Raw genomic sequence first — 54891 nt, forward strand, 5'->3', positions numbered from 1 at the left:
CCAGGCCAAAGGCTGGCGGGGCCAGCACTAGCCGCTACCATTCGCCCCTACCGGCAAACGCATATCTGACGAGCGCTCATCCCATCAAGGAGGCACAATACAGGCAAAAGCGCTTGCAGATTCCTAAATCAGAGCCATTGACACCCTCGGTGCCATAAACCCAAAAAGGAAAAAAGAATGGACCCGAAAAAGCTAGAAATTTTAATGAATAATTTTATCAACGAATCAGACACAAACATCAGTGCTTCCAACAACCTTGAATCGCTATTGGACGACCATTTTCCAGACGATGAATTCGTGCAACAGACCGTTGAAATGCTGTCTTGCTATCGACCCGAAGGAGGAGACTTTCTCTTTAACAAGCAGCAAATACAAAAACGCCTCATCGAGACAAGAACCCATTTAGAGCAAACCCAGAGCACGCATAATTAGATTTAAAGAAGTCTCATAAAGATACATCCCAGCAGTTCAAATTACTCAACCCCTTAGAAATCTACGAAAAACATCCAATGAAGAGAATAGTATTTGATGGCAGCGCAGCCCAAGTGAAATTAGTATTTGATGAGTATGGAAGTGGAAATCTATCCGTGGTCTGCCCAAAATGTTTAGAAGAAGCAATAGTTATTACAACCAACGAAGATATAATAAAACACCAAAGAGCCCCCGGGGTATACTGCCCTCACGACCACTTTATACTTGTTATGAATAGATCCTCACGCCCTCCAAAAACCTAGCCAGCAAGCAATTACTGCGAGGATTTTTTCAACGCGCCCTATGGACCAAACAGACTAAAGGAGCCACCACAAGCAGCTCTAATCTCTGACAGAACGCCCCTTATATACACCCCATTATTCAAAGTGCGGATAGCATGTAGTTGACCAACATTATTTCTCTCACGACTAATCGCATAGAGGCCGACCAGCTTTTTATCGATAAGCTCTGAGGCGATCTCGGGGGAGGCAAGCCTTACATCACTTGCCCCTCAAGCTCCCCCTACTTGCTGTCTAGGATCACGACTCCAAGCCAGAATCAAATCTCGCCGGTGCGTACTCACGTCGCATCCGCATGGCTCACCAGCCCCTTGATCACCACCGCCGCCGTGGCGATGGCAGCGGGGACCACCAGCGCGGTGAGCACCTGTTCGAAGTTCCAGCCCAAGCCCAGCAGCGTGGCACCGATCCAGGCACCGAGGATGGCGCCGAAGCGGCCGATGCCGAGCATCCAGGACACGCCCGTGGCGCGGCCCTGGGTGGGGTAGAAGCGTGCGGCGAGGGACGGCATCGCCGATTGGGCGCCGTTGATGCACATGCCGGCGAGCAGCACCAGGGTCGCCAGCAGGGTGACCTGGCCCAGGCTCTGGCCGACGAAGTAGGCGAAGACGCCCGCCAGCAGGTAGAAGATGCCGATGACCTTGTGCGGGTTGAATTTGTCCATCGCCCAGCCCACGCCCACGGCGCTGAGCACGCCGCCGAACTGGAACAACGCGCCGATGAAGGCGGCCTGCTCCATGCTCGCGCCGCTGTCGCGCATAAGCGTCGGCAGCCAGCTGGTGAGCAGGTAGACGATCACCAGGCCCATGAAGTAGGTCAGCCACAGCAGCAGGGTGCCTGCGCTGTAGGTGCCGGCGAAGACCACCTTGAGCACGTTGCGGCTCTGCACCGTCTTCTGTTCCGGCACGCTGAAGTCCGTGGCCACGGCCACTTCCGCCGGGGCGATGGGGGCCAGCACCTGGCGTACCTTGTCGGCACCGCGGTTGCGCACCACCAGGTAGCGGGCGGATTCCGGCAGCCAGACCACCAGCACCACCGCCAGCAGCAGCGGCAGCACGCCGCCGAGCAGAAGCAGGCTGTGCCAGCCGAAGGCCGGGATCATCTTCGCGGAGACGAAGCCGCCCGAAGCCATGCCGAGGTTGAAGCCGCAGAACATGCTGGTCACCAGCAACGACTTGAGCCGTTCCGGCGTGTATTCGGAAAGCAGCGTGGTGGCGTTGGGCATCGCCGCGCCCAGACCAAGCCCGGTGAGCAGGCGCAGGGCGAGCAACTGGTCGATGTTGCTGCTGAAGGCCGACAGCAGGCTGAACAGGCCGAAGAGGAACACCGCCACCACCAGCACGATCTTGCGGCCGAAGCGGTCGGCCAGCGGGCCGGAGCCCAGGGCGCCGAAGACCATGCCGATCAGCGCGGCGCTCATCACCGGGCCGAGGCTGGCGCGGTCGATGCCCCAGTCCTGGGTCAGGGCCGGGGCGATGAAGCCCATGGCGGCGGTGTCGAGGCCGTCGAGGAAGACGATGAGGAAGCACAGCAGCACGATCCGCCATTGGTAGCGGGAGAGAGGCTGGGCATTGATGAAGGATTGGACGTCGAGGGTACCGGCGGCCGGTAGCTGTGCAGGGCGGGTCATGTAGGAAGTTCCTGTGAAGGCGTCTTCGCGCAGCGCGGGTCGATGGGTTCGACCTCTAAGCCGGACTGCGCGAATGAGACAGGAATGAGCGTGCCCGGCAGGCGAACCCCTGCGGCGTGCGACGACGGAGCGCTTGCGCGCTGCGGGTGGCTGCTGGCCATGGCTGACTCTCATTGTTGTTATGGCGCCGCATCGTGTCGTGCGGCCCGGCAAACACTACGGAGAGGCCCGGGGCAGTTCAATTCGATAATCGACTATGCGTGCGCTTATCGAACGCTTTGCAAGCGGCGCTGCGCGTGGATGTCGGAGCGACATCCACGCCGTGTGGGAATGCCCTTACTGGAACAGCCGCGCGCTGAGTTCCTTGCTCGCCTCCAGCAGTACCGGCAGGAAGCGCGTCTCCAGTTCCTGGCGGGTGACGCGCCCGGCATGGGTGCCGACGTTGAGGGCGGCGAGCACCTGGCCGGCGGAGTCCTTCAGCGGCACCGCCACCGAGCGCAGGCCGACTTCCAGCTCCTGGTCGATGATCACCCAGCCCTGGGTGCGGATCTCCGCGACGCTCGCGCGCAGCCCCTCGGGCGTGTGCACGGTGCGGCTGGTCTTGATCTGCAGGTCGGCGTGCTCGATGTACTCCTCCAGCGCCGCGTCATCCAGCGCGGCGAGAAGGATGCGGCCCATGGAGGTGCAATAGGCCGGCAGGCGGCTGCCGACGCTGAGGTCCACCGATATCAACCGCTGCGGCGTGGCCGAGCGGGCGATGTAGAGGATCTCGTCGCCCTCCAGGGTGGCCATGGAACAGGCCTCGTGCAGCTGCTCGCTGAGACGGTCGAGGATCGGCTGCGCGGTGACTGCCAGGGGCGTCGACGACAGGTAGGCGTGGCCAAGGGTGAGCACCTTGGGCAGCAGCGAATAGGTGCGCCCGTCGGTGGTCACGTAACCGAGGTTCATCAGCGTGTGCAGGCAGCGGCGCACCGCGGCGCGGGGAATCTCGGTGCGGTGGCTGATCTGGGCGATGGTCAGGTGGCGCTTGCGCTCCTGGAAGGCGTGGATCACCGCCAGGCCGCGGGCCAGGGAAGTCATGAAATTGGGGTCGCCGGTGAAGGCTTCGATGCGCTTGGCCGGCGAGGCGATGATGGGCGGCGCCAGGGGCGGCAGGGGGACGCGTTGTTCGTCGCTCATTGTTGTTGTCCTTGGCGGTCACGGCGAGAGTCGGGCGATTATCGAAGCGGTGGGCGGTTATCGCAATTGTCGGCACGCCCTCGCAAATACGGGACTACTGGGCAGCGTCCAGCTTCACGCTGCGCAGCTGCTTCATGCGGCTCAGGGTGCGGGCGAAGTCCACCGCATTGCCACCTTCGGCCAGTTGCTCCAGCGCCACGGCGGAGAACAGCCGCAGGTGCAGCCCACGGTCGTAGGCGATGTCGATGAAGTTGAGGAAGCGCTGGCTGACGTCCTGGGGGTGATCGCCGAGGCGGTCCAGCCCGCCCACCGCCATATGCGGGAAGTGCTCGATCAGCCACAGGTAGTCGCTGGCCGAACGCGGCGTGGCGAACAGCTCGTGGAAGTCCAGCCAGGCGCGGTCGCCTTCCAGGGCATGCACCCGCAGCGGGTGGTGATTGACCTCCAGCACCTGGTCCAGCAAGGCGCCCTCCCCCAGCCCCAGGGCACGGCGGATCGACGCGCCGCCATCAACCGGCTCGGGCCAGCAGTAATCGCCCCAGGCTTCCAGCTCGGTGCTGTGCTGGCGGTAGTCCTGCCCCGCATCCAGGGAAACCACGTCGAAGCGCTTCTCGATCAGCTGGATGGCCGGGCGGAAGCGCTCACGGTACAGCGGGTTGGGGCACAGCTTGTCGGGGCTGTAGTTGGAGGTGCAGACCAGGCCCACGCCCTCCTCCACCAGCACCTTGAGCAGGCGCCCGAGCAGCATGGCGTCACCGATGTCGTGCACGTGGAATTCGTCGAAGCACAGCAGTCGCGTCTGCTGGGCGATCTCCTCCGCCACGCGCGCCAGGGGGTCGGCCTGGCCGCTAAAGGCGAGCATGCGCACCTGCAGCTCCTGCAGGAAGGCGTGGAAGTGCACCCGACGCTTGGCCTGCACCGGCGCCGCGGCGAAGAAGGCGTCCATCACGAAGCTCTTGCCACGGCCGACGCCACCCCACAGGTAGACGCCCGCCACCGGCCGGCGGAACCAGCCATGACGGGCGGCCAAGTGCTTGCCCAGCCAATTGCCGAGGTGCTCGATGGCCGCCTGCTGCGCACTGTCGGCACGGTAGCCCCGCGCCTCCAGCACCCCATTGAAGTGCCGCCGAACGCGATCGAGGACCGCTTCGGCGGGCTGACCCGCCTCGTGAATCTGCGCGTTAGAAGTCAAAGAAGACCGTTTCCCCTTCCCCCTGGATGCGGATATCAAAGCGGTAAGCGAGCCTGCCGTCCACCTCGCAGCGCTTGGCGACCAGGGTTTCGCGCCGCTGCGGCTGCTCGATCAGGTTGAGCACCGGGCACCGGGCGTTGGCGTCGGCCTCGTCGTCGAAGTACAGGCGCGTCTGCAGCTGGATGTTGATGCCCCGGGCGAACAGCGCGACGTTGATGTGCGGCGCCATCGGCACCCCGGCGGCGTTGTGCACCACGCCGGGCTTGATGGTCTTCAGCGTCCATTCGCCGGCATCGAAGGTGGTGGCGGTGCGGCCGAAGCCGTTGAAGGGCTTCTCCAGGTCGAAGGCGCTGTCGTAGCGGCCTTCATGGTCGGCCTGCCAGAACTCGAGAAAAGAGTCGCGCACCAGGTGGCCGTTGCCGTCATGAACGTGGCCGATGAGCAGGATGTGCTCGCCCGGCGCACCGGGCTTGGCCATCTCGCACCAGATCTCCTGTTCGCGGACCGGGTTGCCGGCAGCGGCGAGCGCCAGGCCGATGTGCACGTAGGGGCCGGCGGTTTGCGACGGGGTTTCCGGCAGCAATTGAATGGGCATGCGCGCAGCTCCTCAGCGGTTTTCGAAGTGGGTCCGGCGCTGGCCGCGCAGGACGATGTCGAAGCGGTAGGCCAGGCAATCCATGGGGTTGGCGGCGTTCATGTCGAGCTTGGCGATCAGGCTCTGCACCGCCTCGGGGTTGGCGATGGATTTGACGATGGGGCACATGGGGATCAGCGGGTCGCCCTCGAAATACAGCTGGGTGATCAGCCGGGTGGCGATCGACGGGCCGCTGATGGAGAAGTGGATATGCGCCGGGCGCCAGTCGTTGGGGCCGTTGCGCCACGGATAGGGGCCGGGCTTGATGGTGCGGAAGCTGTAGTAGCCCTCGCTGTCGGTCAGCGCGCGGCCGACCCCGCCGAAGTTCGGGTCCAGCGGCGCCAGGTAGCGGTCGTTCTTGTGGCGGTAGCGGCCGCCGGCGTTGGCCTGCCACATCTCCACCAGGGTGTGCGGGATGGGCTTGCCGTACTGATCGCAGACGCGCCCGGCGACGATGATGCGCTCGCCGATGGGCAGGCCGCCGTGGTCGAAGTTGAGCAGCAGGTCGTTGTCGAAGCGCCCCAGCTTCAGGTGCGAGAAATCCGGGCCGCTGGTTTCGGAAACCGACTGCGGGATGCTCACCAGCGCCTGGCGCGGGGAACGGGGAATGGAGGTCTTGTAGTCAGGCGTCAGGGCTTTGGGGTGCCAGTTGCGGTCACGAATGACGAAGCGGCTCTCTTCCGCATCGGACATGTCGATCTCCTTCTTATTGGATTTATGGAGGCTGCGGGGCAGCAGGCTGTGGCGGAGTGTCGCGCCTCGCTGGCGGCGGTAAAACTGAAATAACGCCACCCATCCATAACCAATCAGTTAAGGATATTGCCCTTCGCGGTACGACTGCCCCAGCTCCCGCAACACCTCCACGCACCAGTGCGCCGCCAGGGGCAGCGGCAGCGCGGCGTTGCTGCAGATGCCCACCGAACCGCCCGGCTCCTGGATGCCCAGTTGCAGTTCCACCAGTTCACCCCGACGCAGGTCCAGCTGCACCGCGTCGGTGGGGGCGATCCAGATCGCCTCGCTGGTCTGCACGTAGCGCCGGCTCAAGGCCACGGACAGGGTTTCCAGGCGCTGGCGCGGCGGGTTGATGCCGCATTGCACGAAGAAGGCATCGGCGTACTTGCGGATGGTGGTCCCGGCCAGCGGCAGCACCAGCGGATAATCCTGCAGCCGTTCCCGTGCCGGCGGCCCCGCCAGCAGCGGGTGGCCGGGGCGCACCACCAGGGTCATCGATTCGCTGTACAGGTGCTCGAACAGCAGGCCCTGGATCTGCGGGCTGTCGGTCATGCGCCCCACCACCAGGTCCAGCTCGCCTACGTGCAGCTGCGACAGCAGGTAGGCGCTGGGGCCGGTCACCACGCTGGCCACCAGGGTCGGGTGGCGCGCGTGAAGGCGACGCACCACCTCGGGCACCAGCAGACTCTCCACCGTCGACAGCACGCCCAGGCGCAGGGTGGCGGACTCGTGCTCGCCACTGCGCAGGCTGTCCACGCCATCGCGCAGCGCCTGCACGCAGGGGCCGGCGTAGCGCATGAAGGCCACGCCCGCCTCGGTGAGGGTGACGCCGCTCTTGCTGCGCGCGAACAGGCTGGCGCCGAGCAGGTCTTCCAGTTCCTTGAGGGTCTTGGAAATGGCCGGCTGGCTCACCGCCAGCTTATCCGCCGCCCGCGCCAGGGTGCCCTGGCGCGCCACTTCGAGAAAGCACACCAGGTGGCGGAACTTGATGCGGGTATCGATATTCACGGCAGGCGCCCGGTGAGGGAAATGCCGGAAGCCTAGCCTTGATTCCGGGCCAGGCCAACAGATTTGGTTATGACCGGGGACCGAGTTCGCGTCGCGTAGAGCGAGCCGTCGACACAAGCGAGGAATGACTCCACCCCATAAAAAAACAGGCCCGAAGGCCTGTGAATTAGGAGGGTGTCGCACTTGCTCAGTGGGCGATGCACACCGATTTCAGCTCGGTGTAGGCCTCGATGACGGTGCGGCCGAACTCGCGGCCCATGCCCGATTGCTTGACGCCGCCGAACGGCATGTTGGGGTCCAGCAGCACGTGGGCGTTGACCCACACGGTGCCCGCTTCGATGCGCGGCACCAGGTTCATCGCCTTGGTCAGGTCGTTGGTCCAGAGGCTGGCGGCCAGGCCGTATTCGCTGTCGTTGGCCATGGCGATGGCGCTCTCCTCGTCGTCGAAGGGGATCACCGACAGCACCGGGCCGAACACTTCCTCGCGGGAGACGGTCATGGAGTGGTCGACATCGGCCAGCACCGTGGGGCGCACGTAGAAACCTTCGCTGTCCACCGGCGTGCCACCGGTGACCACACGGGCACCCTCGCTGCGGGCCAGCTCGATATGGCGCAGCACGCCCTGCTGCTGCTTGCGCGACACCAGCGGGTTGATGGCTGCCGTGCAGTCCATGCCGGCACCGATGCTCATGCCGGACACGGCGGCGGCCAGCTTGTCGACGAACTCGTCGTAGCGCGAGCGCTGCACATAGAAGCGCGACGCCGCGGCGCACACCTGGCCCTGGTTGAGCAGGCCGCCGAGCAGCGCACCGCCGATGGCTTTGTCGATGTCCGCGTCGGCGAGGATGATCATCGGGTTCTTGCCGCCCAGCTCCAGGGCGAAGCGGGTCATGTTGCGCACCGCCACCGCGCCGACGCTCTTGCCCACGGCGGTGGAGCCGGTGAAGGACACCTTGTTGATCAGCGGGTGCGAGGCCAGGGCATTGCCCACGGTGGCGCCGCCCCCGGTCACCAGGTTGAACACGCCCGGCGGGATGCCCGCCTCCAGCGCCAGTTCGGCCAGGCGCAGCGCGGTCAGCGGCGTCTCGGTGGCCGGCTTGATCACCACCGTGCAGCCGCAGGCCAGCGCCGGCATCAGTTTCCAGGTGGTGATCATCAGCGGGAAGTTCCAGGGCACGATGCCGGCCACCACGCCCACCGGCTCGCGACGGGCGAAGGCGGTGAAGCGCGCGCCCTCGGGCAGCGGGATGGACACGTCCAGGGTCTGGCCCTCGATCTTGGTCGCCCAGCCGGCCATGTAGCGCATGAACTCCACCGTGGCGCTGACATCGAGCATCCGCGCCATGTTGATCGACTTGCCCTGGCTCAGGGTTTCCAGTTGCGCCAGTTCCTCGCCGTGCTCCTCCACCAGCGCGGTGAAGCGCAGCAGGATGCGCTCACGGTCGGCCGGGCGCAGGCCCGACCAGACGCCGGCCTTGAAGGCGCGGTGGGCCGATTGCACGGCACGGTCCAGCAGCGCGTCATCGGCTTCCGCGACATCGGCGATCACCTCGCCGGTGGCCGGGTTCAGCACCGGGGTGGAAGCGCCTTCGGGCACCACCCACTGGCCGTCGATGAAGCAGCCGTGGCGGCGTTGCAGGAAGGCCGCGACCTGCGGCAGTACGTCAACCTTGCTCATGTTCTTTCCTCGTTCATGGGAGTTCCGGAGCGCCTCAGTGCGGCTGGGCGAGGAAGCAGGCGATGGCCTGGCGATCCGTCGCGTCGGCCAGGCCGGCATAGGGCATGTAGGTGCCGGGCACCTGGGCCTGCGGCTGGGCGATGAAGGCTTGCAGGCTGTCCTGCTGCCAGGGCTGGGCGCGGGCCTTCATCGCCTGGGAATAGGCGAAGCCGGGCTGGCTGCCGGCGGCGCGGCCGATCACCCCGGCCAGGTTCGGCCCCATACCCGGCGCGGCACCCTTGCTGGCGGCGTGGCACACCGAACATTCGGCGGCGAAGGCATTGGCGCCCCGCTCCACCCCGGCCTGGCCGCAATCGGCGAGAACCGGCAGGGCCGGCAGCAGGAACAGCAGAGAGGCGGCAGCGAGGAACGGGCGGATCTTGTTGTTAGGCGGCATGCAACGAACCTTGATGACCTGGGCCACCCGGCGGACACCGGGGCGCCCTGCGGGAAATGCCGCCCTCGAGGCCCTCCCGCAAAGGGAGGGGCCACTGGGGTGGCGGTCAGTCGATTCTTACCGCTCGGGAGAGCCCGGGGTTTTTCCTGCATGCCAGACGTATTGGCAGTTCTGCCAGCGCCCGCTCCGCGAGGAACAGGGCGCCATTAAGCGAGGGAATGCGACCCGGAGCGGCTCCGGGGCGGCGGGGTCACTTGGCGTCGACGACGCCCGTGGTATTGCCCAGCAGGCTCTTGGTGGCCACCTGGAGGAAGGCTTCGAGGCGACGGCTCATGGTTTGTACCGCCTCCGGGTCCTCGACGCGGGTCGCGCCCTGCTCGCTGTTGAGGTGGTAGTCGTAGAGCAGCGGGTCGCCACCACGCGGCTGCACCAGGATGCGCCCGTCGGCCACCATGGCCACGGTCTGGTCGCTGCCCGAGGGCTTGATCACGCCGAAGCCCTTGTCTTCCGGCGCCAGGCTCAGCAGGTCGCGGCCCCAGCACTGGTGGCGGGTCTCGCCACCGAGGCGGCCCATGATGGTGGGCACCACGTCCACCTGGGTGCCGACCACGTCGGTACGCGCGCCGAACTTCTCCTGGAGGCCGGGGGCGATCAGCAGCAGCGGCACGTTGAAGCGGTACAGGTCGATGTCGGTGAGCTGCTCGGGGGTGCCGAAGCCGTGGTCGCCGACTATCACGAACAGGGTGTCCTTGTAGTACGGCGACTGCTTGGCCTTCTCGAAGAACTGCCCCAGCGCCCAGTCGGAATAACGCATGGCGGTGAGGTGCTGGTCCAGCGAGCCGAAGCCGGTGACCGGCTCCACCGGCAGCTGCTCGGGCAGCGCGTAGGGGGTGTGGTTGGAGAGGGTCTGCAACAGCGCATAGAAGGGCTTGCTGCCGTAGTTGTCCTTCAGCTCCTGGGCGGCGCGGTCGAACATGTCCTGGTCGGAAACGCCCCAGGTCGGGTCCGAGACCACCGGGTTCACGAAGTCATTGCGGCCAACGAAGTTGCGCATGCCCTGGTTGCCGAAGAAGCCCAGCTGGTTGTCCCAGCCGAAATCACCGTTGTAGACGTACAGGTCGTCGTACTGGCGGGCGCTGAGCAGCTGCGGCAGGCCGGAGAACTTGTGGGTGCCCTCCTGCTGCTCCATCAGGTACTCGAAGCCCGGCAGGTTGGGGAAGCAGGCCATGGTGGCGAACATGCCCTGGTGGGTGTGGGTGCCATTGGAGAAGAAGCGGGTGAACAGCAGCCCTTCCTTGCTCAGGCGGTCGAAGTTGGGGGTGATGTCGCCCTTGCCGCCGAGGGCGCCGACGTAGTGCCCGGCCAGGCTCTCCATAAGGATGACCACCACGTTGCGCACCGGCAGGCTGCCATCGGCGTTGGGCGTGAGCAGGCGGCGTACCGCGGCGCTGCCCTCGTCCACCAGTTGGTCCTGCGGGGTCAGCAGCATGTCGCGGACCACATCCTGGGCCTCGCCTTCCGGCAGGCTGGCCTTCCACTGGTTGTCACGGGTTTCGGAGAAGCGCGCCTGGGCGGCGTTCATCAGCATCAGCGTGCCGTTGAGGCCGAGCTGGTTGGCGAAGGCCGAGTCGGTGGTGTTGGCGTCACCCCAGCGCAGCGGCGGCCCCTGGCGCAGGGTGCCACGGGCGGCGACCACGGCGAGTACCAGCACCAGGCCGAAGACCCCGGCGCGCAGGTACCAGGGGGCGATGGCGGCGCGGTCGCTGCCCTCGCCCGCCAGCGCCTCGCCACGGGGGCGGTGCACCCGGCTCAGCCACTGGAACAGCTTGAACAGCAGCCAGGTGGCGATGGCCCAGGCCAACAGGTAGCGCACCACCGGGAAGCCGTACCAGAGCATGCTCAGCACCGTTTTCGGGTCCTGGCTCATGTACTGGAACACCAGGCTGTTCAGGCGCTGGTGGAATTCACGGTAGAAATCCAGCTCCAGCAGGCCGAAGAACAGGGTGACGCTGGCGAAGCCGGTCAGCCACACCAGGTGCAGGCGACGCGCGGCCATGGCGCCGGCGAAGGGAATGGACAGCAGCAACGGCGCCAGGGCGTAGATGGTCAGGCGCAGGTCGAAGCGGAAGCCGTTGAAGAAGGCCTCGACGAAGGTGGCTGCCGGCGTGGCGCCGATCAGCTCGCGGTTGTAGACCAGCAACGCCCCCCGCAACAGGGTGTACATCACCAGGAACACCAGGCCACACGACAGGGTGAAGGCCAGGTGGCTGCCCAGGGTCGGGCGGTAGGCGCCCAACGGGTTGCGGGTTCTACTCATGTCTCGGAGTCCATCCAATTGGAAAGGAAATGCGAACTGCCGGGCGCCCGAAACGGGATGCCGGGGAGGCGCGATGATAGTGCTTAGGTGACGCAAAGGGGAAAGGTTCAGCTGTAACCGGTTTTTCCATCACCCGTCCTTGCGCAGGACGTAGGTGCGCACCATCGCCCAGCCGGGCAGGAAGTCCTGGTGCGAGAGGATCTGCAGGCCCAGTTGGCGGAACTCGTCCTCCAGCACGTCACGGCGCAATGGCGGCACGCTGGCACCCTCGCCCCGGTGGCGCCGCCAGTGCCAGGCCTCCAGGTTGCCGTCCACCGGCAGCGAGAGGATCAGCGTGTCGCGGGTCACCCGGCGTAGCTCGCGCAGGGCCATCAGGCGTTGCTCCGGGCTCAGGCGGCTCAACGACTGCAGGCAGAGGATGCTGTCCACCGCATTCTCCGGCAGCTGGATGGCCAGCACCGAGGTCTGGAAGCCCCGCACCCGCTCCACCAGGGGGCCGCTGCGGGCGGCCAGGGCACGGTCGAGCACCTCCCGCGAAGGATCGGCGGCGAGGATGAAGCGGTTCGGGTGCTCGGCCAGCAGCGCCCAGGAGCGCCCCAGCCCGCACGGCAGGTCGAGCACCAGGTTGGGCTCGCCGGCGGCCTTGAGTGCGCGCCGGGCGATCTGCCGCTGGCGCCAGCGCCCGAACCAGGGGGCCAGGGTCATCAGGACGCCGATCTCCGGCAGGGTGCGAAGAGGTCCAGGTCGCGCTGGTATTCGCCGGTCTCGATCTGCAGCAGGCCGAGCATGGAATGGAACAGGTTGTCCTGGCTCACCGGCTTGTCGCGCTGGCTGCCGAGGCAGGCGTTGTCCAGGCCGAAGTCCTTCTGGTAGCCCTCGGAGAACCAGGTCAGCAGGCCGACGTGCTTCTGCTCGTCCGGCGCCATCGCGTAGGGCGTGCCATGCAGGTAGAGGTTGTATTCGCCGAGGGATTCGCCATGGTCGGAGAGGTAGATCATCGCCGTGTCGACGCAGTCCTGGTTCTTGCGCAGCAGGTCGATCAGGCTCGACAGCAGGTAGTCGGTGTAGACCAGGGTGTTGTCGTAGGCATTGATGATGCTCTCCCGCGAGCAGTCGCTTAGCGTCGCGCTGCGGCACACCGGGGTGAAGCGCTCGAAGGCTGCCGGGTAGCGCTTGTAGTAGGCCGGGCCGTGGCTGCCCATCTGGTGCAACACCAGCACGCTGTCGTCCTTGAGGTTATCGATATAGCCCTGCAGCCCGTCGAGGAGGATGGCGTCGTGGCATTCGCCGTCGGCGCACAGGCTGGGGTCCTTGGCGTTGCCCATGTCCTCGAAGGCCACGCGGTCGCAGGTGCCCTTGCAGCCGGACTGGTTGTCGCGCCAGCGCACCGCCAGGCCGGCGTGCTTGAGCACGTCCAGCAGCCCTTCCTGGGATTTGGCGCGGGCGTAGCTGTAATCGCTGCGGGTCATGTTGGAGAACATGCAGGGCACCGACACGGCGGTTTCGGTGCCGCAGGAGCGCATCTGGGTGAAGGCGGTCAGGCCCTGCTGCTTCGCCAGCAGCGGCGTGGTGTCGCGGCCGTAGCCCAGCAGCCCGAGGTTGGCGGCACGGGCGCTCTCCCCCACCACCAGCACCGTCAGGGACTTGCGCGCATGGCCCTGCCAGGCGGGCGCACGGCGGGCATCGGTACCGATGGCACGCATGGGCTCGTCCGCCGTGGCGAAGTGGGTGCGCAGGTAGCTGAACGAAGCCCCCAGGTAGTTGCTCGGCACCACCATCAGGCGCAGCTCGTGGTGATTGCGGAACAGCGAGGCCAGCGCCTGGTAGTTGCCCAGGGCGATGGCGCCCAGGGCCACCAGGCAGGCCACCGTCACCAGCAGCTTGCTCAGCAGCTCGCGCAGCAGCGGGCGATGGCCGATCTGCAGGTGCCACAGCAAGCCGGCCGGTAGCACACCGAACAGCAGCAGGAAACCGGCGAACTTCAGGGTCAGCAGGTCGCGCACCTCGCTGACGTTGGTCTCGGCGACATTGCGCAGCATCTCGATGTCCACCACCACGCCGTACTGGGTCATGAAATACAACACCCCGGCGCTGCCCAGCAGCACCAGCGTCAGCAGCGGCTTGAACACCCAGCGGAAGGAAAACAGCGTCAGCACCAGGTTGAAGATCAGCACCACCAGCACGCCGAAGACCACGCGCAGCCAGGGGTCGGGCACGATCTGCGCGACATGGCGCCACAGCGGCAGGTTGTAGAAAAGCAGCAGCGCGACGCTGACCAGCAGGGTCAGGGCTTCGGGGCGCAACCGGAGGTTCTTCAGCATGGACGGGGCTCGACCGGCCCTGCAGGGGTTGCAGGAGACGGCTCGCAGCCTAGGTAGGGGGCAGTCAAGAATTCGTGAAAAAAACCTCGTGGAAACGTCGCCGCTAGCGCCCAGGGGCCGCGACGGCCAGCAGCGGCGATTGCCAGCTTTCAGGGCGCGAATATAGAATGAGATCAATTCTTATCTACATCCAGGGCGGGCCGCCCTGACGGACGCAGTAGCCCATGTCGGCAGCCGATCAGCCCCTCAACCGCCAGATCCACACCCTCTACAACGACCACCACGGCTGGCTCCACGCCTGGCTCAGCCGGCGCCTGGGCAACGCCTGGGATGCGGCGGACCTGGCCCACGACACCTTCCTGCGCCTGCTGGGCCGCCAGGTCGGGCGTGATTTCGGCAGCGAGCCCCGCGCCCTGCTCACCCATATCGCCAAGGGCCTGGTGATCGACCGCTGGCGGCGCCAGGACATCGAACAGGCCTACCTGGAAAGCATCGCCCACCTGCCCGAGCCCGAAGCGCCCTCCCCCGAAACCCGGCTGCTGATCCTGGAAACCCTGTGCCGCATCGAGGCGCTGCTCGCCGAAATGCCCGAGAAGACCCGCCAGGCCTTCCTCCTGTCCCAGCTCGAAGGCCTGGGCTACGCCGAGATCGCCACGCGCCTGGGCGTGTCCCTGGCCAGCGTCAAGCGCTACATGCGCGACGCCTTCCTCGCCTGCCTGAGCGCAGCCTGATGAACCGCATCGACCCGCAGATCCTCGGTGAGGCCGCCGACTGGCTGGTGCACCTGCACTCTGGCAGTGCCACCGAGGACGACCACCGCGCCATCCAGCTGTGGCGCAACCGCAGCCCGCAACATGCCCAGGCCTGGGCCCGCGCCGAAAGCATCCTCGGTGATTTCCGCAACCTGCCCGGCAGCCTGGCGCTGCAGACCCTGGACAACGCCAAGCGCAAGGGCATCGGGCGCCGCCAGGCCATCGCCCGCCTGGGCATGCTGCTGCTCGCCGCGCCCGTCGCCTGGACGGCCTGGCGCCAGCTGCCCTGGCAGGACTGGAGCGCCGACCTGCGCACCGCAACCGGTGAACAGAAGGACCTGCACCTGCCCGATGGCACCCGCCTGCAACTCAATACCGCCAGTGCCCTGGACGTCGCCTTCGACGCCACCCGCCGGCGTCTGCGCCTGTTCAGCGGCGAGGTGCTGATCACCACCGCCAAGGACCCGTCCCCCACGCCGCGGCCGTTCCTGGTGGAAACGCCCCAGGGCATCGCCCAGGCGCTGGGCACCCGCTTCAGCCTGCGCCTCGACGGCGAGCGTTGCCGGGTCGCGGTGATGGAAGGTGCCGTACGCATCAGCAACAGCGGGCACAGCGACTCGCAGGTGATCGAGGCGGGCCGACAAGCCGCCTTCGACCGCGACCGCGTGCTGCCAAGCACCGCCCTGGACCCGGCCGCCACCGCCTGGGAAACCGGCATGCTGCTGGCCCAGGACATGCGCCTGGCCGACCTGGTGGACGAACTCGGCCGCTACCGCCCCGGCGTGCTGCGCTGTCACCCGCGCATTGCCGATATCCGCGTCTCCGGCGCCTTCCCGCTGCGCGACACCGACGCCAGCCTGCGCCTGCTGCAAGACACCCTGCCCATCGCCCTCAGCAGCCTGACCCGCTATTGGGTGACGCTGGAGCCGGCGACGCCCGCCTGACCCCACCGCCACCCGGCGGTAATCCCCCGGACGCAACGCCCTGCGACAGGACCGCAGGCCGCTTCACCTCACGGATCGAAACCCCAGGGAAACGGGGCCCCACGGCCTCGCGGATTTATTTTCGCGGTGCCCTGACACCTTTTTCGATTTCGTCCGGTGTGGTGGATGAACCCCTTTCATCCAAGCGTCGACAGGAAAGCAGCATGACTTCGTGGTCGCCCCAGCAGCGTCGCTCCGCCACCCAACCGGCTCCGGCCCGTATTCCGTTGCACGCCCTGAGCCTGGCCATCGGCCTCGCCCTGTGCGCCGCACCGTTCGCCCAGCCGGCCCTGGCCGAGGACGCCATGCAACAGGCCGCCGCGCGCCAGTACACCATCGCCCCCGGGCCGCTGGGCCATGTGCTGGCCCGCTTCGCCGCCCAGGCCGGCGTGCCGCTGTCCTTCCGGCAAGGCCTGCTCGATGACCAGCAAAGCCCCGGCCTGCAAGGCAGCTACAGCGTGCAGGACGGCTTCGCCACCCTGCTCGCCGGCAGCGGCTACCAGTTGGCCAGCAGCGGCAACGGCTACACCCTGGTGCCGGCCGCCACCAGTGCGGGCCTGGAGCTGGGCGCCACCACCATCAATGACAGCGCATTGCGGGGCGACGGCCTGCCGGAAAGCTACGCTGGCGGCCAGGTCGCGCGTGGCGCGCGCATCGGCATGCTGGGCAACCAGGACATGCAGGACGTGCCCTTCAGCTTCTCCAGCTACACCCGCGAGCTGATCGAGAACCGCCAGGCGCAGAACATCGGCGACGTGCTGCGCAGCGACCCGGCGGTGCGCCAGTCCTACGGCTTCGGCAACTTCTCCCAGGTGTTCGTGATCCGCGGCTTCGCCCTGTTCAGCGACGACATTTCCTTCAACGGCCTGTACGGCGTGCTGCCCCGGCAGATCATCGCCACCGAGTCGGTGGAGCGCGTCGAGGTGTTCAAGGGCCCCAGCGCCTTCCTGAACGGCGTGTCCCCGGGTGGCAGCGGCATCGGCGGCAATATCAACGTGGTGCCCAAGCGCGCCGAGGACACGCCCACCCGCCGCCTGACCCTGGATTACGCCAGCGACGACCGCGTCGGCGGCCACTTCGACTTCGGCCAGCGCTTCGGCGAGGACAACCGCTTCGGCGTGCGGGTCAACATGGCCAAGCGTGACGGCGAGACGGCGGTGGACGACGAGCATCAGCACTTCAGCCTGTTCAGCGTCGGCCTCGACTACCGGGGCGACCGCCTGCGCCTGTCCGGCGACTTCGGCTACCAGAAGCAGCGCATCAACGACGGCCGCTCGGTGGTCTACCTGGTCACACCGCCGACCTCGAACCTGACGAAAGTCCCCAAGGTGCCGGATGCCAACCACAGCTACTCCCAGCCCTGGGCCTGGTCGCAGCTGGAGGATACCTACGGCATGCTCAACGCCGAGTACGACCTCAACGACAGTTGGAGCAGCTACCTGGCGGTTGGCAGCAAGTACACCCGCGAGAACGGCGTGTATTCCTCCCTTTATGTCAGCGCACCGGATGGCACCGGGCGTGTCGGTCGCCTGTACGCACCGCGTGATGAGGAAAGCAACAGCGTCAGCAGCGGCCTGCGCGGCCATTTCGACACCGGCGCGGTGAGCCACCAGGTGAACCTCGGGCTGTCCGGCAACTGGCGGGAATACCGCAGCGCCAACCAGTCCACCAGCGCCGGGAATCGCCTGCCAGGGAATCTCTACGACCCCTTCCCCAGCCCGGAGCCGACGCCGACTCGTAACGGCGACCTTCATCACCCCGGTAAGACGGGCTCCAGCAAGGCACGCAGCGTGGCGGTCTCCGACACCCTGGGCGTCTTCGATGACCGCACCCTGCTGACCCTGGGCATCCGCCGCCAGTCGATCGCCACCGATGGCTGGTCCACCGCAGGCGTGCGCACGTCCGACTACGAGGACTCGATCACCACCCCCGTCTACGGCCTGGTGGTCAAGGCCACCGACTCGATCTCCCTCTACGCCAACCGTATCGAGGGCCTGGCCCCGGGTCCGATTGCGCCGGCGGCGTCCTTGAATCCCGCCGGCCAGATGTTCGCGCCCTACCGCACCAAGCAGATCGAAGCCGGCATCAAGCTCGACCAAGGCTCCTTCGGCGCACAGCTCGGCATCTATCGCATCGAGCAGCCCCAGGGGCTCATCGGCGGAGACGGTTACTACCGGGTGGACGCCCAGCAACGTAACCGGGGCATCGAATTCAGCGTCTTCGGCGAGCCGCTCACGGGCCTGCGCCTGCTGGCTGGCGGCACGCTGATGGACACCGAACTGTCGGGAACCACCAACGGCGCCAACGACGGCAACCGCGCCGTGGGCGTGCCGGAGTTCCAGTACAACCTCAGCGCCGATTGGGATGTGCCCGGTGTGAATGGGCTGGCAGTCAACGCCCTGCTGCAACGCACCGGCGGCCAGTACTACGACACGGGCAATGCCCTGAGCATCCCCGCCTGGACCCGTGTCGACCTGGGCGCGCGCTACGCCTTCAAGCTGGACGAACGCGACATCACCCTGCGCGCCGGGCTGGAGAACGTGGCCAACGAGGACTACTGGGAATCTGCCTACGGCGGCTACCTGACCCAGGGCGCGCCGCGCACCCTCAAGGTCTCGGCCACCATCGACTTCTAAGTCGACACGACCGGCGGCTGAACCGGGCCACCCGCTCCTTGTCAGAAGGTCAGCACGATCACTGACAAGGAGTTCCCGACGTGGCCCTCATCGACTGCCCCGAATGCAACCGCTCCATCTCCGACCAGGCCCCCAACTGCCCGCAATGCGGCTACCCGATGAAGGGCGGTGCCAACCCGCGCCTGCTCTCGGAGAAGAACATCGGCCAGGTGGCCGGCGTCGCAGGCGTCTGGCTCGCCGCGCCCTGGCTGGCCCGTACCCTGGTCGCCGTGACGCTCATCATCGCCGGCACTCTCGCCTACATCTATCGCTGAACCGGAAAGCGGCGCGCCCATGTGGGCGAACTCATTGGCTTCGTCTGCGTTTGCTGCTGTGGTTTTAAAGCAAGCCCTCAAGCACGGTGCTTTCCGGGCATTTATGGATTTATTCCACCTCCACAGCATGGGTTTCGCTTCGCTCTACACCATCCTACGAAAGCCTGTGCGCACCACGTGGTGAAGCGTTGGCGAAAAAGTTGGAGCAGCCGTCAACGCCCCTCCAGGAGGCCGAACGCAGTCGTTGCGCCGGGGGGACGAGCGGCATGGATGCTGCGAGAGGCGCGCCAGGCCATGGATGGCCCATCGCGCCGGCCCCCAGAGCGGCGATGGAGTGAGGGAACCCCGGCGAAGCCGGGGCCGGATGATGGGGCAAGCCCTTTTGGTTCCTTTTCTGGCGACTGAGAAAAGGGACTCGCCCGGGGGGGCGAAACCAGAAACATCACCAGAGCTCGGCAATCAGCTGGGCTCAATTCTTCTAGCAACACTTTGAGCTTCCCGGGCTGAAGCCCGGGCTACAGGTCGGTGTCGATTCCGGCGGCTTCGAGCATGCGTCGGTAATACCCGGCGAGCTGCCCGCTGGCATCCCAGGCATCGGCGCGGCATTCCTCCAGGGCGATATGGCTGCCGGCGCGGCAGCGGGTGTCCAGGCCGCACTCGCGGTAGAAGGTGTTGACCACCTCCACCATGGCCTCGCGCTGGTTACCCATGAGGATGGCGCCGTGGGCCAGCACCACGTGGCGGCCGTCGCGTTGCCGGCGGCGCCAGCGCTGGGCGGTGCCCACCAGCTTGCGGCCCTGCAGGTTGACGTTGAAGCGGCCATCGCAGAAGGCGCCCTCCACCTCGCCCAGCCCAGGTTCCAGGTCCAATCCGCTGAGCCAATCGCACAGGGGCTGGCACAGCCGCCTATAGGCGGTCTCGATGCGCGTCAGTTCGTTTTCTTCCCGGGGCACCGCATAGGCCAGGGCGACGTTGAGCACCGCCGATGATTGCGGCACCGGCTCGCCCCCGGTGTCGCGCAGGGCGATGGGCCAGCCTTGCTCCAGGCAGGCCCGCCGGGCGCTTTCGTAGGCTGGCAGGCGACTCATGCGCCGGGGCATCACCAGCGCCGCATGCAGGGGGCGCCACAACAATAGGCCGCTGTCGCGCTGCCCGTCGTAGACCTGATCCAGCAGTTGCCGTTCCGCGTCCAGCCCCGCACCCACCGTGTGTCGCTGCATGCTTTCACCACCGCCTCGAATACCTGGAGGGTGCCGATGCTACGCCGGCCCCCGATCCTTGCCCAGACGGCGGCCGGCGACCTTGATGCAAATAAATTGCTGCAAACGAGCAATATTATTCATTGGCGGCATAGCTGATGCCGCCCTTAGGATGCCCACCATCTCGCCGCCCGGCCGCGCCGGCTGCGGTAACGATCGCCCCCCCTTGCTCCTGTTCCATGTCCAAGGATGGCACCCCTCCCGCGCACGCAGTGGGACTCCTGCAGGGCCCTCAAGGGGCCCTTTTTTATCGCCCCGAACGACTGAAAAGCGAACGAGACCCCGATGCACGAGAACCCGGACGCCCTCTGGCAGCGCTGGCGCAAACGCCTGTCCCCCGCCCCACGTACCGCTCACCCCGGGGAATGGCTGCGTGCCGCACTGGGCGCCTGCCTGGGCCTGGCGCTGTGCTGCATCGCCTGCGGCCATGTGTTCGGTACCGAGATCGCCCTGCGCCTGGCCGGCCCGCTCGGCGCCAGCTCGCTGCTGGTGTTCGCCGTCGCCTCCAGCCCGCTGGCGCAACCCTGGTCGGTGGTGATGGGCAACCTGGTGGCGGCCCTGGTGGGCACGGCGGCGGGCCTGTGGATCGACCACTCCATACTGGCCGCCACACTGGGCCTGGCCCTGACCGTGCTGGCCATGTACGCCCTGCGCTGCCTGCACCCGCCGGGCACCGCGCTGGCCGTATCGGTGGCCCTGGGCGGCCCCGCGTTCGAGGCCCAGGGCTTTGCCGTCGCCTGGCCGGTGCTGCTCGGCTCCGCCCTGCTGGTGGCGGTCGCCCTCGTCTATAACCGCGTCACCCGCAGCGCCCTGAGCACCGCCCCGAGCCAGGCCCGCAGCGGCCAGCACCTGACCGCCGACCCGCTGCCCAGCGAGCGCGGCGTGTTCTCCGATGAAGACCTGGACCAGGCCCTGGAAGAGTTCGGCGAGTTCGTCGACATCACCCGCGACGACCTGGAACGCCTGCTGCGCCAGACCGAGCGCAACGCCCTGCGCCGCAGCGTGGGCCAGGTGACGGCGGAGCAGATCATGTCCCGCGACCTGCTCACCGCCACCCCGCAGAGCACCCGCGAGCAGGCCTGGAAGCTGTTCGAGAAGCACCACATCAAGGCCCTGCCCGTGCTCGACGAACAGAAGCAACTGGTGGGCATCGTCACCCCCGGCGACCTGTTCCGCCACGCCCAGGAAGACACCCCCGGCTCGCTGTTCGGCCGCCTGCGCCACCGCCCGGCGCCACGCCTGGGCGAGCTGATGACCCGCTCGGTGCGCTGCGTGAAGCGCGATACCGATATCGGCGTGCTGGTCTCGATGCTCTCCGACCAGGGCCTGCACTGCCTGCCGGTGCTGGGGGATGACGACACGCTGGTGGGCCTGGTGACCCAGAGCGACCTGATCGGCGGGCTCTACCGCTATTGGCTCAAGGATCTGACCGCCCGTGCTCCGGCCCCAACGCTGAAAGTCGCCAGCTGACGCCCGGTAGCCTGGGCTTCAGCCCGGGAAGGCCCCGCACCGGGCTCAGAGCGTGGCTTCCCAGCGCTGCGACCAGTCGATGTCCTCGCCCACTACATCGCGCAACACGGCGATGGCCTGCTGCAGCAGCGGCGAATCCTTGTCGCGGGAATAGACCAGGTAGGTCGGGTAGGTGAATTCCGGCGCGCGCTCCACGCGCTTCAGCTGGCCGCTGTCCAGGTAGCTCTGCACCACGCGGGTACGGAAGTAGCCCGAACCGCCGTGCTGGAGGATGAACTGCAGCGCCAGCGGCCCGAGGTTCACCGTGACCGCAGCGCGGGCCTTGTCCGGCAGCGCGGCGTCGTGCTGCTGGCGGAAGGTCGGGCCCCAGTCCACCTGCACATAGGGCTCGGGGTTGGCGGTGGAGCGGATCAGGATGAGTTTTTCCTCCAGCAACTGCTCCACCTGCATGCCCGGCCAGTACTCCGGCTGGTAGACCAGTGCGGCATCCAGCAGGCCCAGCTCCAGCTGCTTCTGCAACTGCTGCCCGGGCGCGACCTCGACGCGCACCGCATGGGAGGGAATGCGTTCGCGCAGGCGGCTCATCCAGCCCAGCAGCAAGGGGTTGCTCAGGCTCTGTTCGCCGCCAATGGCGAGCAGGTCGCGGTAGCCCTTGGGCAGCGGCAGGTCACGTCGCGCGGCTTCCCAGGTCTGCACCAGTTGCGTGGCGTGACCGACGAACACCTCGCCTTCGGCCGTCAGCCTCGCACCGGCGCGGTTGCGCACGAAGAGCTTGCAGCCCAGCTGGTTCTCCAGGTTCTGCACCCGAGCGGTGATCGCCGTCTGCGTCACATGCAGGCGCTCGGCGGCGGCGACGAAGCTGCCGCTACGAACGATTTCGAGGAAGGTGCGCGCCAGGTCGATGTCCAAGGTACTGACTCGTTGATAAAGAGGGAGATTTTAGCAAGAGCCACCCAACGATTCTCAGGTCGGAACCCGCCGAACGGACACGGAGGCAAACTCCTCGGAACTAGCCTGCTGACGGGGCGACTATTCCTACAACCCACATGGATTACGGACTCCATTCGACCTAGAAAGCCCTCGTTATCATTGCGCTCGCTCTGCTGAATGCGATCCAGCTCTCATTATCGAGGCTGCAGCGCGATTCGGTTCTGGTTCCGACTCTTGAGGTCAACCTTTAATCCGGCGCGTGGAGCCAGGCGCCATCAAGGAGAGATAAATGAAGAAGTTCCTCACCACCAGCGCGGCACTGGTAGGTTTTGGCCTGAGCAGTCTGGCGCTCGCATTCGACGGCACCGTCACCATCAAGGGCGAGGTTTCCAGCAAGACCTGTGATATCGCCACCCCTACCCTTAACCAGACCGTGCAACTGCCGGTCGTCTCCCAGAGCTCCCTCGTGGAAGGCCAGAATGCCGGCCTCACCCCATTCGTGATCGCACTCTCCAACTGCACCCAGGGTTCCAAGGTGAAGGCGCACTTCGAGATAGGCCCGAACGTCGACCCCGCCACCGGTACCCTGAAGAACGAGCTCAGCGGCGCTGACGCCTCCAACGTCGCGGTGCAGCTGTTCAACAAGGACCAGGAGCCCATCAACCTCGCCACCGGCGAAAACAACCTCGAAGAGCTCAGCGGCGCAGGCGGCAACGCCTTCATTGGCCTTTTCGCGGCATACCACGCGCCGCGCGGCGCAGATGCCCTGCCTGGCCAGGTCAGCACCAGCATCACCTACACCATGAGCTACGAGTAAGCCCCTCGGCTCGCCCGGCATTGCCGGGCGAGTCATTCATGCGACACCCCGCCCCAACCTCCTCGTTATTCCAACCTCCCCAGACCTTCACCGAGCTGCCGGACGAGCCGTCATGCCTCCTCGGGCGCATCGAAGCGCACCGCCTTGGCGCCGTAGCGCCAGATCGCCTCACCCAGCAGGCGCGCGCTGCAGGAGTCGCCGTCCAGGGCCGCCTGCGCCGCATCGGCCGAGGCCCAGCGGCTGCGCTGGATCAGCCAGCGGCCATCGGCGCTCGTCTCCAGGCTGGTGGACAGCAGCCCCACCTGGGCTTTCAGGCAGGCGGCCAGGCGCACCCCCAGGTCCTCCACCAGCGCCGGCAGGCAAGCCGGGTCGGCCGCGAAATGAATGGATGAGACGACGCCCTGCAAATGCTCGTTGGTCATGCCGAAACTCCTTCTACCGTTGTGCAATGCTGGCGGCGAGGGTAAAACCTCAACTTAACTTGAGGTCAAGAGGAAATGGCACGCATGCCCAAGGTGACGGCGAGCAACATCGGCAAGGCGCTGACGGTGGGCCAGGTGGCCGAACGCAGCGGGGTGGCGGTCTCCACCCTGCACTTCTACGAAGCCAAGGGACTGATCAGCAGCACCCGCAACGCCGGCAACCAGCGCCGCTATCCACGGGAGGTGCTGCGGCGGGTGGCGGTGATCAAGGTGGCCCAGCGCCTGGGCATCCCCCTGGCGTCCATCCACGCGGCGCTGATGACCCTGCCGGAAGGTCGCACGCCCACCGCCGCCGATTGGCATGCGCTCTCGGCGCGCTGGAAGGCGGAGCTGGACGAACGCATCCGTCGCCTCACCCAGTTGCGCGACCAACTCGACGGCTGCATCGGCTGCGGCTGCCTGACCATGGAGGTCTGCCCCCTGCGCAACCCCGGCGATGAACTCTCCGACCTGGGCAGTGGGCCGGTGCTGCTGGACACGGGCGACGCCGTCGAGTGACCGATTATCGAACGAAATAACCCAAGGCAAACCCACCGCCCGCCCGCCATCGATTGATTAAATTAACCAGTTAGTACATTTTTCATTGCAACGCTCCCCGTGCATTCGGGAGGGTTCATAACAATGGAGAAATGTCCGCGATGTCCCCCACCCTGCTGGTCCTCAACGGCCCCAACCTGAACATGCTCGGCACCCGCGAGCCCGCCAACTACGGCCACGAAACCCTCGCCGATATCGAGCGGCTGTGCTGCGAAACGGGCGCTGCGCTGGGCCTTGAGGTCGAATGCCGCCAGACCAACCACGAAGGCCAGCTGATCGACTGGATCCACCAGGCGCGCGGCCGCTGCGCCGGCATCCTGATCAACCCCGGTGCCTGGACCCACACCTCGGTCGCCATCCGCGACGCCCTGGTGGCCAGCGAGCTGCCGGTGGTCGAGGTGCACCTCTCCAACGTCCACAAGCGCGAGGAATTCCGCCAGCACTCCTTCGTCTCCGCCATCGCCGTCGGGGTCATCTGCGGCCTGGGCAGCGACGGCTACCGCGCCGGCGTGCAGCATTTCGCCAAGCGGCTCGCGGGGTGAGGCCATGACTGCACATGCAAGCGTTCTCGCCGGCCTGATCGGCTCAGGCATCCAGGCCTCGCGCACCCCTGCCCTGCACGAGCACGAAGGCGATGCCCAAGGCCTGCGCTACCTCTACCGGCTGATCGACCTCGACCCGCTCCAGCTCGATGTCAGCGCCCTGCCCCAGCTGCTGGAAGCCGCCGAGCGCACCGGCTTCACCGGGCTCAACATCACCTTCCCCTGCAAGCAGGCGATCATCCCGCTGCTCGACGAGCTCTCCCCCGAGGCACGCGGCATCGGCGCGGTGAACACCGTGGTGCTGCGTGGCGGTCGACGCGTCGGCCACAACACCGACTGCCTGGGCTTCGCCGAAGGCTTCCGCCGTGGCCTGGGCGACGTCGCCCGTGAGCGCGTAGTGCAGATGGGGGCCGGTGGCGCCGGTGCCGCAGTGGCCCATGCGCTGCTCGCCGAAGGCGTCGGCACGCTGGTGATATTCGATGTCGACGCCGGGCGCGCCCAGAGTCTGGCGGACAACCTCAACCAGCACTTCGGCGCCGGCCGTGCCCACGCGGGCGAGGACCTGCCCGGCGCCCTGGCGACGGCGGACGGCCTGGTCAACACCACGCCCATGGGCATGGCCAAGCTGCCCGGCACACCGGTGCCGGCCGAGTTGCTACGGCCCGCCCTGTGGGTGGCCGAGATCGTCTACTTCCCCCTGGAAACCCAGCTGCTCAAGGACGCCCGCGCCCTCGGTTGCCGCACCCTGGACGGCGGCACCATGGCGGTGTTCCAGGCGGTGAAGGCCTTCGAGCTGTTCAGCGGCAACGAGGCAGACGCCCAGCGCATGCTCGAACACTTCCGCCGCCTCGGCGCCTGATCAGGGCTGCAGGTCGAACAGTGCCTGGCCACTCTCCATGTCGAAGGGCGCGGAGAAGTGGTCATGGACGATGCGCCACTTACCGCCGCTGCGCTGGTAGCCGCAGCTGACGCGCATGTAGCCCTGCTGTTCGACCCCTTCGGCGTTGGTGCCGCCGCACAGGCAGAGGAAGTGGGCGAAGCCGACATCGCCACTGGCGCGAATCTTCACGTGCTGCGGGTCGAAGATCGAATGTCCCTGGCACATCTCCATGCAGTAGGCCCAATGGGCGCCATAGGCCTCACGACCGACGAACTGCAGCTGGAGGATGGCGTCATAGGCCACCACCTCCTCGGCATAGAAACCGACGATGCGCTTCACGTCCTTGCTGCGTACCGCCTCGGCCCAATCGGCCAGCAGGGCCTGGATCTCGGCGACGGCCTGTTCATTGCTGCTCATGCTGTTTCTCCTTCGTGGTCCAACCCTGAAAACCCATAGCCCGGGCTTCAGCCCGGGCAATCCACATCACTGCCCCAGTTCCGCCAGGCGCCGCTCGATGAAGCGCCGTTCGGTGTCCTGGCGGGTCAGCCCCAGTGCCACCCGGTAGGCCGCGCGGGCCTCGTCGCGGCGGCCGAGGCGGCGGTAGAGATCGGCGCGAGCCGAGTGCGCCAGCTGGTAGTCGCGCAGCTCGCCGCGCTCGAGGATGGCCTCGATCAGCACCAGCCCGGCTTCCGGCCCCTGGTGCATGGCCACCGCCACCGCGCGGTTGAGTTCGATCACCGGCGAGCCGATGCCGCGCTGCAACACGCCATAGAGCGCGACGATCTGCGCCCAGTCGGTGGCCTCGGGCGTGGCGGCGCTGGCGTGCACGGCGGAGATGGCCGCCTGCAGCGTGTACATACCGATGCGCCGCGACGCCAGGGCGCGCTCCACCAGGGCGCAGCCCTCGTCGATCTGCTGGCGGTTCCACAGCGCACGGTCCTGGTCCTCCAGCAACACCAGCTCGCCATCCACGCCGGTGCGGGCCTGGCGCCGCGAATCGTGCAGCAGCATCAGCGCCAGCAACCCCATGACTTCCGAATCCGGCAGCAGCTCCAGCAGCAGGCGCCCCAGGCGGATGGCTTCGGCCGAAAGATCGGCGCGGGTCAGCGAATCCCCAGAGGTGGCCGAGTAGCCCTCGTTGAACACTAGGTAGATGACCCGCAGCACGTTATCCAGGCGCTCCGGCAGCTCGGCCATGGCCGGCACCTGGTAGGGAATGCGCGCATCGCGGATCTTCGCCTTGGCGCGGACGATGCGCTGGGCGATGGTCGACGGCGTGGCGAGAAAGGCCCGGGCGATCTCCTCGGTCTTCAGGTCGCACACCTCGCGCAGGGTCAGCGGCACCTGGGCGTCCGCCGGCAGCGCCGGGTGGCAGCAGGTGAAGATCAGGCGCAGGCGGTCGTCTTCCACATCCTCGATCTCCTCGGGCTCGTCACGCTCCAGCTCGATGATCAACTGCGCCTGGCGCGCATCGAAACGGGCGCGCCGGCGCAAGGCGTCGATGGCCTTGAAGCGCCCCGCCGACACCAGCCAGGCGCGCGGGTTGGCCGGCACGCCGTCGACCGGCCACTGCTCGACGGCGGCGATGAAGGCGTCGTGCAACGCCTCCTCCGCCAGCTCGAAATCCCCCAGCAGGCGGATCAGCGTCGCCAGCACCCGGCGCGACTCCTCGCGGTAGGCCGCTTCCACCCGCTGGCGGGCCTGGGTCACCTCCATCAATCGCCCCCGGCCTTGGCCGAGCAGCAGTCGTGGCGCGGGCCAGCGCCTTCGTAGCGGTCGTGGTGGCGCACCCAGTCCATGATCTCGTCCTCGTCGCGGCCCTTGGGCAGCAGGTCGAGGAAGTTGTAGGTGCCCACCAGCATGTCCAGCCCGCGCGCGTAGGTGGAATAGGTGTGGAACACCTCCCCCGAGGGCAGGCGGAAGAACACGCTGAGCCCAGGCATCTCCTCGCCGGGGTCGCGGCTGGTGTCGTAGTTGTAGCGGGCGGTGCCGGCGGCGATCGCCTCGGGCGTGGCGCTGACGCCGAAGTCGGCGTTGAACGCGCAGCCGTGGGACGACACCCACTTGAACGCCCAGCCCATGCGCCGCTTGAAGTCTTGGAACTCCTGCCAAGGCGCACGGGAGACGGCCACCAGGCTGACGTCGTGGTGGGCCAGGTGCAGGTTGGCGCCGTCGAAATGGTCGGCGAGGAATGAGCAACCGTCGCAGCCCTCCTTCCACCCCGGCCCGAACATGAAGTGGTAGACCACCAGGGTGCTGCGGCCCGCGAACAGCTGCTCCAGCGTCTCCTGCCCCGTGGGGCCCTCGAAGCGGTAGGTATCGCTCACCCGCTCCCAGGGCAGGTCGCGGCGGGCGGCGCTGAGTTCGTCACGCAGGCGGTTGAAGTCCTTCTCCTTGCGCAGCAGCTCCTTGCGGGCGTCCAGCCACTGTTCGTGGCTGACCACGGGATGGGATTCGATCTTCATCGGGGGTTCCTCCGTTTCAGAGCCTGGGCAGTTCCTTGATCGGGCGGATCTCGATGCAGCCCAGGCGGGCCGGCGGGATCTTCGACGCGATCTGGATCGCCTCGTTGAGGTCCTTGGCATCGATCAGGTAGAAGCCGCCCAGTTGCTCGCGGGTCTCGGCGAAGGGGCCGTCGGTGATCGACAGCTTGTCGCCCTGCAGGCGCAGCGTGGTGGCGGTCGCGGTGGATTGCAGCGCCTCGGCGGCGATGTACTGGCCGCTGCGTTGCAGGCGCTGCTCGTATTCCATGCAGTGGCCGACGATGGATTCGAAGCGCTCGGCGGGCATGGAGTCGAGCACGGTCTCGTCGAAGTAGATCAGGCACAGGTACTTCATCATTCGCTCCTTGTTGTGGGGCTTGCATCCATAGTCGAACGGCAGCGGGCCGGATCGACAGGCCCGCTGAAAAAAGTCGTCCAAGCATAGACAGTGATAGTCCGTCCGCCCTTGGCCGGCCCTTCGACCGATTGGTGCTAAGGGGCCCACTCCTGGGAACGGGCGCCTATAACGCACCCCGTGCCAAGGGTTCCGCTAGCGTCGCCGGGCGATCTGCACCGTTACCGGCGCCAGGGGGAAGGTCACCGCCGGCAACTGCCCGGTCACCTCGAAGCCCACTGCTTCCAGCACCGTGACCAGCTCACCCGGCAGCGGCAGGTAACGGCCCTGCATGCGCAGCCCCAGGTAATAGGGCAGCACCCGCGCCGCATCGGCCGCCTGCATCGGTACCTCGGCGTGGGCGCAGACCAGGGTGCCGCCCGGGCACAGCGCCCGATAAATCTTCGCCAGCGCGGCGGGCGGGTCCGGCATGAAGTGCAACACCGACGAGCACCAGACCAGGTCATAACCGCTGCCGAGGGCGTCGTGCAGTAGATCGCCGCCCCGCGCCTCCAGCCGCCCGCCGAGCCCTGCAGCGGTGATGTTCTCCCAGGCCACGGCGGCGGAGTCAGGCAGGTCGAACACCACGCCATGCAACTGCGGGTTGGCGCGGGCCAGGGCGATGGCCACCAGGCCGGGGCCGCCACCCAGGTCGAGCAGCCGCGGCGCGCCGGTGAAAGCCTCCAGGCGCTGTATCAGGGCCAATGCGGTGTCGACCGTTACCGCACGTTGCTCCTGGGCGATCTGCACCCGCGCCGCTTCGGCCCAGCCCCCCGGCGGCGGCCCGGCCGGCACCTCACCGACAAGTCGGCCTTCCAATTGCGCACCGACCGCCCGCAAGGTACGCAGGCGGAACAGCAACGCATCGCCGCAGTAGCGCGGCGCTTGCGGGTGCAGGTAGCAGGCGGCCACCGGCGCGTTGCGGTAGGCGCCCTCGCCCGCTTCGCTCCGCGACAGCAGGCCCATGCTCCACAGCTGGTCCAGCAGCGCCCGTGTGGGCGATGCCTGCCAGCCCTGGGTTGCGGCGACCGCCGCTGCGTCCAGCGGCTGCTCCAGTGCAGCGAACAGCCTGCGCTCCAGCGCCACTCGCAAGGCGTCGGCCCGCACGCTCGCCAGCAGGTTGTCCCAGCAATCCTGCAAGGGGTGTATCGATAGGGTTTCCATGGGTGCCTCTCCTCTGTACCGCCGTGCCAGGCGGCGCCCGGCGTTCATGGAGATGCCAGGGATTATCGAGAATGAGTATCATCCATAGAACTATGGGAAACGGATCGATATCCATGGAATCCGCAGCGCGGCCAACGGAGGCAGGCAGATGGCAACGGCACAGGGCAGCACAAGGAGCCAGCGGATCACCCCCGCGCAACTGGCGTCGGACCCCACGCCGCACCCTGGCGGCCAGCGCATCCGCCTGCCCGCCGCATTCGGCGACTGCCGCACGGAGCGCCTGTCGCTGGACGATGGCCTGGCGCTGGTGAGCACGCGCTACCTGCCCAACCGACCGCTGGTGGAGGAATCCATCAACCCGCACCCGGAGCCCATGCTGGTGATCACCTTCGGCCTGCGCGGCCGCTCCGGCTACCTGGGACGCGACGGTTCGGCGCTGGCCTTCGAGGCCGGGCGGACCACGGTCAGCCGCTTCCACGGCGGCAGCGGCGAACGCCGCTACGACGCGGCGCAGGAAGTCTCGCAACTGCGCCTGCTGGCGGACCGCCGCCTGCTCACCCGCTACCTGGGTGCCGAGCGCGCCGGGCAGTTGCTGGGCGATGGCAGCCTGTGCCAGTTGGCCGGTGGCCCCACCGCCCCGGCCAGCACGGCCCATGTCAACGCCCTGGCCCTCGCCCTGGAACAACCAACGGGCGGCCCGCTGCAGATGCACATCCACGCGCTCAGCCTGCTGGCCATGCAACTGGAGGCGCTGGAAGCCCCGCCCCCCAGCCCGACTGCGCGCTTCAGCCAGGCGGACATCGAGCGGCTGCACCAGGCCCGCGAACTGATGCAGGCGCGGCTGGACCAGCCGTTGACCGTCGCCTACCTCTGTGCGGCCGTGGGGCTCAATGCGTTCAAGCTCAAGCAAGGCTTCCACCACTGCTTCGCCACCACCCCCCATCGCCTGCTGCTGGAAATGCGCATGCACAAGGCCCACCTGCTGCTGGAATCCGGCTGCCAGGTGGCCCAGGCGGCCTGGCAGGTGGGCTATCGCCACCCGAACAATTTCAGCGCGGCCTTCACTGCCTTCTTCGGCAAATCCCCCAAGACCGTATTCGGCAAACGCCGGCCGGGTTGAGGGCCATCGAGGCGCACACGAATCGGGCTGCGTTGCTGTAGGTCGGGTACAACCCGACATGGGCGGTGCAAGGCTTCGCGGGTTTCACCCGCCCTACGGAATGGATTCCCACACTCGCACCGCATGGGTTTCGCTTCGCTCTACACCATCCTACGTACGCCGCTGCCACGTAGTCGTAGGTCGGGTGCAACCCGACATGAGCGGTGCAAGGCCTCGCGGGTTTCACCCGCCCCACGGATGACCAACCTGTAGGGGCGAATTCATTCGCCAAGCGATGCGCAGCATCGCCGCCTCATCACCGTTTCCACGCCACCCAGAAACGAAAAGGCCCCGCCTGAGCGGGGCCTGTTTCCTCCTCGATCACCAGCGGCGCGGGCCGCCGCCGTGCCAGTGGCGCGGCGGACCGTAGTAAGGGCCGGGGCCGTAGTAGACGGGTTGGGCGACCACCGCCGGCTGGTAGTACACCGGTTGTGCCGGGTAGTAATAGACCGGCGGGGGCGGCGGTGGAGGCGCATAGACGACCGGAGGCGGTGCCACGTACACCGGGGCGGGCTGTACATAGACCGGGGCCGGGCGCGACGCGACGATGGCACCGCCGACAACGGCCCCCACGACCGCCCCGATCACGGCCGGGCCGGCATCATGCCCGTGGGCCGAAGCCTGGCCGGCCAGGGCGGCGGCTCCCAGCAACAGGGCAACCTGGGGCAAACGACGAAACATGACTCCTCCTGTGCCCGGTGAAGGAATGGACCGGGACACAGGATCAGACAACGGCGCGGAATCGCCGCTCACTGCCGCTGGGTAAAGGTTGTGTAAGGGTGACCAATGGTTGGCGTCAGGGTCTCGCCGCGATGGCCTGGGCCCAGGCCATGTCGCTAGTGGCCGAGCCGTCGCGCAGCAGCTGCAGGGCCTGCTCCAGGTGCGGCCCACGGATGACCCCGGCGGACGCGACGAAGGCCAGGGCATCCTCGCGGGCACGGCTCAGCTTGAGCTGCTTCTCGTCACTGCTGAGGTCGGTGGTGGCGATGACGCTGATCATCGGCGAGACCAGGGTCATGGAGAACGCCGCCTCGAAGGCGTTGGCCGGTTGCTTGCCGTCCGGTGGCGGCTCGGCAGCCTGCACCTGGGCGGCCAGCAGCACGGGCAACAGGGCCAGGGGCCTGGTCAGCATGGGGTTCTTCCTCGGTCGCGGCGCTCAGGGCGATGGCCGAGGGTGCACCGACGGCGACAGCCGATCAAGCCGGGCGTCAGGCCACGCGCCACGCCTGGGTCAGCACGCCGTCGCGCCCGGTCAGCGGGTCGGCCACCGGCGTCGGCACCTGGGCGATGCGCCGCACCGAGGCCAGGTAGCGATCGGTGCCCGCGCGCTGGATGTCATAGGCCTCCTGCCCGCGCGGATAGGCCCCCACCACCAGGAAGTCCTCGCTGGCTTCCAGGCAGCAGTGCCCGGTGCCTGCCGGCAACACCAGCACGTCCCCGGCGCGCACGGTGATTTCCCGTCCGTTCTCGCCACCGAGCATCAACCGTGCGCTGCCGGTGGCGACACCCAAGGCCTCGTGGGCACTGGCGTGGTAGTGGTGGTAGTCGAACACCCCGTCGCGCCACAGAGGTGCCCAGCGATGGGCGGCGAAGCGCTTCTCGAAGGCTTCGGCACGGTCCACCTGCCCCAGCAGCGCGGCGCGATAGAGCAGTACGGGGAAGCGGCTGTTGGGCGTGCGTCCATCGCCCTCGAAGAACAGCAGCTCGGGCTCGGCGTGTCCCACCCGGGCGGCAACGTAGGCGCGGCGTGCAGGCTCGGTGGCGAAACGGGTCAGGCTGGCTGGCATCTCTCGGTCCTCCGACTCGGTGCTATATGGACGTTGGAAACACCGCCTACGCCGGTGGTTCCCCCGAACCGACCGGGCGGTCACGTTCAACGGGGCGTCACGCCGGTCGCGCGCGGGCGGTGCCGCCCTGCGAATCGCGCCGATGAGGCGCCCGGAATCGTGGGCTGCAGCACGCTTCATCCATCTTCTTGTCGCACCAAATGGCGCCGCTGCGTTCCTATTGCCGAAGCCCGTTGCGGCTGTGCGCGACGGAGGCCCGAAACGCCAGTAGACTCCGCCGCTTCGTGCTCCGTTTTACCCGTGCGCCTCGCTAGTGTTGGGCACTTTTTCGTGGTCGAAAACCGAACCGCTCTTCAACGAGCCATCCGACAGGGAGATAACAATGTCCACCGCCGTTCTAGCCGATCTGTTGAAGCAAAACGAAAAGCCGATCCTTGACGAATGGATGGCCGCCCAGCGCAAGGCTGGCATCCGCTCCGACCTGATCGACGACCGCACCGTGCAGGAGAACTCCCGGGAGCTGCTCAGGGCCCTGACCGCCGCCATCGCCGAAAGCGGTGACGACATCCAGGCAGCAGGCTGGAAGCCCGTGCGCTCGCTGCTTGAGCGCCTGTCCCAGGCCCAGAGCCGCCAAGGCTTCACCCCGTCGGAAACCGCCACCTTCGTGCTCTCCCTCAAGGAGCCGCTGTTCCAGCGCATCCAGGACCGCGGGGAGAACGCCATCGAGCTGATCTGGACCACCACGCGCCTGCTCGACAAGCTCGGCCTGTACAGCATGCAAGCCTTCATGGCCGGCCGTGAAACGGTGATCCGCGAGCAGCAGGAAAGCATGCTGGAACTCTCCACCCCCGTGGTGCAGCTGTGGAAAGGCGTGCTGGCCATCCCGCTGATCGGCTCCCTGGACAGCAACCGTACCCAGGTGGTGATGGAAGCGCTGCTGCAGAAGATCGTCGAGACCGAGTCCGACATCGCCATCATCGACATCACCGGCGTGCCCACCGTCGACACCATGGTCGCCCAGCACCTGCTCAAGACCATCACCGCCGCCAAGCTGATGGGCGCCAAGTGCATCATCAGCGGCATCCGCCCGCAGATCGCCGCCACCATCGTCCACCTCGGCGTCGAGCTGGGTGACGTGATGACCAAGGCATCCCTGGCCGACGCCTTCCAGCTGGCGCTCAAGGAACTGAACGTCCGCCTGGTCGGCGGCCGCTAAGGGGAACGCACCATGGTGGACAGAATCCCGATCCTGAAGATGGGCAAATACCTCATGCTGACCATCCAGGTGGACATGCATGACCAGCTCGCCCTGGACCTCCAGGAAGACCTCACCGAACAGATCGTGCGGCACAAGGCCAAGGGCGTACTGATCGATATCTCCTCCCTGGAAATCGTCGACTCCTTCATCGGCCGAATGCTTTCCCACATCGCCAACGTTTCCCGCATCCTCGACGCCAAGGTCATTGTCGTCGGCATGCAGCCCGCCGTGGCCATCACCCTGGTGGAGCTGGGCCTCTCGCTGGAGGGCATCGCCACTGCGCTGAATGTCGAGAAAGGCATGCGCTGGCTGGAAAAAACCGTGGCTGACGACGACCTGATCCTGGAGCAAGAGCGTGACGAAGACCGAAACGCTTCCGCTGAAGCAGGAGACTGACATCGTCGTCATCCGCCAACGCGTGCGCAAAGCCGCTGAGGAAGCCAGGCTCGGCCTGATATCCCAGACCAAGGTGGTGACGGCCGCCAGCGAGATCGCACGTAACGCCCTGATCTACGGCGGCGGTGGCGAATGCGTGATCGAGAGCTGCCTGCGCGACGGCCGCGCGGCGGTGCGCCTGAGCATCAGCGACCAGGGCCCCGGCATCGCCGACCTGGAGCGCGCCATGGTGGATGGCTACACCTCCGGCGGCGGGCTCGGCCTGGGCCTCAGCGGTGCGCGGCGCCTGGTGGACGAGTTCGCCATCGACACCCGTCCCGGCGAAGGCACGCGGGTGGAGCTGTGGAAATGGAAATGATCCCCAGCTGCCACCTGCTGCTCGAGGTGTCCGACAGCGCCCATGTGGATGCCGTGCGCCGCACCGTGGTGCGCCACGCCAGCCAGCTGACCGGCGATGAAACCCTGCTCGGTCGCCTCACCGTGGTGGTGCAGGAAATGGCCCGCAACCTGATCAACCACGCCGGCCAGGGCGAGCTGCTGTTCCGCTGCGACGAAGCCGGCCTCGAAGTCACCGCGGTGGACCGTGGTCCCGGCATGACCAACGTGGCCCAGTGCCTGAGCGACAACTACTCCACCACCGGCACCATGGGCGCCGGCCTCGGTGCCATCCAGCGCATGTCCGATGGCTTCGACCTGTTCTCCCAGCCGGGTCTCGGTACCGTGGTGCAGGCCCGCTTCCACCTGGGCCAGCGCCCGGCCGCTGGCGCCCTGCAGGTGGGCACCGTGTGCACGCCCTACCCCGGCGAGACCCTCAGCGGCGACGCCTGGGCCGTGCTCGGCAACCGCGTGCTGGTCTGCGACGGCCTGGGTCATGGCCATGCCGCCAGCACTGCCAGCCAGAAGGCGCGCGAGGTGTTTCTCGGCCATGACCCGCACATCCCCCTGCAGGCACTGATGGAGCAGTTGCACCGCGCCTTGATGTCCACCCGGGGCGGTGCCGCTGCCATCGCCGAGGTCCAGCCCGCGCAACGCCAGGTGCAGTTCTGCGGCATCGGCAACATCGCCGGCAGCCTGCTCACCGACAAGGCCCGCAGCATGGCATCGAGCAATGGAACGGTCGGCTACCGCATCGGTCGTATCCATACCTTCAGTTATCCCTGGGATGACAGCTCGATCATGATCCTCGCCTCGGACGGCATCAGCACCAAACTCGACCTCAACGCCTATCCTGGCCTGCGCGTTCGTCACCCGGGGGTGATCGCCGCGCTCATCCACCGCGATCACAAGCGCCTCAACGACGATGCGACAGTGGTGGTGGTGAAGAATGGCTAGCGACAAACGCCGCATCACCAGTGTCAGCATCATCAACGAAGTGGACGTGGTCAGCTGCCGCCAGAGCGCCAAGCAGATCGCCGCCTGGCTGGGGCTTTCGCCCCTGGAACAGATTCGCCTGGCCACCTCGGTCTCCGAGCTGGCACGCAACGTCTATCAATACGCCGGCAGCGGGGTATTCAACTTCGACCTGCGCCTCGACAGCCGTGGCCTGGTCAAGGGCATCTGCTTCGATGCGCTGGACAAGGGCGGCGGCATCCCTCACATCGACCGCATCCTCGATGGCAGCTACGTGTCGCCCACCGGCATGGGCGTCGGCCTGCGCGGGGCCCAGCGGTTGATGGACGAGTTCCAGATCGACACCTCGCCCAGCGGCACCCACATCCGCGCCTGCAAGGCCGTGCACCCGCCCCGGCCCCTGCCGGACGAGCATTCGATCCAGCAGATCCGCCGCCAGCTGCAAGCCGAAGGCGCCGCCGACCCCTACGTGGAGCTCCAGGTGCGCGGCTCCGAACTGCTGCTGACCACCGCCGAACTGCAGGGCAAGCAGCAGGAGCTGGAAGCCACCAACCTCGAGCTGGAAAACACCAACAAGGGCGTGGTGGCGCTTTATTCGGAGCTGGAGAAGGCCTCCTCCGAGCTGAAGGATGCCAGCGAGGCGCGCAGCCGCTTCTTCTCCAACATGACCCACGAATTCCGCACGCCGATCAACATCATCGAGAACATCTCCAAGCTGTTGCTCAGTGGCGTGGACGGCACCCTCAACACCGAGCAGCACAAGCAGATGCGCTTCATCGCCGACGCTGCGAGTGACCTGTCGCAGCTGGTCAACGAACTGCTGGACCTGGCCGAGACCGAGTCCGGGCGCATGGAAGTGGTGCCCGAGCGCTTCCAACTGAGCGACTTCCTCGACCAGTTGCGCCAGTTCACCGGTGCTCTGGCCATGCGCTACCCGGAGCTGACCTGGGAGATTGCCGAGCCCGCCTTCGACCTGCCCCTGGACACGGACCGCAACCGCCTGTTCCAGATCATGCGCAACCTGATCAGCAACGCCTTCAAGTACACCCCCAGGGGCAGCGTCACATTGCGCTGCTTCCAGCCCGACGAAGACAACCTGGAGTTCGTCGTGGAAGACACCGGCCTCGGCATCTCGGTGGAGAACCAGTCACGCATCTTCGAAGAGTTCGCCCGCATCCGCGCGCCCGGCATGCAGGTCCACGGCAACGGCCTGGGCCTGCCCCTGGCGCTGCGCCTGGCCAACCTGCTCAAGGGCGACATCCACCTCAGCAGCGAGCCGGGGCGCGGCAGCCGCTTCCACGCCCTGGTGGCGCGCGAGTACAACCAGCGCCAGCCGGTGCTGGCCAGCCTGGCCGGCACCACCATCCTGGTCATCGACGACAGCCCGGCCGACCGCTACCTGATCAGCCACCTGCTGCAGCCCTACGAGCCGGTGATCATCGAGGCCGAGAACGCCAGCTCCAGCATCGACAAGCTGCATGCCGTGCGCCCGGACATCATCATCCTCGACCTCGACCTGCCGGACATTTCCGGCGAGGACCTGCTGGAAAGCATGGACTGGAGCATGCACTCACGGGTGCTGGTCAACACCGCCAAGCAGATGAATGACGACGAACGCGCCCTCCTCGGCAGCCGCTGCCAGGCGATCCTCAACAAGTCCCATCCCAACCATGCCGAGACGCTCCTGCACCATGTGCAGCGCCTGGCAGGGAGATATCACGATGCGAACTAGGCGAATCCTCATCATCGACGACATGGATGCCAATCGTTACGTGCTGCGCAAGATCCTCGGCGCCGAGCCCCACTACGAGGTGCTCGAAGCCGCCAACGGCGCCGACGGCCTGGCGCACCTGGAAAGCGGCGTGGACCTGGTGATCCTCGACATCAACCTGCCGGACATGAGCGGCTTCGAGCTGATCCAGAAGGCCGAGCAGCGGCTCGGCCACGACAAGCTGCCGGCGATCATCAACATCTCCGCCACCTTCATGAGCGGCAAGGACAAGGCGATGGGGCTCAACACCGGTGCCCGAGCCTATCTGACCCACCCGATCAACCCCGACGAAATGCTCGCCACCATCGCCAGCTTGATGAAATCGGACATCAAGCTCGAACACGTCGAGAAGCAGCGCGAGGTGGCCGAGGCGCAAAGCGAGCACCTGCGGGCGGAGAAGATCATGCTCGAGCGCTTCATGCGCTCCTTCAGCCACGACCTGCGCTCGCCCCTGGCCGCCGCCGTGATGGTGGCCGGGCTGATGCAGAAGAACCCCGCGCGGCGCACCGAAGAGATGATCACCTTGCTGGAGGACAACCTCCGGCGCATCGACAAGATGGTCGCCAACATCCTCGACATCTCCCATGTCAGTATGGGCGGCGGCATCCGCCTGATCGGTGAGCAGATGCCCCTGGCCCACTTGCTGGAGGAAGCCGTGGCCAACCTGCGCCTGCAGGTGGAGAACCCGCTCGACCTCCAGGCAGAGGGCGCGGACCAGATGGTGTTCTGGGACAAGCTGGCCTTCTTGCGCATCTTCGACAACCTGGTGCTCAACGCCGCCAAACATGGCGATGCGGGCACGCCAATCGAAGTGTCGCAGCACATGGAAAATGACCAGGTGGTGTTCGAGGTCAGCAACCTGGGCGCCTTCCCCGAGGAAGTGCTGACCAACCTCGCCACCCCGTATTTCATTTCCACCAAGAGCGAAACCAAGAGCTGGGGCCTGGGCCTGCCCATCGTCAAGGCGCTCTGCGAGAGCTATGGCGGCGGCGTCTCCTTCGCCAACCAGGACGGCTACGCACGCGTGCGCCTTAGCCTGCCGGCGGCCCTGGTCAGCCCCGCCTGAGCCCGCGAGGGGCGCCGACCCGGCCCCCTCGTTGCTTCCCCCGCACGTTCCCGCTTTCTCACATTCGAGAAAGACCCCGCCTACCGCGTATCATTCTTGAGCCCCTACAAAGCCCCTCGCTAGAGTCCTGAGCTCATGGCCCCGCCATGATCGTCGCTCACCCGGCACGCCGGGAAATCCACCTGTCGCGAGGACCTTGCCATGCACCCTGTACCACCCGCAGCAGCCTCACATCGTCTCGCCCGACACGAGGACAAGCGCCGTGCCTGACATCCGGTACTTTCCCCGCCCGCACTTCGACGTACTCACGCGCGACGCCCGCGCCCCGCATCTCGACCTGTTCGAAGCCCCTACCCAGGCCTCGGCCAGCGCACACGACAGTGAGGAGATACACGTGATGGAAGACCCCTTGCAGTTCCCCCGGCTCGAAGACTTCTCCGAGTACGTACTCGATGTTCGCCCCGATTCGTCCTGCGCCAGTTGCTACGCGCTGGGCAACTACCGCCTGGTGCAGGCCACGCACCTGATCCAGCGCATCCGCGACGAGTCCGACTACTGCGAGTACAGCCACAGGGCCGTGCGCCAGGAGAAACTGCTCTCCGGCCTGGAGGCCCTGCTGCTGGACGCCTACCTGATGTTCCGGCGCTCCGGCCTGGCCGAGCCGGAGGAACGGCGAGGCGAGCCGCCCTACGATTGCGGGGAAGAGCACCCCGCCTACCGCTGAACCCGGGAGGCCTTCGGGCCTCCCTCCCGCCGTTTCGTTTGAGCCTGGAAAGCCACGCCATCAGGACGTGGTCCATCGGTTCTGCCTGCGAAGATTCAAACCGAGGACGGATGAACACGTGCCGTAGGGTGTGCCGTGCGCACCGCCGCTCGGCGCTTCCGGCGAACTCCAGGTGCGCGCAGCACACCCTACGTCCGGGCGCCCTTACAGGCTCCGCGCGATGACCATGCGCTGCACGTCGCTGGTGCCTTCGTAGATCTGGCACACGCGCACGTCGCGGTAGATGCGCTCCACCGGGAAGTCCTTCAGGTAGCCGTAGCCGCCCAGCGTCTGGATCGCCGCCGAGCAGACCTTCTCGGCCATTTCCGAGGCGAACAGCTTGGCCATGGACGCCTCGGTCAGGCAGGGCAGCCCCGCCTCCCGCAGCGCCGCGGCGTGATGCACCATCTGCCGCGCCACGGCGATCTGCGTGGCCATGTCTGCCAGGCGGAAGGCCACCGCCTGGTGCTCGATGATCGGCTTGCCGAAGGTGCGGCGCTCGTGGCTGTAGTCGCGCGCCGCTTCGAAGGCCGCCCGGGCCATGCCTACCGATTGCGCGGCGATGCCGATGCGCCCGCCCTCCAGGTTGGACAGGGCGATGCGGTAGCCCTCGCCCTCCCCGCCCAGGCGCAGGCTGGCCGGGATGCGCACCCCGTCGAGCTGGATCTGGCAGGTGTCGGAGGCGTGCTGGCCGAGCTTTTCCTCCACCCGCAGCACCTGGTAGCCGGGCGTGTCGGTGGGCACGATGAAGGCGCTGATGCCTTTCTTGCCGGCGGCCGGGTCGGTCACCGCGAAGACGATGACCATCCCCGCGTGGCTGCCCGAGGTGATGAACTGCTTGGCACCGTCCAGCACGTAGTGGTCGCCATCACGGCGCGCGCGGGTGCGCAGGTCGCTGGCGTCGGAGCCCGCCTGGGGTTCGGTGAGGGCGAAGGCGCCGATCATCGAGCCTTCGGCCAGCGGGCGCAGGAAGCGGCGCTTCTGTTCCTCATCGCCGAACTTGAGGATCGGCATGCAGCCCACCGAGTTGTGCACGCTCATGATGGTGGAGCAGGCACCGTCGCCGGCGGCGATCTCCTCCAGGGCCATGGCATAGGCCAGGTGCCCGGTGGCGGCACCGCCCCACTCCTCCGGCACCAGCATGCCGAGGAAGCCCAGCTGGGCCATCTCGCGCAATGCCTCGGCCGGGAAGCGGTGTTCGCGGTCCCAGTCGGCGGCGAAGGGCTTGAGCCGCTCCTGGGCGAACTGGCGGGCGACGTCACGTATCTGCAGGTCTTGTTCGGACGGAATCATCGGGTTCTCCTTCAGTCCAGGCGCTCGATGGCCACGGCCGTGGCTTCGCCGCCGCCAATGCACACCGAGGCCACGCCACGCTTGAGGCCGTACTGGCTCAGCGCGCCCAGCAGGGTCACCAGCACCCGCGCACCGGATGCGCCAATGGGGTGGCCGAGGGCGCAGGCGCCGCCGTGCACGTTGAGGCGTTCATGGGCGATGCCCAGGTCGCGCATGGCCACCATGGGCACCACGGCGAAGGCCTCGTTGATCTCGAACAGGTCCACATCGCCGAGGTTCCAGCCGGTGCGTGCCAGCAGGCGCTGGATCGAGCCCACCGGCGCGGTGGTGAACAGCCCCGGCGCCTGGGCGAAGGACGCATGGCCGGCGATCCGCGCCAGGGGCGTGAGGCCGCGCTTGTCCGCCTCCGACAGGCGCATCAGCAGCAGCGCTGCCGCGCCATCGGAAATCGAGCTGGAGTTGGCCGCGGTGACGCTGCCGCCCTCACGGAACGCCGGCTTCAGGGTGGGGATCTGTCCAGCCGCGCCTTGGGCGGCTGCTCGTCGGCCTCGATGCTGCGCAGCTCACGCCCGGCCCGTGCCTGCACCGCCACCGTCTCGGCAGCGAAGCGGCCTTCGGTCAGGGCCTTCTGCGCGCGGGTGAGGGATTCGATGGCGAAGGCGTCCTGCTGCTCGCGGGTGAAGCCGTAGGACTGGGCGCAATCCTCGGCGAAGGTGCCCATCAGGCGGCCCTTGTCGTAGGCGTCCTCCAGGCCGTCGAGGAACATGTGGTCGAGTACCTTGCCATGGCCCATGCGGTAGCCGGAACGCGCGCGCTCCAGCAGGTAGGGCGCGTTGGACATGCTCTCCATGCCGCCCGCTATCACCACATCGGCACTGCCGGCCGCCAGCAGGTCGTGGCCGAGCATCGCCGCCTTCATGCCGGAGCCGCACATCTTGTTCACCGTCGAGCACACCACGCCCTGGGGCAGCCCGGCACCCAGTGCCGCCTGGCGCGCGGGAGCCTGGCCCTGGCCGGCCTGCAGCACGCAGCCCATCAGCACCTCGTCCACCGCGTCGGCGGCCAGGCCGGCGCGCGCCAGGGCAGCGGCGATGGCGGCCGCGCCCAGCTCGGCGGCGGTCATCTCGCGCAGGTCACCGAGAAAGCCGCCCATGGGGGTGCGGGCGGCACTGACTATGACGATGGGGTCGATCTTCGCGTTCATGACGGGCTCCTTATTTCGCGGCCATGCGCAGCGCGCCATCCAGGCGGATGACCTCGCCGTTGAGCATGGGGTTGCCGATGATGTGAGCGGCCAGGGCGGCGTACTCGTCCGGGCGCCCCAGGCGCGGCGGGAAGGGCACGTCGGCGGCCAGGGAATCGCGAACCTCCTGGGGCATGCCGGCCATCATCGGCGTCTCGAAGATGCCGGGGGCGATGCACATCACGCGGATGCCGGAGCGCGCCAGGTCCCGCGCCAGCGGCAGGGTCATGGCGGCGACGCCGCCCTTGGAGGCGGAATAGGCGGCCTGGCCCATCTGCCCGTCGAAGGCGGCCACCGAGGCGGTGTTGATCGCCACCCCACGCTCGCCCTCCTCGTTCGGCTCGTTGCCGGCCATGGCTTCGGCGGCCAGGCGCAGCATGTTGAAGCTGCCGATCAGGTTGACCTCCACCACCCGGCGGAAGCTCTCCAGCCCGTGCACGCCCTTGCGCCCCAGCACCTTCTCGGCGGGGGCGATGCCGGCGCAGTTGACCAGGCCGTGCAGCGCGCCGAAGGCTTCGATTGCGGCGGCAACGGCCGCCTGGGCTTCGTCTTCACGGGTGATGTCGGCGCGCTGGAAGCGGGCCTTGTCACCCAGTTCGGCGGCGCGGGCGGCACCGGCTTCGGCGTTGATGTCCACCAGCAGCACCCGGGCGCCTTGCAGCAGCAGGGTGCGGGCGGTGGCCAGGCCGAGGCCGGAGCCGCCACCGGTGATCAGGAAGGTTCTGTTTTCTATCTGCACGTCTAGGGCTCCTTGGTGGTCAGTGGGCGGCACGCGCCTGGGCGCTGGCGATTTCCTGGTTGCGCAACAGGAAGCGCTGGATCTTGCCGCTGGGTGTCTTGGGCAGTTCCGCGACGAACTCGATCTCACGGGGGTAGGCATGGGCGGACAGGCGCTTGCGCACGTGCTGCTGCAGGGCCTCCGCCAGGCCGGCATCAGCGGCATGGCCGGGCTTGAGCACGACGAAGGCCTTGACCAGCTCGGTGCGCTCCGGGCACGGCTTGCCGATGACCGCCGCCTCGACCACGGCCGGGTGCTCGATCAGCGCGCTCTCCACATCGAAGGGCCCGACCCGGTAGCCGGAAGTGGTGATCACATCGTCCGAGCGGCCGACGAAGGCGATGCTGCCGTCCGCGCTCAGCTCCACGGTGTCGCCGCTCAGGTAGTAGTCGCCGACGAACGCCTTGGTGGTGCCGCCCAGGTAGCCGGGGAACCAGAACAGCGGCGAGCGGGCGCGGTCGATGGCGAGGATGCCCGGCTGCCCCGCCGGCAACTCGCGATGGGCGTCATCCAGCACCACCACGCGGTGGCCGGGCACGGCGAAACCGGCGGCGCCGATGCGCACCGGGTGCGCCAGCTCGTGGTGGTTGCACAGCACCATGCCCAACTCGGTCTGGCCGTAATGGTCGTGGATGGGGGTGCCCAGGCCCTCGCCGAACCAGCGGATCACCTCCGGGGTCAGCGGCTCGCCAGCACTGCTCACCGCGCGCAGCCGGCCCTTGAGCTCGGGCTCCACCTGCTCCCGCGCCGCCAGCAGCAGGCGGAAGGCCGTGGGCGAGCCGGCCAGGTTGGTGATACCCAGCTCACGGATGATCCGGCAGGTGCTTTCGACGCTGAAGCCACCCTCGTAAAAGGTGGTGGCGTGGCCCAGGGCCAGGGGGCCGGTCACTGCGTAGTAAAGCCCGTAGGCCCAGCCCGGGTCGGCCAGGTTCCAGAAGCGGTCGTCCTCGCGCAGGCCCACCGCATCGCGCATGTAGCCGACGAAGGCGAGGATCGCCCGCAGCGGCACCTGCAGCGCCTTGGGCAGCCCGGTGGTGCCCGAGGTGCACATCAGCAGGAACGGATCATCGGCACGGCGCAGCACCGGCTCGAAATCGTCGTCGTGCTGTGCCAGGGCATTCCAGAAGGCGCAGCCAGCCGGCTCGCTGCCACCGACCGTGAGGATCGCCGGCACCTGGGCCACTTCATCCAGCTTGGCGCGGTTGGCGGCGTCCACCACCACCAGGCGCGATTGGCCGCATTGCAGGCGGTGCTCGATGGCCTTGGGGCCGAAAGCGGTGAACAGTGGCTGGTAGACCGCGCCGATGCGCCAGGTGCCGAGGATGGTGACCAGCAACTCGGGCGTGCGCGGCAGCAGGCCGGAGACGCAATCCCCCGGGCCGATGCCCTGTTCGCGCAGGTAATGGGCGAAGCGTGCGCTGGCCTCCTTCAGCCGGGTGAAGGTCCAGTCCTCGCGGCGGCCGTCACGGCCTTCCCAGACCAGTGCCACGCGCCCCGGTTCGGCGTGGCGGTCACAGCATTCGATGCAGGCGTTGAGGGCGTCCGGCGTGCCCGCCAGGGTGCCGGCGAAAGCGTCGGCAAGGTCGAATCGGCGTGCAGCCTCGTGGTAGTCGCGCATGGACGGTGACTCCGCATTGTTCTTGTAGTGAGCGGAATCTTCGGACCGGCGTTGCCCAGGGGCAATGTCGATGGCGCCAACCTGGGCGAGCGCTTTTGACAACGGCCAGTGGCCAGCTCAGCCCGGCGGCGGGGCCGGCTGCATCAGCTCGCGGTACTGGCCGGGCGTGGTGCCGGTCCATTTGCGGAAGGCCTTGTAGAAGGCGCTGGCGTCGGCGAAGCCCAGCTCGAAGGCCAGCTCGGCGAAATTGCCCTCGCCGCTGTCCAGGCGGGCGATGGCCAGGTCGCGGCGCACCTGGTCCTTGAGCGCCTGGTAGGACTGGTCTTCCAGGGCCAGCTTGCGACGCAGGGTCGAAGGCGCCATGTAGAAGTGGCTGGAGAGCGCCTCCAGGTCCGGCCAGCGCTCGGGGCGCAGGCTGCGCAGGTAGGCGCGGATGCGCGCCGCCAGGCTTTGCGGGTCGCGGTAACGCACCAGGATGTTGGCCGGCGCACCGCCGAGGAAGCGCTTGAGCTCGCGCTCGCCACGGCGCACCGGCAGCTCCAGGCAGTCGGCATTGAACAGCAGGCGCGTGCGCGGCCGGCCGAAGCGCAGGTTGTCGCTGAACATCACCCGGTAGTCCTCGATGTAGTCCGGCGCCGCGCAGCGCAGGTCGATGGCGAGGATGGCAATGCGCCGCCCGGCCAGCCAGCAGGCCAGGCCGTGGACGATCATCCACAGGGTGAAATAGGCGAAGGCGCGCTGGGACTCGCCCGGCGCCTCCTCCAGCACGATCTCCGCCATGCCGCCCTGGCGCACCAGGCGCGGCGACAGGCCATCGAACACCAGGCCGAGGAAGCCGAGGATGCCCTCCAGCGCATCCCCCAGGCTGGCTTCCTTCAAGGCCGCGCGGGCCATGAAGGCGAAGCTGCCGGACTTCATCCGCCGCGGGTTCATGCCGAAGAACTCATCGTCCATCCGCTGTGCCAGGCCCAGCCAGAGCCGCGCGTATTGCTGCGTGGAGACCCGCCCATAGGGCCGCTCCAGCGCCTCGGCGGCGATCTCGGCGTGCAGCAGCAGCGGCTGCGCATCGAGGCCACGGGCACGCAGCTCCTGCAGGGCCTCGCGGACCAGCTGGACGGAAATGGTGCCTTTTTCGGTGAGGGTGCCGGTCATGGTTCCCTGGCGCGTGCAGTGGGGAGGCCGATTGTAGAGCGATCACGTCGAGGCGCGCAGCCCGGATGTAGCCCGGGCTTCAGCCCGGGGGCACCACACCCACCCGAGCCCGCATCCGTGCAAACGCGGCCCGCTACAGGTGCTCCAGCACATTCAGCAGGCGCCCTGCCGGGTCCCGCACGAAGAAGCGCCGCACGCCCCAGGGCTCATCGCTCAGCGGGTAGGCGATCTCGGCGCCCAGGGCCTCGGCCCGGCGGTGCACCTCCGCCACATCGTCCACCTCGACCGAGAGCTCCGGCACCGGCGTGCCCGAGCCCCCACCTTCGCTGGCCAGGCCCAGCTGCGGGCGCATGCGCACGTCCTCCGGGGAGGCCAGGGTGACGATCCAGCCGTGGTCCATCACCACATCGAGGTCCAGCAGGCGGCGGTAGAAGTCCGCCAGCGCGGCGGGATCGGGGGTGGCGAAATTGGCGACCAGGCGCAGCACCTTCATGGCATCGGGCTCCTTGTTAAAGACCGCAGCAGCATAGCCGTGCGGCGGTCGATGTAAAGCGTCCTTGACTCAAAAAGGCGCGCCGCATAATGTAAAGCACGCTTTCCATCCGAGGATTCCATCATGTCCCCACGCAAACGCTTCGCCCTGGAGTTCGGCCTCTCCATGACCCTCTACGTCGTCACGGTGGTGGTCACCTCCATCTTCCTCGGCGACCTGCAGCCGGGCGTCGGCAAGACCCTGCTCGCCGTGCTGCCGGTGATCCCCCTGGTGGCGGTGGCCATCGCCGTGCTGCGGCAGTTGCGCCAGCTCGACGAGATGGGCCGGATGATCCAGCTCGAAGCCCTCGGCATCGCCTTCCTCGGCACCGCGCTGATCACCTTCTCCTACGGCTTCCTGGAAACCGCCGGCTTCCCACGCCTGTCGATGTTCATGGTATGGAGCCTGATGGGCCCGCTCTGGGCCCTGGGCGCCTTCATCGGCACGAGGCGCTACCGTTGATCAACCGCGTACGCGAACTGCGCACCGCGGCGGGTTGGTCCCAGGCCGAGCTGGCCGGGCACCTGGGGGTTTCACGGCAGACGGTGAACGCCATCGAAACCGGTCGCTATGACCCCAGCCTGCCCCTGGCCTTCCGCATCGCCAGGGTCTTCGCCCTGCCCATCGAGGCCATCTTCGACGCCCCCGAAGACTGACCCGCGCCAACCGGACACAGGACCGCACCGTGACAGCGGCGGCCCCCACCCCCTATCCTTGCGCCCTCCGCCGCCCCGTCGGACCTTTCTTACCGTTTGCCCAAGGAACTTCCCATGCCCCATGAAGGCAGCCCGTTGCAGGTCGCCGTGGTCTTCCTGCTCGCCGCCGTCCTTGCCGTGCCTCTCGCCAAGCGCCTGCAATTGGGGGCCGTGCTCGGCTACCTGCTGGCCGGCGTGCTGATCGGTCCCTCCGTCCTGCGCCTGGTCAGCGACCCGCAGAACGTCGCCCACCTGTCCGAACTGGGCGTGGTGCTGCTGCTCTTCATCATCGGCCTGGAGCTCTCGCCCCGGCGCCTCTGGGTGATGCGGCGCTCGGTGTTCGGCGTCGGCCTGGCCCAGGTGCTGCTCACCGGCGCGCTGATCGCCGGCATCGCCTACCTGGCCTTCGCCCGTTCCTGGCAGAGCGCCGTGGTGCTGGGCCTGGGCCTGGCGCTCTCCTCCACCGCCTTCGGCCTGCAGATACTCGCCGAGCGCAAGGAGCTGACCAGCCCCCACGGTCGCCTGGCCTTCGCCATCCTGCTGTTCCAGGACATCGCCGCCATCCCGCTGATCGCCCTGATCCCGCTGCTCAGCGGTGCCACCGCCGCCCGCGACGACGGCGGCCAGCTGGCCCACCTCGCCGAGGTGGTCGGCAGCATCGGGCTGGTGGTGATCGGTGGTCGCTTCCTGCTGCGCCCGGTGTTCCGCATCGTCGCCCGTACCGGCCTGCAGGAGGTGTCCACCGCCACCGCGCTGCTGGTGGTGATCGGCACCGCCTGGCTGATGGAGCTGGCGGGCATTTCCATGGCCCTGGGCGCCTTCCTCGCCGGCCTGCTGCTGGCGGACTCGGAATACCGCCACGAGCTGGAAGCCCAGATCGAGCCGTTCAAGGGCCTGCTGCTGGGGCTGTTCTTCATCAGCGTGGGCATGAGCGCCGACCTCAGCCTGCTGCTGGGCCAACCGCTGCTGGTGCTGGGCCTCACTGCGCTGCTGATCGGCCTCAAGTTCCCGGTGCTGTTCCTGGTGGGCCGCAGCGCCGGTGGCCTCACCCGCGAGAGCGCGCTGCGCCTGGGCGTGGTGCTGGCCGCCGGTGGTGAATTCGCCTTCGTGGTGTTCAAGATGGCCCGCGACCAGGGCCTGTTCGATGCGCAGCTGCATGGCTTCCTGGTGCTGGCCATCACCCTGTCCATGGCGCTGACGCCGCTGCTGATCCTCGCCATCAACCGCGTGTTCAAGGCCAAGCCCGCGCCGGTGAACGTGCCGCCGGAATACGAGAAGATCGAAAGCGACTCGCCCCGCGTGGTGATCGCCGGCACCGGCCGCATGGGCCAGATCGTCGCCCGTGTGCTGCGCGCCCAGCGCGTGCCCTTCCTGGCCCTGGACACCTCGGTGGAAACCATCGAGCTGTCCCGCAGCCTGGGCCGCATGCCGATCTTCTACGGCGACCCGCTGCGCCCGGAGATCCTCCGCGCGGCCAAGGTGGACAAGGCCGAGTTCTTCATCATCGCCACCGACGATCCGGTGACCAACCTGAAGACCACCGAGCTGGTGCGCCGCCTCTACCCGCACCTGAAGATCATTTCCCGCGCCCGGGACCGCCAGCATGTGCACCAGTTGCTCGACCTCGGCGCCCTGCCGGTGCGCGAGACCTTCTATTCCAGCCTGGAGATGAGCCGCCAGGTGCTCATCGGCATGGGCCTGGACGAGGAGCAGGCCAATGCACGCATCCGCCGCTTCCAGCGCCACGACGAGGAAGTGCTGGCGGCCCAGCACAAGGTCCATGGCGACGCCGCTGCAGTGATGCAGACCGCCCGCGAAGCCCGTGCCGAGCTGGAAACCCTGTTCGACGCCGACCGCATCGAGGACCAGGGCGTCAAGTAAGCACCCAACCGCTCGGCCTCAGGGCTGGGCGGCCTTCCAGGCGCTTATCTGTTCCAGCGTGGCGGTGACCCCGCCACACACCACCACCATCACCCGCCCATGGACCCGCAGCGCCTCGTTCCCGGCATAGGCCAGGGCCAATGCCGCGCCACAGGCCGGCTCGACGAGGATGCGCTGCTCATCGAGGAAGCGCTCGCAGGCCTCCAGCGCCGCCCGGTCACTCACCACCACCGCCTGCACCGGGTGGCTGCGCCCCAGGGCGAAGGCCCGCTCGCACACCTGCCTGGCGCCGAGCGAGGTGGCCACGCTGTCGATGCGCTCCAGTTCGATCCGCCGCCCCGCTTCCAGCGCCCGGGCGAAGGACGCCGCGCCCGTGGTTTCGGCGGTGATCACCGGCACGGTATTCCAGCCGTTGCGCTGCAAGCCCTCCACCACGCCGCTGAACAAGCCACCACCGCCCACCGAGAGCATTACCGCGTCCGGGCGAAAACCGCTGGCGGCCACCTCGTCCACCAGGCTCGCATGGCCCTGCCAGAGCAGCGGGTCATCGAAGGGGTGGATGAAGGCATCGGCCGCGCCCAGCATCGATTGCGCCAGGGCATTGGCCTCGTGCCAGGCGGCGCCGTGGACGATCACCTCGGCACCCTCCTGGCGGATCAGCGCCTTGGCGCGCTCGGTAGTGGTTTGCGGCACCACCACCGTGACCGGGATCGACAGGCAGCGCCCGGCATAGGCCACGGCGATACCCGCGTTGCCACCGGAGGACGAGATGAAGCGCCGCTTGCCCTGCCGTGCATGGGCCTCGCAGGCGGCACCGATGCCGCGCAACTTGAACGAGCCCGACGGCTGCAGGGCCTCCAGCTTCAGCCACACCTCGGTACCGGCGGCGAGGCTGAGGGAGCGGGAATGGATCAACGGGGTCTGGATATGCAGGGTCATCTCGGGCTCGCACGACATTCTCGGGCCGCCAGTTTCGGCCGACCACGGCCGGGGCGTCTTGTATGTTCTTGCAGCGGGACAGCGGCACGTTAAATTCCTTGAGCAACCCACGAGCGCCACGGTCTACCCGTTAACGCCAACAGGACGCTCGCATGCACAAGACGCCCGACCATTCCCACCTCGCCGGCCTGGAACTGGCCAGGCAACTGTTCGACACCGGCCCGCTCGAAGACCTGACGCAACGGCTCGACCTGGCGATCGCCCAGGCCCGCGCGGCGCAGCCTGCGGAGGGCGACGGCATCTACGAGCTGGAGCGCATCGCCAGCCAGCTGGAAGCCGGCGGGGCCATCGACCCGCCGCCGGTGTTCAGCGCAAGGCTCGACGCACCGGTGCGCCAGGGCACCTCCGTGGCGCTGATGCTGGTCCACCGACGCCTGGCGAAGTTGCGCGAGCAGACCCCCGAAGGTTGAAGCAGAGAGATCCGCCGCCTGGAAACCGTCCGTCCGCTCGTGTGCGTCCACCGCTGGCAGGGCGTAAGGCGCATCTATCCTTAGTCCGTTGCAACAGGGAGAAATCATCGACAGGAGGTTGCCATGCGCTGTCCCTCGCAGCTGCCGAACGAAGCCGAACGCCTGCGTGCCCTCGTCGACTACGGTCTCGACGACGAACGCATGGTCCCCAGCCTGGACCCCGTGGTGCGCATCGCCGCACGCATGTTCGACATGCCCGTGGCCGCGGTGAACATGATCGGCAGCGACCACGTGTTCTTCGCCGCCAGCACCGGCGTCGGCGAGGTGGACATGGACCGCGACGTGTCCTTCTGTGCCCATGCCATCACCCAGGACCAGGTCATGGTGGTGCCGGATGCCACCCAGGACGACCGCTTCCACGACAACCCCCTGGTGCTGGGCCCCACCAACCTGCGCTTCTACGCCGGGGTACCGCTGCTCTCCGCCGAGGGCTTACCCCTGGGCGCGCTGTGCATCATCGACGACCAGCCCCACCAGGACTTCTCCGAAGAAGACCGCGAGCGCCTGCGGGAGCTGGCGCGCATGGCCACCGACCGCCTGGAGCTGCGCCGCATCGAAGTGAGCGCCGAGCGCAAGCGCCCGGCCTTCGAGAGCTACGCCGGCCACTCCGACACCCCGGTGCTCTGGTTCGACCACCGGGGCCATATCCTCGCCTGGAACCCCGCCGCCGCCGACCTGCTGGGCTACGCCCCCGAGGAAGGCGCCGGGCTGCCGGTGGAGGCGCTGCTGGCCGTGGCCGAGCGCCCGTCCTTCCTGGCGCTGATCCGCCGTGCCGTGACCGCCGGCTACCTGGCCGACCTGAGCACGCCCACCACCCTCAAGGGCCTGCACAAGGACGGCAGCGAATTCGACCTGGGCCTGTCGCTGTTCTCCTGGAGCGAAAAGGGCTACCCGCGCTTCGAGGCGGTGCTCAGCGACAACAGCCAACGCCGACAGGAAGAGGCCGAGCTGCGCCGCCTGGCCACCTTCGACGCCCTCACCGGCCTGGCCAACCGCGGCTGCTTCTACCGCCGCGCCGAAGAGGCGCTGCTGGCGGCCGAGCCGGTGACGGTGCTGATGATCGACCTGGACGGTTTCAAGGACGTCAACGACACCCTGGGCCACCTGATCGGCGACGGCATCCTGCGCGAAGTGGCGAACCGCCTGGCCGCCATTGCCGGCCCCAGCGACCTGGTGGCGCGCATCGGCGGCGATGAGTTCGCCCTGCTGCTCACCGGCATCACCCAGCCCGAGTCCGCGCTGCTGGTGGCGCAGAACGCCATCAGCGACATCGCCCAGCCCATCCTGGTGGACGGCCACGAGGTGCGGGTCGCGGCCAGTTGCGGCCTGGCCCTGGCGCCCCTGCACGCCCTGGAAGCACTGGAGCTGGTGGGTGACGCCGACCTGGCGCTGTTCAAGGCCAAGGGCGTTGGCCGCAGCCAGGTGGCCGCCTTCACCCCCGAACTGCGCATGGAGGCGGTGAGCCGCCATTTACACGCCATGGAGCTGCACCGTGCAGTGGAGAACCGCGAGTTCGTGCTCTTCTACCAACCCCAGGTGCGCCTCAGCGACGGTTCCCTGCGGGGCGCCGAAGCCTTGATCCGCTGGCAGCACCCCGAGCGCGGGCTGCTGCCGCCTGCGGCCTTCCTGCCGGCCCTGGAGGGCGGCCCGCTGGCGGCCAGCGTGGGCAGCTGGATACTCGACGAGGCCTGCGCGCAGCTGGCCTTCTGGCGCAACAACGGCGCCGAGGACATACGCATGGGCGTGAACCTGTTCAGCGCCCAGTTCCGCGTCGGCGACCTGGTGACCGAGGTGCTGGAGGCCCTGGCCCGCTATGGCCTGCCACCGGAGTCCCTGGAGCTGGAAGTCACCGAGAACATCGTGCTGGACAACGACGACATCGTGCTGGAAACCCTGCAGCGCCTGCGGGCCCACGGCGTAGGCATCGCCTTCGACGACTTCGGCACCGGCTACGCCTCGCTGATCCTGCTCAAGACCTACCCCCTGAGCCGGATCAAGATCGACCGCTCCTTCGTTCAGGGCATCCTGGAGTCACGCCGGGACGCCTCGGTGGTCCGCGCCATCCTCGACATGGCCCGCAGCTTCGACCTGGAGACCATAGCCGAAGGCATCGAAAGCGAAGCCCAGCGCGCTCGTCTCAAGCTGGAGCGCTGCGGCGAGGGCCAGGGCTACCTGTTCTCCCGGCCCATGTCCGCCCAGGCCTTCACCGAGGCGTACAACATCCGCCTGCCGGTGCGCACCGCCAGCTAGCCTGGCGCCGGACCGGCCCAGAAACGATGAAGGGCGCCTCGAGGCGCCCTTCTGCATCCATGGAACTCGATGGAATCAATGCCACCAGCGCGGCAGGCCCTTGCGCTGCTCTTCGCTGCTGTTGCCACGGTCGACCTGGGTTTCGCTGACGGAAGCGCGGTCGCTGGCGGCGTCCTTGAAGGCACGTTCGATGGTGGAATGATGGTCGGCGGCGCTGACGCTGAAGGCGCTGCTGGCGACGACGGCGGCAAGCAGGGTGGCGGTGAAGTAGCGGCTCATGTTGGGTTCTCCTGTGGGGATCGGTGAGTGATTCGACGGGGCCAGTGTCGCGTCGCCGCTCGGCCCGGAGAAACGCAATCGGTCACTAGTGGATATCAGCGAAATCGATTGCGCCCATCCCGGCCCGGCGCCGGCGTCAGGTCTTTCGCGGCTGAAGCCGCTCCTACAAGGGCGTTATCCGCAGCCACGAAGCCGACCGGTACGTAGGGTGGATGACGCTTTTTTCATCCACCAGGCGGCGCCACAGGGGGCACCGAGCCAGGGCAGCCCTGCGGCCTGCTGGACGAATGAACTCACCCCTACAGGTGCCACCCAACAGGCCGTTATCCCGCCTGCACCTGGCTCCGCGTGGCCAGGCGGGTGTGCAGGCCGAAGGCGACCAGGGCCAGCAGCGGCAACGCGGCACCAAGGGCGGCGATGGCCTGCCAGCCGCCCTGCTCGTACAGCAGGCTGGCGATGGACGAACCGACGGCGCCACCGATGAAGATGCTGGTCATGTACAGCGCATTCAGCCGGCCGCGGCTGGCGGCATCCAGGGCATAGACCTCGCGCTGGCCGAGCACCATGTTCATCTGCACGGCGAAATCCAGCAGCACGCCGGTCAGCGCCAGGCCGACCACGCCCCAGGGCAGGACGAACAGGGCCGGGAGGAAGCTGAGCATCGCCAGCAGCATGGCGCAGCGCGACATGCTCCGGGTGTGCCCCGCATCCGCCAGGCGCCCGGCGATGGGGGCAGCCACGGCACCGATGGCGCCGACCAGGGCGAACAGCGCGATCTGCGACTGGGACAGCCCATGGTTGCGGGCCAACTCCACCGGCACGGCGGTCCAGAACAGGCTGAAGGTGCCGAACATCAGCGCCTGGTACAGCGAACGCTGGCGCAGCACCGGCTCGCGGCGGAACAGGTGCCAGAGCGAAGCCAGCAACTGGCCGTAGCTGGCGCGGTGGTCGGGGCGCCGGCTGGGCAGCGCCATGGCCATCACCAGGGCGATCAGCAGCATCAGCCCGGCAGCGCCGAAGAACACCGCGCGCCAGCCGAAGTGGTCCGCCACTACGCTGGACAGCGGCCGCGCCAGGAGAATGCCCAGCAGCAGCCCGCCCATGATCCCGCCGACCACCCGGCCCCGGGATTCCTCGGGCGCCAGGTGCGCAGCCAGGGGGATCAGCATCTGCACCGACACCGAGCTGAAGCCGATCAGGGCCGAGACCAGCAACAGGACGGCGGGCGCGTCGGCCAGGGCCATGCCCACCAGGGCGAGGACACTGACGCCGAGGGTGGCGAGCATCAGCCGGCGGTTCTCCAGCAGGTCCGCCAGGGGCACCAGGAAGAACAGCCCAAGGGCATAGCCGACCTGGGTCAGGGAGACGATCAGGCTTGCGCCGTGGGTGGAGATGCCGACATCGGGGGAGATCAGCTCGATGATCGGCTGGGCGTAGTAGATGTTGGCGACGATGGCGCCGCAGCAGAAGGCGAAGAGCAGCACCAGGCCCCGGCTGAGCGCCTGGGGGGCATGGGTGGCGAAATGGCTGGCAGGGTTCATCCAACGGTCCTCAGGGTGTAACGGTTCGAGGCGCCTATCCTGGGCAAGGTGGCGGGTGGAGGGAATCCGCCCGGGGCGCAAAGCGGCTTTGCCTTTTGCGCAATGCCAGCCGCTAGAGCAAGCCGCCGACGAACTCGATGAACGCCGCGACCCGCCGCGAACCCCGCTGGCTGGGCAGGTAGAGCGCGCTGATCACCGCGCTGGTGTCGTCCGGGTTGACCAGGTGCTCGGGGAACAGCGGCAGCAGGCGGCCGGCAGCGATATCCGCATCCACCAGCCAGTCCGGCAGCAGCGCCACCGCCGACCCGGCCAGCGCCACGTCGCGCAGCACCTCGACGTTGTTGCTGCGCATGCGCCCACGCACCGGTACGCGGACTTCGCCATCCTCGCCGCTGAAGGTCCAGACCTGGCGGGCCGCACCGTAGTTGAAGCGCAGGCAGTCGTGCTCGGCCAGGTCCAGCGGCTGTCCGGGCGTGCCGTGCTCCGCCAGGTAGGCCGGGCTGGCCACCACATGGCGACGGAACTGCCCCAGGCTGCGGGCGACCACGCCGTCCATGGGCGCCGCCGCACCGAGGCGGATGGACAGGTCGACCCGCTCGCCGAGCAGGTCGACGATCTCGTCGGTCAGGGTGATATCCAGCTCCAGACGCGGGTAACGGCGCAGCAGCTCACCGATCCTGGGCGAGATCAGGCAGCGGCCGAAGGCGCTGGGAAGCGAAACCCGCAGCGGCCCGCTGGGCTCCTCGCCGCCGTCCATCACCGAGGCATCGGCCTCGGCCACGTACTCCAGCACCTGGCGCGAACTCTGGTAATAGGCGGCACCGGCCTCGGTGACCGTCACCTGGCGCGTGGAGCGGTTGAGCAGCACCGTGCCCAGCTCCTGCTCCAGGGCATCGACCATGCGCGTGACCGAGGAGGTGGCCAGGCCCAGGCGCCGTGCGGCTGCCGAGAAGCCCTTGGCGTCCACGGCGGCGACGAACATCTTCAGGGCCAGCAGCTTGTCCATGGGCGCTCCGGGGAATGGAAAAGCCCGGCACAAGGGCCGGGCTGGGGATCGGCGGATGATACCT

54 protein-coding genes and 1 pseudogene are annotated in these 54891 nt (G+C 67.6%); 23 read left to right on the forward strand and 32 right to left on the reverse strand.

Annotated features, from left to right (window positions below; translation table 11 throughout):
- Positions 1–177 precede the first annotated feature (177 nt).
- Positions 178–432: a hypothetical protein gene (locus ACXI0U_RS27690; RefSeq protein ID WP_479551121.1), complete on the forward strand. Its 255-nt coding sequence runs from the start codon at positions 178–180 to the stop codon at positions 430–432.
- A gap of 618 nt (positions 433–1050) precedes the next feature.
- Here ACXI0U_RS27690 and pcaK read toward each other — a convergent pair.
- The 11 genes from pcaK to ACXI0U_RS27745 all read right to left on the reverse strand — a co-directional run bounded on the left by pcaK (position 1051) and on the right by ACXI0U_RS27745 (position 13897).
- A complete protein-coding gene (pcaK, locus tag ACXI0U_RS27695; RefSeq protein WP_479551122.1) occupies positions 1051–2400 on the reverse strand; it encodes a 4-hydroxybenzoate transporter PcaK in 1350 nt (449 codons plus the stop codon).
- Between the two features lie 336 nt (positions 2401–2736).
- The gene (locus ACXI0U_RS27700) at positions 2737–3579 is read right to left on the reverse strand and encodes an IclR family transcriptional regulator domain-containing protein (RefSeq protein ID WP_043245080.1); all 843 of its coding nucleotides are present in this window, start codon (positions 3577–3579) and stop codon (positions 2737–2739) included.
- Positions 3580–3673: 94 nt separating this feature from the next.
- Positions 3674–4771, reverse strand: coding sequence for a cell division protein ZapE (zapE, locus tag ACXI0U_RS27705; protein ID WP_479551123.1), 1098 nt, complete (start codon positions 4769–4771; stop codon positions 3674–3676).
- Positions 4761–5366 carry a protocatechuate 3,4-dioxygenase subunit alpha gene (gene pcaG, locus ACXI0U_RS27710; RefSeq protein WP_479551124.1) on the reverse strand — a complete coding sequence of 202 codons (606 nt, stop codon included), beginning with the start codon at positions 5364–5366 and terminating at the stop codon, positions 4761–4763. The genes zapE and pcaG overlap by 11 nt, the downstream gene beginning before the upstream one ends.
- A gap of 12 nt (positions 5367–5378) precedes the next feature.
- The gene (gene pcaH / locus ACXI0U_RS27715; RefSeq protein ID WP_479551125.1) at positions 5379–6098 is read right to left on the reverse strand and encodes a protocatechuate 3,4-dioxygenase subunit beta; all 720 of its coding nucleotides are present in this window, start codon (positions 6096–6098) and stop codon (positions 5379–5381) included.
- A 117-nt stretch (positions 6099–6215) separates the two neighbouring features.
- Complete coding sequence (pcaQ, locus tag ACXI0U_RS27720) at positions 6216–7145, reverse strand: pca operon transcription factor PcaQ (RefSeq protein WP_021221002.1); 930 nt, start codon at positions 7143–7145, stop codon at positions 6216–6218.
- Between the two features lie 187 nt (positions 7146–7332).
- Positions 7333–8823, reverse strand: a complete 1491-nt coding sequence (locus ACXI0U_RS27725; protein ID WP_479551126.1) for an aldehyde dehydrogenase family protein — start codon at positions 8821–8823, stop codon at positions 7333–7335.
- 34 nt (positions 8824–8857) lie between these two features.
- A complete protein-coding gene (locus tag ACXI0U_RS27730) occupies positions 8858–9259 on the reverse strand; it encodes a c-type cytochrome (RefSeq protein ID WP_021221004.1) in 402 nt (133 codons plus the stop codon).
- Positions 9260–9509: 250 nt separating this feature from the next.
- On the reverse strand, positions 9510–11576 hold the full coding sequence (locus ACXI0U_RS27735; protein WP_479551127.1) for an LTA synthase family protein: 2067 nt from the start codon (positions 11574–11576) through the stop codon (positions 9510–9512).
- 129 nt (positions 11577–11705) lie between these two features.
- Positions 11706–12281 (reverse strand): class I SAM-dependent methyltransferase, encoded by a 576-nt coding sequence (locus tag ACXI0U_RS27740; protein ID WP_479551128.1) that lies wholly within the window; start codon positions 12279–12281, stop codon positions 11706–11708.
- Positions 12281–13897 (reverse strand): phosphoethanolamine transferase, encoded by a 1617-nt coding sequence (locus ACXI0U_RS27745; protein WP_479551129.1) that lies wholly within the window; start codon positions 13895–13897, stop codon positions 12281–12283. The genes ACXI0U_RS27740 and ACXI0U_RS27745 overlap by 1 nt, the downstream gene beginning before the upstream one ends.
- A gap of 224 nt (positions 13898–14121) precedes the next feature.
- Here ACXI0U_RS27745 and ACXI0U_RS27750 point away from each other — a divergent pair, with 224 nt between their 5' ends.
- From ACXI0U_RS27750 to ACXI0U_RS27765, 4 genes are all read left to right on the forward strand, one after another.
- On the forward strand, positions 14122–14628 hold the full coding sequence (locus ACXI0U_RS27750; RefSeq protein ID WP_479551130.1) for a sigma-70 family RNA polymerase sigma factor: 507 nt from the start codon (positions 14122–14124) through the stop codon (positions 14626–14628).
- Positions 14628–15593, forward strand: a complete 966-nt coding sequence (locus ACXI0U_RS27755; RefSeq protein WP_479551131.1) for a FecR domain-containing protein — start codon at positions 14628–14630, stop codon at positions 15591–15593. Before ACXI0U_RS27750 ends, ACXI0U_RS27755 begins: the two co-directional genes overlap by 1 nt.
- A 203-nt stretch (positions 15594–15796) precedes the next feature.
- A complete protein-coding gene (locus tag ACXI0U_RS27760; protein ID WP_479551132.1) occupies positions 15797–18268 on the forward strand; it encodes a TonB-dependent siderophore receptor in 2472 nt (823 codons plus the stop codon).
- Between the two features lie 80 nt (positions 18269–18348).
- Positions 18349–18582 (forward strand): zinc ribbon domain-containing protein, encoded by a 234-nt coding sequence (locus tag ACXI0U_RS27765; RefSeq protein WP_184489994.1) that lies wholly within the window; start codon positions 18349–18351, stop codon positions 18580–18582.
- 515 nt (positions 18583–19097) lie between these two features.
- On the opposite strand, the gene ACXI0U_RS27770 is transcribed toward ACXI0U_RS27765, so the two are convergent.
- Entirely contained in the window at positions 19098–19802 is a 705-nt protein-coding gene (locus tag ACXI0U_RS27770; protein ID WP_479551133.1) for a lipoate--protein ligase family protein, read from the reverse strand.
- A gap of 324 nt (positions 19803–20126) precedes the next feature.
- On the opposite strand from ACXI0U_RS27770, the gene ACXI0U_RS27775 reads away from it, so the two are divergent.
- Entirely contained in the window at positions 20127–21311 is a 1185-nt protein-coding gene (locus ACXI0U_RS27775; RefSeq protein ID WP_431484509.1) for an HPP family protein, read from the forward strand.
- A gap of 45 nt (positions 21312–21356) precedes the next feature.
- On the opposite strand, the gene ACXI0U_RS27780 is transcribed toward ACXI0U_RS27775, so the two are convergent.
- Complete coding sequence (locus tag ACXI0U_RS27780) at positions 21357–22220, reverse strand: LysR family transcriptional regulator (RefSeq protein WP_265168731.1); 864 nt, start codon at positions 22218–22220, stop codon at positions 21357–21359.
- 310 nt (positions 22221–22530) lie between these two features.
- On the opposite strand from ACXI0U_RS27780, the gene ACXI0U_RS27785 reads away from it, so the two are divergent.
- Positions 22531–23058 carry a fimbrial protein gene (locus ACXI0U_RS27785; protein ID WP_431484510.1) on the forward strand — a complete coding sequence of 176 codons (528 nt, stop codon included), beginning with the start codon at positions 22531–22533 and terminating at the stop codon, positions 23056–23058.
- A 110-nt stretch (positions 23059–23168) separates the two neighbouring features.
- Here the strand turns inward: ACXI0U_RS27785 and ACXI0U_RS27790 are convergent, their stop codons facing one another.
- A complete protein-coding gene (locus ACXI0U_RS27790; RefSeq protein WP_021221016.1) occupies positions 23169–23480 on the reverse strand; it encodes a hypothetical protein in 312 nt (103 codons plus the stop codon).
- A gap of 84 nt (positions 23481–23564) precedes the next feature.
- On the opposite strand from ACXI0U_RS27790, the gene soxR reads away from it, so the two are divergent.
- The 3 genes from soxR to ACXI0U_RS27805 all read left to right on the forward strand — a co-directional run bounded on the left by soxR (position 23565) and on the right by ACXI0U_RS27805 (position 25478).
- Positions 23565–24038, forward strand: a complete 474-nt coding sequence (gene soxR, locus ACXI0U_RS27795) for a redox-sensitive transcriptional activator SoxR (RefSeq protein ID WP_021221017.1) — start codon at positions 23565–23567, stop codon at positions 24036–24038.
- Positions 24039–24178: 140 nt separating this feature from the next.
- Positions 24179–24619: a type II 3-dehydroquinate dehydratase gene (gene aroQ, locus ACXI0U_RS27800; RefSeq protein ID WP_184489987.1), complete on the forward strand. Its 441-nt coding sequence runs from the start codon at positions 24179–24181 to the stop codon at positions 24617–24619.
- Between the two features lie 4 nt (positions 24620–24623).
- Positions 24624–25478: a shikimate dehydrogenase gene (locus ACXI0U_RS27805; protein WP_431484512.1), complete on the forward strand. Its 855-nt coding sequence runs from the start codon at positions 24624–24626 to the stop codon at positions 25476–25478.
- On the opposite strand, the gene ACXI0U_RS27810 is transcribed toward ACXI0U_RS27805, so the two are convergent.
- From ACXI0U_RS27810 to ACXI0U_RS27830, 5 genes are all read right to left on the reverse strand, one after another.
- A complete protein-coding gene (locus tag ACXI0U_RS27810) occupies positions 25479–25916 on the reverse strand; it encodes a YybH family protein (protein ID WP_021221020.1) in 438 nt (145 codons plus the stop codon).
- Positions 25917–25982: 66 nt separating this feature from the next.
- On the reverse strand, positions 25983–27215 hold the full coding sequence (locus ACXI0U_RS27815) for an RNA polymerase sigma factor (RefSeq protein ID WP_043245061.1): 1233 nt from the start codon (positions 27213–27215) through the stop codon (positions 25983–25985).
- Positions 27215–27964 carry a DUF899 domain-containing protein gene (locus ACXI0U_RS27820; RefSeq protein ID WP_374980861.1) on the reverse strand — a complete coding sequence of 250 codons (750 nt, stop codon included), beginning with the start codon at positions 27962–27964 and terminating at the stop codon, positions 27215–27217. The genes ACXI0U_RS27815 and ACXI0U_RS27820 overlap by 1 nt, the downstream gene beginning before the upstream one ends.
- Before the next feature lie 16 nt (positions 27965–27980).
- Positions 27981–28337: a YciI family protein gene (locus tag ACXI0U_RS27825; protein WP_021221023.1), complete on the reverse strand. Its 357-nt coding sequence runs from the start codon at positions 28335–28337 to the stop codon at positions 27981–27983.
- A 195-nt stretch (positions 28338–28532) separates the two neighbouring features.
- Positions 28533–29540: a methyltransferase gene (locus ACXI0U_RS27830; protein ID WP_431484513.1), complete on the reverse strand. Its 1008-nt coding sequence runs from the start codon at positions 29538–29540 to the stop codon at positions 28533–28535.
- A gap of 148 nt (positions 29541–29688) precedes the next feature.
- Here ACXI0U_RS27830 and ACXI0U_RS27835 point away from each other — a divergent pair, with 148 nt between their 5' ends.
- A complete protein-coding gene (locus tag ACXI0U_RS27835) occupies positions 29689–30660 on the forward strand; it encodes a helix-turn-helix domain-containing protein (protein ID WP_431484514.1) in 972 nt (323 codons plus the stop codon).
- Positions 30661–31020: 360 nt separating this feature from the next.
- On the opposite strand, the gene ACXI0U_RS27840 is transcribed toward ACXI0U_RS27835, so the two are convergent.
- The 3 genes from ACXI0U_RS27840 to ACXI0U_RS27850 all read right to left on the reverse strand — a co-directional run bounded on the left by ACXI0U_RS27840 (position 31021) and on the right by ACXI0U_RS27850 (position 32486).
- A complete protein-coding gene (locus ACXI0U_RS27840; protein ID WP_043246943.1) occupies positions 31021–31380 on the reverse strand; it encodes a hypothetical protein in 360 nt (119 codons plus the stop codon).
- A 115-nt stretch (positions 31381–31495) separates the two neighbouring features.
- Positions 31496–31831 carry a DUF2388 domain-containing protein gene (locus ACXI0U_RS27845; RefSeq protein ID WP_374980856.1) on the reverse strand — a complete coding sequence of 112 codons (336 nt, stop codon included), beginning with the start codon at positions 31829–31831 and terminating at the stop codon, positions 31496–31498.
- 76 nt (positions 31832–31907) lie between these two features.
- Positions 31908–32486: a cupin domain-containing protein gene (locus tag ACXI0U_RS27850; protein WP_184489978.1), complete on the reverse strand. Its 579-nt coding sequence runs from the start codon at positions 32484–32486 to the stop codon at positions 31908–31910.
- Positions 32487–32868: 382 nt separating this feature from the next.
- On the opposite strand from ACXI0U_RS27850, the gene ACXI0U_RS27855 reads away from it, so the two are divergent.
- From ACXI0U_RS27855 to ACXI0U_RS27885, 7 genes are all read left to right on the forward strand, one after another.
- Positions 32869–33702, forward strand: a complete 834-nt coding sequence (locus ACXI0U_RS27855) for an STAS domain-containing protein (protein WP_431484515.1) — start codon at positions 32869–32871, stop codon at positions 33700–33702.
- Between the two features lie 12 nt (positions 33703–33714).
- Entirely contained in the window at positions 33715–34140 is a 426-nt protein-coding gene (locus ACXI0U_RS27860) for an STAS domain-containing protein (RefSeq protein ID WP_021221030.1), read from the forward strand.
- A complete protein-coding gene (locus ACXI0U_RS27865; protein ID WP_021221031.1) occupies positions 34100–34498 on the forward strand; it encodes an anti-sigma regulatory factor in 399 nt (132 codons plus the stop codon). Before ACXI0U_RS27860 ends, ACXI0U_RS27865 begins: the two co-directional genes overlap by 41 nt.
- Complete coding sequence (locus ACXI0U_RS27870; protein WP_431484516.1) at positions 34489–35472, forward strand: ATP-binding protein; 984 nt, start codon at positions 34489–34491, stop codon at positions 35470–35472. Before ACXI0U_RS27865 ends, ACXI0U_RS27870 begins: the two co-directional genes overlap by 10 nt.
- Positions 35465–37222: an ATP-binding protein gene (locus tag ACXI0U_RS27875; RefSeq protein WP_265168737.1), complete on the forward strand. Its 1758-nt coding sequence runs from the start codon at positions 35465–35467 to the stop codon at positions 37220–37222. Before ACXI0U_RS27870 ends, ACXI0U_RS27875 begins: the two co-directional genes overlap by 8 nt.
- Positions 37212–38327, forward strand: a complete 1116-nt coding sequence (locus ACXI0U_RS27880) for an ATP-binding response regulator (protein WP_431484517.1) — start codon at positions 37212–37214, stop codon at positions 38325–38327. The genes ACXI0U_RS27875 and ACXI0U_RS27880 overlap by 11 nt, the downstream gene beginning before the upstream one ends.
- Positions 38328–38589: 262 nt before the next feature.
- Positions 38590–39051 carry a hypothetical protein gene (locus ACXI0U_RS27885; RefSeq protein ID WP_431484518.1) on the forward strand — a complete coding sequence of 154 codons (462 nt, stop codon included), beginning with the start codon at positions 38590–38592 and terminating at the stop codon, positions 39049–39051.
- A gap of 204 nt (positions 39052–39255) precedes the next feature.
- On the opposite strand, the gene ACXI0U_RS27890 is transcribed toward ACXI0U_RS27885, so the two are convergent.
- The 6 genes and pseudogenes from ACXI0U_RS27890 to ACXI0U_RS27915 form a co-directional block, all read right to left on the reverse strand.
- Positions 39256–40383: an acyl-CoA dehydrogenase family protein gene (locus ACXI0U_RS27890; RefSeq protein WP_043246937.1), complete on the reverse strand. Its 1128-nt coding sequence runs from the start codon at positions 40381–40383 to the stop codon at positions 39256–39258.
- 11 nt (positions 40384–40394) lie between these two features.
- Positions 40395–41587: pseudogene (locus tag ACXI0U_RS27895) on the reverse strand (acetyl-CoA C-acyltransferase).
- Positions 41588–41597: 10 nt separating this feature from the next.
- A complete protein-coding gene (locus tag ACXI0U_RS27900) occupies positions 41598–42365 on the reverse strand; it encodes a 3-hydroxyacyl-CoA dehydrogenase (protein WP_271657819.1) in 768 nt (255 codons plus the stop codon).
- Between the two features lie 19 nt (positions 42366–42384).
- Positions 42385–44022: an acyl-CoA synthetase gene (locus ACXI0U_RS27905; RefSeq protein ID WP_479551134.1), complete on the reverse strand. Its 1638-nt coding sequence runs from the start codon at positions 44020–44022 to the stop codon at positions 42385–42387.
- A 117-nt stretch (positions 44023–44139) separates the two neighbouring features.
- Complete coding sequence (locus ACXI0U_RS27910) at positions 44140–45174, reverse strand: AraC family transcriptional regulator (protein WP_479551135.1); 1035 nt, start codon at positions 45172–45174, stop codon at positions 44140–44142.
- 133 nt (positions 45175–45307) lie between these two features.
- Positions 45308–45667, reverse strand: a complete 360-nt coding sequence (locus ACXI0U_RS27915) for a VOC family protein (protein ID WP_479551136.1) — start codon at positions 45665–45667, stop codon at positions 45308–45310.
- Between the two features lie 123 nt (positions 45668–45790).
- On the opposite strand from ACXI0U_RS27915, the gene ACXI0U_RS27920 reads away from it, so the two are divergent.
- The 3 genes from ACXI0U_RS27920 to ACXI0U_RS27930 all read left to right on the forward strand — a co-directional run bounded on the left by ACXI0U_RS27920 (position 45791) and on the right by ACXI0U_RS27930 (position 48282).
- Positions 45791–46168, forward strand: coding sequence for a hypothetical protein (locus ACXI0U_RS27920; protein WP_479551137.1), 378 nt, complete (start codon positions 45791–45793; stop codon positions 46166–46168).
- Positions 46165–46362, forward strand: coding sequence for a helix-turn-helix transcriptional regulator (locus tag ACXI0U_RS27925; protein WP_263401308.1), 198 nt, complete (start codon positions 46165–46167; stop codon positions 46360–46362). The genes ACXI0U_RS27920 and ACXI0U_RS27925 overlap by 4 nt, the downstream gene beginning before the upstream one ends.
- Positions 46363–46476: 114 nt before the next feature.
- Positions 46477–48282: a monovalent cation:proton antiporter-2 (CPA2) family protein gene (locus ACXI0U_RS27930; RefSeq protein WP_021221044.1), complete on the forward strand. Its 1806-nt coding sequence runs from the start codon at positions 46477–46479 to the stop codon at positions 48280–48282.
- Positions 48283–48300: 18 nt separating this feature from the next.
- Here the strand turns inward: ACXI0U_RS27930 and ACXI0U_RS27935 are convergent, their stop codons facing one another.
- Complete coding sequence (locus tag ACXI0U_RS27935) at positions 48301–49221, reverse strand: pyridoxal-phosphate dependent enzyme (protein WP_479551138.1); 921 nt, start codon at positions 49219–49221, stop codon at positions 48301–48303.
- Between the two features lie 152 nt (positions 49222–49373).
- Between ACXI0U_RS27935 and ACXI0U_RS27940 the strand changes: the two genes are divergently transcribed.
- Positions 49374–49691: a hypothetical protein gene (locus ACXI0U_RS27940; RefSeq protein WP_021221046.1), complete on the forward strand. Its 318-nt coding sequence runs from the start codon at positions 49374–49376 to the stop codon at positions 49689–49691.
- 123 nt (positions 49692–49814) lie between these two features.
- Positions 49815–52001 carry a putative bifunctional diguanylate cyclase/phosphodiesterase gene (locus ACXI0U_RS27945; RefSeq protein WP_184489964.1) on the forward strand — a complete coding sequence of 729 codons (2187 nt, stop codon included), beginning with the start codon at positions 49815–49817 and terminating at the stop codon, positions 51999–52001.
- 75 nt (positions 52002–52076) lie between these two features.
- Here ACXI0U_RS27945 and ACXI0U_RS27950 read toward each other — a convergent pair whose 3' ends face one another.
- From ACXI0U_RS27950 to ACXI0U_RS27960, 3 genes are all read right to left on the reverse strand, one after another.
- Positions 52077–52280, reverse strand: coding sequence for a hypothetical protein (locus tag ACXI0U_RS27950; protein WP_043244323.1), 204 nt, complete (start codon positions 52278–52280; stop codon positions 52077–52079).
- 323 nt (positions 52281–52603) lie between these two features.
- Positions 52604–53821 carry an MFS transporter gene (locus tag ACXI0U_RS27955; RefSeq protein WP_479551139.1) on the reverse strand — a complete coding sequence of 406 codons (1218 nt, stop codon included), beginning with the start codon at positions 53819–53821 and terminating at the stop codon, positions 52604–52606.
- A 112-nt stretch (positions 53822–53933) separates the two neighbouring features.
- Entirely contained in the window at positions 53934–54827 is an 894-nt protein-coding gene (locus ACXI0U_RS27960; protein WP_021221050.1) for a LysR family transcriptional regulator, read from the reverse strand.
- Positions 54828–54891: the final 64 nt, after the last annotated feature.

The sequence above is a fragment of the Pseudomonas sp. C9D1 genome, from assembly GCF_056491235.1.

What these genes read in the sequence shown, in the direction of transcription:
- ACXI0U_RS27775 (WP_431484509.1), top strand. Translation starts at nt 20,127, where the DNA reads ATGCACGAGAACCCGGACGCCCTCTGGCAGCGCTGGCGCAAACGCCTG.
- ACXI0U_RS27735 (WP_479551127.1), bottom strand. Translation starts at nt 11,576, where the DNA reads ATGAGTAGAACCCGCAACCCGTTGGGCGCCTACCGCCCGACCCTGGGC.
- ACXI0U_RS27905 (WP_479551134.1), bottom strand. Translation starts at nt 44,022, where the DNA reads ATGCGCGACTACCACGAGGCTGCACGCCGATTCGACCTTGCCGACGCT.
- ACXI0U_RS27955 (WP_479551139.1), bottom strand. Translation starts at nt 53,821, where the DNA reads ATGAACCCTGCCAGCCATTTCGCCACCCATGCCCCCCAGGCGCTCAGC.
- ACXI0U_RS27890 (WP_043246937.1), bottom strand. Translation starts at nt 40,383, where the DNA reads ATGATTCCGTCCGAACAAGACCTGCAGATACGTGACGTCGCCCGCCAG.
- ACXI0U_RS27920 (WP_479551137.1), top strand. Translation starts at nt 45,791, where the DNA reads ATGTCCCCACGCAAACGCTTCGCCCTGGAGTTCGGCCTCTCCATGACC.
- ACXI0U_RS27845 (WP_374980856.1), bottom strand. Translation starts at nt 31,831, where the DNA reads ATGCTGACCAGGCCCCTGGCCCTGTTGCCCGTGCTGCTGGCCGCCCAG.
- ACXI0U_RS27930 (WP_021221044.1), top strand. Translation starts at nt 46,477, where the DNA reads ATGCCCCATGAAGGCAGCCCGTTGCAGGTCGCCGTGGTCTTCCTGCTC.
- ACXI0U_RS27840 (WP_043246943.1), bottom strand. Translation starts at nt 31,380, where the DNA reads ATGTTTCGTCGTTTGCCCCAGGTTGCCCTGTTGCTGGGAGCCGCCGCC.
- ACXI0U_RS27945 (WP_184489964.1), top strand. Translation starts at nt 49,815, where the DNA reads ATGCGCTGTCCCTCGCAGCTGCCGAACGAAGCCGAACGCCTGCGTGCC.
- ACXI0U_RS27810 (WP_021221020.1), bottom strand. Translation starts at nt 25,916, where the DNA reads ATGAGCAGCAATGAACAGGCCGTCGCCGAGATCCAGGCCCTGCTGGCC.
- ACXI0U_RS27740 (WP_479551128.1), bottom strand. Translation starts at nt 12,281, where the DNA reads ATGACCCTGGCCCCCTGGTTCGGGCGCTGGCGCCAGCGGCAGATCGCC.
- ACXI0U_RS27725 (WP_479551126.1), bottom strand. Translation starts at nt 8,823, where the DNA reads ATGAGCAAGGTTGACGTACTGCCGCAGGTCGCGGCCTTCCTGCAACGC.
- ACXI0U_RS27835 (WP_431484514.1), top strand. Translation starts at nt 29,689, where the DNA reads ATGGCAACGGCACAGGGCAGCACAAGGAGCCAGCGGATCACCCCCGCG.
- ACXI0U_RS27690 (WP_479551121.1), top strand. Translation starts at nt 178, where the DNA reads ATGGACCCGAAAAAGCTAGAAATTTTAATGAATAATTTTATCAACGAA.
- ACXI0U_RS27915 (WP_479551136.1), bottom strand. Translation starts at nt 45,667, where the DNA reads ATGAAGGTGCTGCGCCTGGTCGCCAATTTCGCCACCCCCGATCCCGCC.
- ACXI0U_RS27750 (WP_479551130.1), top strand. Translation starts at nt 14,122, where the DNA reads ATGTCGGCAGCCGATCAGCCCCTCAACCGCCAGATCCACACCCTCTAC.
- ACXI0U_RS27815 (WP_043245061.1), bottom strand. Translation starts at nt 27,215, where the DNA reads ATGGAGGTGACCCAGGCCCGCCAGCGGGTGGAAGCGGCCTACCGCGAG.
- ACXI0U_RS27875 (WP_265168737.1), top strand. Translation starts at nt 35,465, where the DNA reads ATGGCTAGCGACAAACGCCGCATCACCAGTGTCAGCATCATCAACGAA.
- ACXI0U_RS27785 (WP_431484510.1), top strand. Translation starts at nt 22,531, where the DNA reads ATGAAGAAGTTCCTCACCACCAGCGCGGCACTGGTAGGTTTTGGCCTG.
- ACXI0U_RS27820 (WP_374980861.1), bottom strand. Translation starts at nt 27,964, where the DNA reads ATGAAGATCGAATCCCATCCCGTGGTCAGCCACGAACAGTGGCTGGAC.
- ACXI0U_RS27805 (WP_431484512.1), top strand. Translation starts at nt 24,624, where the DNA reads ATGACTGCACATGCAAGCGTTCTCGCCGGCCTGATCGGCTCAGGCATC.
- ACXI0U_RS27935 (WP_479551138.1), bottom strand. Translation starts at nt 49,221, where the DNA reads ATGACCCTGCATATCCAGACCCCGTTGATCCATTCCCGCTCCCTCAGC.
- ACXI0U_RS27940 (WP_021221046.1), top strand. Translation starts at nt 49,374, where the DNA reads ATGCACAAGACGCCCGACCATTCCCACCTCGCCGGCCTGGAACTGGCC.
- ACXI0U_RS27825 (WP_021221023.1), bottom strand. Translation starts at nt 28,337, where the DNA reads ATGAAGTACCTGTGCCTGATCTACTTCGACGAGACCGTGCTCGACTCC.
- aroQ (WP_184489987.1), top strand. Translation starts at nt 24,179, where the DNA reads ATGTCCCCCACCCTGCTGGTCCTCAACGGCCCCAACCTGAACATGCTC.
- ACXI0U_RS27755 (WP_479551131.1), top strand. Translation starts at nt 14,628, where the DNA reads ATGAACCGCATCGACCCGCAGATCCTCGGTGAGGCCGCCGACTGGCTG.
- ACXI0U_RS27850 (WP_184489978.1), bottom strand. Translation starts at nt 32,486, where the DNA reads ATGCCAGCCAGCCTGACCCGTTTCGCCACCGAGCCTGCACGCCGCGCC.
- ACXI0U_RS27745 (WP_479551129.1), bottom strand. Translation starts at nt 13,897, where the DNA reads ATGCTGAAGAACCTCCGGTTGCGCCCCGAAGCCCTGACCCTGCTGGTC.
- soxR (WP_021221017.1), top strand. Translation starts at nt 23,565, where the DNA reads ATGCCCAAGGTGACGGCGAGCAACATCGGCAAGGCGCTGACGGTGGGC.
- pcaH (WP_479551125.1), bottom strand. Translation starts at nt 6,098, where the DNA reads ATGTCCGATGCGGAAGAGAGCCGCTTCGTCATTCGTGACCGCAACTGG.
- ACXI0U_RS27855 (WP_431484515.1), top strand. Translation starts at nt 32,869, where the DNA reads ATGTCCACCGCCGTTCTAGCCGATCTGTTGAAGCAAAACGAAAAGCCG.
- ACXI0U_RS27870 (WP_431484516.1), top strand. Translation starts at nt 34,489, where the DNA reads ATGGAAATGATCCCCAGCTGCCACCTGCTGCTCGAGGTGTCCGACAGC.
- ACXI0U_RS27910 (WP_479551135.1), bottom strand. Translation starts at nt 45,174, where the DNA reads ATGACCGGCACCCTCACCGAAAAAGGCACCATTTCCGTCCAGCTGGTC.
- ACXI0U_RS27960 (WP_021221050.1), bottom strand. Translation starts at nt 54,827, where the DNA reads ATGGACAAGCTGCTGGCCCTGAAGATGTTCGTCGCCGCCGTGGACGCC.
- ACXI0U_RS27790 (WP_021221016.1), bottom strand. Translation starts at nt 23,480, where the DNA reads ATGACCAACGAGCATTTGCAGGGCGTCGTCTCATCCATTCATTTCGCG.
- ACXI0U_RS27700 (WP_043245080.1), bottom strand. Translation starts at nt 3,579, where the DNA reads ATGAGCGACGAACAACGCGTCCCCCTGCCGCCCCTGGCGCCGCCCATC.
- ACXI0U_RS27730 (WP_021221004.1), bottom strand. Translation starts at nt 9,259, where the DNA reads ATGCCGCCTAACAACAAGATCCGCCCGTTCCTCGCTGCCGCCTCTCTG.
- ACXI0U_RS27760 (WP_479551132.1), top strand. Translation starts at nt 15,797, where the DNA reads ATGACTTCGTGGTCGCCCCAGCAGCGTCGCTCCGCCACCCAACCGGCT.
- ACXI0U_RS27770 (WP_479551133.1), bottom strand. Translation starts at nt 19,802, where the DNA reads ATGCAGCGACACACGGTGGGTGCGGGGCTGGACGCGGAACGGCAACTG.
- ACXI0U_RS27950 (WP_043244323.1), bottom strand. Translation starts at nt 52,280, where the DNA reads ATGAGCCGCTACTTCACCGCCACCCTGCTTGCCGCCGTCGTCGCCAGC.
- ACXI0U_RS27830 (WP_431484513.1), bottom strand. Translation starts at nt 29,540, where the DNA reads ATGGAAACCCTATCGATACACCCCTTGCAGGATTGCTGGGACAACCTG.
- ACXI0U_RS27860 (WP_021221030.1), top strand. Translation starts at nt 33,715, where the DNA reads ATGGTGGACAGAATCCCGATCCTGAAGATGGGCAAATACCTCATGCTG.
- pcaG (WP_479551124.1), bottom strand. Translation starts at nt 5,366, where the DNA reads ATGCCCATTCAATTGCTGCCGGAAACCCCGTCGCAAACCGCCGGCCCC.
- ACXI0U_RS27880 (WP_431484517.1), top strand. Translation starts at nt 37,212, where the DNA reads ATGCGAACTAGGCGAATCCTCATCATCGACGACATGGATGCCAATCGT.
- pcaK (WP_479551122.1), bottom strand. Translation starts at nt 2,400, where the DNA reads ATGACCCGCCCTGCACAGCTACCGGCCGCCGGTACCCTCGACGTCCAA.